The sequence below is a fragment of the Salmonella sp. 2020_1395 genome, assembly GCF_043848115.1.
Lineage (GTDB): Bacteria > Pseudomonadota > Gammaproteobacteria > Enterobacterales > Enterobacteriaceae > Salmonella > Salmonella enterica.
Window position 1 is genome coordinate 230,686 of the sequence record NZ_JBCMFH010000005.1, and the last position, 57,671, is coordinate 288,356.

General features: G+C 54.2%; 50 protein-coding genes, 2 pseudogenes and 1 riboswitch (2 of these 53 only partly in view). Of the genes and pseudogenes, 30 read left to right on the top strand and 22 right to left on the bottom strand.

Going from position 1 to position 57,671, the window contains the following annotated elements; all coding sequences use genetic code 11:
* The 4 genes and pseudogenes from rapA to tnpA form a co-directional block, all read right to left on the bottom strand.
* Positions 1 to 1,365, bottom strand: the 5' portion of a protein-coding gene (rapA, locus tag ACH0WD_RS10410) for an RNA polymerase-associated protein RapA (protein ID WP_001116966.1). 1,542 nt of this gene lie to the left of the window's left edge; the window shows 1,365 of its 2,907 coding nt (coding positions 1–1,365); it begins with the start codon at positions 1,363 to 1,365; its stop codon lies off the left edge, out of view.
* A gap of 173 nt (positions 1,366 to 1,538) precedes the next feature.
* Complete coding sequence (gene polB / locus ACH0WD_RS10415) at positions 1,539 to 3,890, bottom strand: DNA polymerase II (protein ID WP_000035714.1); 2,352 nt, start codon at positions 3,888 to 3,890, stop codon at positions 1,539 to 1,541.
* A 43-nt stretch (positions 3,891 to 3,933) separates the two neighbouring features.
* Positions 3,934 to 4,155 (bottom strand): annotated as a pseudogene (locus ACH0WD_RS10420) (YdcF family protein); the annotation flags it as partial.
* 74 nt (positions 4,156 to 4,229) lie between these two features.
* Complete coding sequence (gene tnpA / locus ACH0WD_RS10425; RefSeq protein ID WP_001169101.1) at positions 4,230 to 4,634, bottom strand: IS200/IS605 family transposase; 405 nt, start codon at positions 4,632 to 4,634, stop codon at positions 4,230 to 4,232.
* 58 nt (positions 4,635 to 4,692) lie between these two features.
* On the opposite strand from tnpA, the gene ACH0WD_RS10430 reads away from it, so the two are divergent.
* Positions 4,693 to 5,898: an RNA-guided endonuclease TnpB family protein gene (locus ACH0WD_RS10430; protein WP_001747683.1), complete on the top strand. Its 1,206-nt coding sequence runs from the start codon at positions 4,693 to 4,695 to the stop codon at positions 5,896 to 5,898.
* 75 nt (positions 5,899 to 5,973) lie between these two features.
* Here ACH0WD_RS10430 and ACH0WD_RS10435 read toward each other — a convergent pair.
* Positions 5,974 to 6,372: pseudogene (locus tag ACH0WD_RS10435) on the bottom strand (YdcF family protein); the annotation flags it as partial.
* A gap of 517 nt (positions 6,373 to 6,889) precedes the next feature.
* On the opposite strand from ACH0WD_RS10435, the gene ACH0WD_RS10440 reads away from it, so the two are divergent.
* A complete protein-coding gene (locus ACH0WD_RS10440; protein ID WP_001103156.1) occupies positions 6,890 to 7,309 on the top strand; it encodes a DUF4751 family protein in 420 nt (139 codons plus the stop codon).
* A 5-nt stretch (positions 7,310 to 7,314) separates the two neighbouring features.
* On the opposite strand, the gene araD is transcribed toward ACH0WD_RS10440, so the two are convergent.
* From araD to araB, 3 genes are all read right to left on the bottom strand, one after another.
* A complete protein-coding gene (araD, locus tag ACH0WD_RS10445; protein ID WP_000888680.1) occupies positions 7,315 to 8,010 on the bottom strand; it encodes an L-ribulose-5-phosphate 4-epimerase in 696 nt (231 codons plus the stop codon).
* A gap of 140 nt (positions 8,011 to 8,150) precedes the next feature.
* Complete coding sequence (araA, locus tag ACH0WD_RS10450) at positions 8,151 to 9,653, bottom strand: L-arabinose isomerase (RefSeq protein WP_000151705.1); 1,503 nt, start codon at positions 9,651 to 9,653, stop codon at positions 8,151 to 8,153.
* Between the two features lie 10 nt (positions 9,654 to 9,663).
* A complete protein-coding gene (gene araB / locus ACH0WD_RS10455; RefSeq protein WP_000951827.1) occupies positions 9,664 to 11,373 on the bottom strand; it encodes a ribulokinase in 1,710 nt (569 codons plus the stop codon).
* Between the two features lie 340 nt (positions 11,374 to 11,713).
* Between araB and araC the strand changes: the two genes are divergently transcribed.
* Complete coding sequence (araC, locus tag ACH0WD_RS10460; protein ID WP_000852385.1) at positions 11,714 to 12,559, top strand: arabinose operon transcriptional regulator AraC; 846 nt, start codon at positions 11,714 to 11,716, stop codon at positions 12,557 to 12,559.
* Between the two features lie 118 nt (positions 12,560 to 12,677).
* The gene (locus tag ACH0WD_RS10465) at positions 12,678 to 13,445 is read left to right on the top strand and encodes a DedA family protein (protein ID WP_001148369.1); all 768 of its coding nucleotides are present in this window, start codon (positions 12,678 to 12,680) and stop codon (positions 13,443 to 13,445) included.
* 38 nt (positions 13,446 to 13,483) lie between these two features.
* Here the strand turns inward: ACH0WD_RS10465 and thiQ are convergent, their stop codons facing one another.
* The 4 genes from thiQ to sgrR form a co-directional block, all read right to left on the bottom strand.
* Positions 13,484 to 14,191 (bottom strand): thiamine ABC transporter ATP-binding protein ThiQ, encoded by a 708-nt coding sequence (gene thiQ, locus ACH0WD_RS10470; RefSeq protein ID WP_000915970.1) that lies wholly within the window; start codon positions 14,189 to 14,191, stop codon positions 13,484 to 13,486.
* The gene (gene thiP / locus ACH0WD_RS10475; RefSeq protein WP_000235638.1) at positions 14,175 to 15,785 is read right to left on the bottom strand and encodes a thiamine/thiamine pyrophosphate ABC transporter permease ThiP; all 1,611 of its coding nucleotides are present in this window, start codon (positions 15,783 to 15,785) and stop codon (positions 14,175 to 14,177) included. Before thiP ends, thiQ begins: the two co-directional genes overlap by 17 nt.
* Positions 15,761 to 16,744 (bottom strand): thiamine ABC transporter substrate binding subunit, encoded by a 984-nt coding sequence (gene thiB / locus ACH0WD_RS10480; protein ID WP_000915322.1) that lies wholly within the window; start codon positions 16,742 to 16,744, stop codon positions 15,761 to 15,763. The genes thiP and thiB overlap by 25 nt, the downstream gene beginning before the upstream one ends.
* A 31-nt stretch (positions 16,745 to 16,775) precedes the next feature.
* Positions 16,776 to 16,875, bottom strand: a riboswitch (TPP riboswitch).
* Between the two features lie 46 nt (positions 16,876 to 16,921).
* A complete protein-coding gene (sgrR, locus tag ACH0WD_RS10485) occupies positions 16,922 to 18,580 on the bottom strand; it encodes an HTH-type transcriptional regulator SgrR (RefSeq protein ID WP_001139027.1) in 1,659 nt (552 codons plus the stop codon).
* A 92-nt stretch (positions 18,581 to 18,672) separates the two neighbouring features.
* Between sgrR and sgrT the strand changes: the two genes are divergently transcribed.
* Positions 18,673 to 18,795: a glucose uptake inhibitor SgrT gene (gene sgrT, locus ACH0WD_RS10490; protein ID WP_001248755.1), complete on the top strand. Its 123-nt coding sequence runs from the start codon at positions 18,673 to 18,675 to the stop codon at positions 18,793 to 18,795.
* Positions 18,796 to 19,130: 335 nt separating this feature from the next.
* On the opposite strand, the gene leuD is transcribed toward sgrT, so the two are convergent.
* The 5 genes from leuD to leuL all read right to left on the bottom strand — a co-directional run bounded on the left by leuD (position 19,131) and on the right by leuL (position 23,986).
* Complete coding sequence (leuD, locus tag ACH0WD_RS10495) at positions 19,131 to 19,736, bottom strand: 3-isopropylmalate dehydratase small subunit (protein ID WP_000818267.1); 606 nt, start codon at positions 19,734 to 19,736, stop codon at positions 19,131 to 19,133.
* A gap of 10 nt (positions 19,737 to 19,746) precedes the next feature.
* The gene (leuC, locus tag ACH0WD_RS10500; RefSeq protein ID WP_001140632.1) at positions 19,747 to 21,147 is read right to left on the bottom strand and encodes a 3-isopropylmalate dehydratase large subunit; all 1,401 of its coding nucleotides are present in this window, start codon (positions 21,145 to 21,147) and stop codon (positions 19,747 to 19,749) included.
* A gap of 2 nt (positions 21,148 to 21,149) precedes the next feature.
* Positions 21,150 to 22,241, bottom strand: coding sequence for a 3-isopropylmalate dehydrogenase (gene leuB / locus ACH0WD_RS10505; RefSeq protein ID WP_000042336.1), 1,092 nt, complete (start codon positions 22,239 to 22,241; stop codon positions 21,150 to 21,152).
* Entirely contained in the window at positions 22,241 to 23,812 is a 1,572-nt protein-coding gene (gene leuA, locus ACH0WD_RS10510; protein ID WP_000082820.1) for a 2-isopropylmalate synthase, read from the bottom strand. The genes leuB and leuA overlap by 1 nt, the downstream gene beginning before the upstream one ends.
* 87 nt (positions 23,813 to 23,899) lie before the next feature.
* A complete protein-coding gene (gene leuL / locus ACH0WD_RS10515; RefSeq protein ID WP_001575587.1) occupies positions 23,900 to 23,986 on the bottom strand; it encodes a leu operon leader peptide in 87 nt (28 codons plus the stop codon).
* 656 nt (positions 23,987 to 24,642) lie between these two features.
* Here leuL and leuO point away from each other — a divergent pair.
* From leuO to mutT, 23 genes are all read left to right on the top strand, one after another.
* Positions 24,643 to 25,587 carry a transcriptional regulator LeuO gene (leuO, locus tag ACH0WD_RS10520; protein ID WP_001115420.1) on the top strand — a complete coding sequence of 315 codons (945 nt, stop codon included), beginning with the start codon at positions 24,643 to 24,645 and terminating at the stop codon, positions 25,585 to 25,587.
* A 321-nt stretch (positions 25,588 to 25,908) separates the two neighbouring features.
* Complete coding sequence (gene ilvI, locus ACH0WD_RS10525; RefSeq protein WP_000425620.1) at positions 25,909 to 27,633, top strand: acetolactate synthase 3 large subunit; 1,725 nt, start codon at positions 25,909 to 25,911, stop codon at positions 27,631 to 27,633.
* A 2-nt stretch (positions 27,634 to 27,635) separates the two neighbouring features.
* Positions 27,636 to 28,127, top strand: a complete 492-nt coding sequence (gene ilvN, locus ACH0WD_RS10530) for an acetolactate synthase small subunit (protein WP_001563086.1) — start codon at positions 27,636 to 27,638, stop codon at positions 28,125 to 28,127.
* Between the two features lie 283 nt (positions 28,128 to 28,410).
* Positions 28,411 to 29,415, top strand: coding sequence for a catabolite repressor/activator (gene cra, locus ACH0WD_RS10535; RefSeq protein ID WP_000762406.1), 1,005 nt, complete (start codon positions 28,411 to 28,413; stop codon positions 29,413 to 29,415).
* Positions 29,416 to 30,020: 605 nt separating this feature from the next.
* Positions 30,021 to 30,479, top strand: coding sequence for a division/cell wall cluster transcriptional repressor MraZ (gene mraZ / locus ACH0WD_RS10540; RefSeq protein ID WP_000488294.1), 459 nt, complete (start codon positions 30,021 to 30,023; stop codon positions 30,477 to 30,479).
* Between the two features lies 1 nt (position 30,480).
* Positions 30,481 to 31,422: a 16S rRNA (cytosine(1402)-N(4))-methyltransferase RsmH gene (rsmH, locus tag ACH0WD_RS10545; RefSeq protein ID WP_000970444.1), complete on the top strand. Its 942-nt coding sequence runs from the start codon at positions 30,481 to 30,483 to the stop codon at positions 31,420 to 31,422.
* Positions 31,419 to 31,784 (top strand): cell division protein FtsL, encoded by a 366-nt coding sequence (gene ftsL / locus ACH0WD_RS10550; RefSeq protein ID WP_000625651.1) that lies wholly within the window; start codon positions 31,419 to 31,421, stop codon positions 31,782 to 31,784. Before rsmH ends, ftsL begins: the two co-directional genes overlap by 4 nt.
* Positions 31,785 to 31,799: 15 nt before the next feature.
* Entirely contained in the window at positions 31,800 to 33,566 is a 1,767-nt protein-coding gene (gene ftsI, locus ACH0WD_RS10555) for a peptidoglycan glycosyltransferase FtsI (RefSeq protein ID WP_000642235.1), read from the top strand.
* On the top strand, positions 33,553 to 35,040 hold the full coding sequence (murE, locus tag ACH0WD_RS10560; RefSeq protein ID WP_000775066.1) for a UDP-N-acetylmuramoyl-L-alanyl-D-glutamate--2,6-diaminopimelate ligase: 1,488 nt from the start codon (positions 33,553 to 33,555) through the stop codon (positions 35,038 to 35,040). The genes ftsI and murE overlap by 14 nt, the downstream gene beginning before the upstream one ends.
* Positions 35,037 to 36,395 (top strand): UDP-N-acetylmuramoyl-tripeptide--D-alanyl-D-alanine ligase, encoded by a 1,359-nt coding sequence (murF, locus tag ACH0WD_RS10565; protein WP_000626635.1) that lies wholly within the window; start codon positions 35,037 to 35,039, stop codon positions 36,393 to 36,395. The genes murE and murF overlap by 4 nt, the downstream gene beginning before the upstream one ends.
* Entirely contained in the window at positions 36,389 to 37,471 is a 1,083-nt protein-coding gene (mraY, locus tag ACH0WD_RS10570; RefSeq protein WP_000964138.1) for a phospho-N-acetylmuramoyl-pentapeptide-transferase, read from the top strand. The genes murF and mraY overlap by 7 nt, the downstream gene beginning before the upstream one ends.
* 2 nt (positions 37,472 to 37,473) lie before the next feature.
* Positions 37,474 to 38,790: a UDP-N-acetylmuramoyl-L-alanine--D-glutamate ligase gene (gene murD, locus ACH0WD_RS10575; protein WP_000796440.1), complete on the top strand. Its 1,317-nt coding sequence runs from the start codon at positions 37,474 to 37,476 to the stop codon at positions 38,788 to 38,790.
* Entirely contained in the window at positions 38,790 to 40,034 is a 1,245-nt protein-coding gene (gene ftsW / locus ACH0WD_RS10580; protein WP_001239803.1) for a cell division protein FtsW, read from the top strand. The genes murD and ftsW overlap by 1 nt, the downstream gene beginning before the upstream one ends.
* Positions 40,031 to 41,098, top strand: a complete 1,068-nt coding sequence (gene murG, locus ACH0WD_RS10585) for an undecaprenyldiphospho-muramoylpentapeptide beta-N-acetylglucosaminyltransferase (protein ID WP_000016613.1) — start codon at positions 40,031 to 40,033, stop codon at positions 41,096 to 41,098. The genes ftsW and murG overlap by 4 nt, the downstream gene beginning before the upstream one ends.
* A gap of 118 nt (positions 41,099 to 41,216) precedes the next feature.
* Positions 41,217 to 42,692: a UDP-N-acetylmuramate--L-alanine ligase gene (gene murC, locus ACH0WD_RS10590; RefSeq protein ID WP_001096072.1), complete on the top strand. Its 1,476-nt coding sequence runs from the start codon at positions 41,217 to 41,219 to the stop codon at positions 42,690 to 42,692.
* Positions 42,685 to 43,605: a D-alanine--D-alanine ligase gene (locus ACH0WD_RS10595; protein ID WP_000763903.1), complete on the top strand. Its 921-nt coding sequence runs from the start codon at positions 42,685 to 42,687 to the stop codon at positions 43,603 to 43,605. Before murC ends, ACH0WD_RS10595 begins: the two co-directional genes overlap by 8 nt.
* Position 43,606: 1 nt before the next feature.
* Positions 43,607 to 44,437: a cell division protein FtsQ gene (gene ftsQ, locus ACH0WD_RS10600; RefSeq protein WP_000075728.1), complete on the top strand. Its 831-nt coding sequence runs from the start codon at positions 43,607 to 43,609 to the stop codon at positions 44,435 to 44,437.
* Positions 44,434 to 45,696, top strand: coding sequence for a cell division protein FtsA (ftsA, locus tag ACH0WD_RS10605; RefSeq protein WP_000588463.1), 1,263 nt, complete (start codon positions 44,434 to 44,436; stop codon positions 45,694 to 45,696). The genes ftsQ and ftsA overlap by 4 nt, the downstream gene beginning before the upstream one ends.
* A gap of 60 nt (positions 45,697 to 45,756) precedes the next feature.
* Positions 45,757 to 46,908 carry a cell division protein FtsZ gene (gene ftsZ / locus ACH0WD_RS10610; protein WP_000462785.1) on the top strand — a complete coding sequence of 384 codons (1,152 nt, stop codon included), beginning with the start codon at positions 45,757 to 45,759 and terminating at the stop codon, positions 46,906 to 46,908.
* Positions 46,909 to 47,008: 100 nt separating this feature from the next.
* A complete protein-coding gene (gene lpxC, locus ACH0WD_RS10615) occupies positions 47,009 to 47,926 on the top strand; it encodes a UDP-3-O-acyl-N-acetylglucosamine deacetylase (protein ID WP_000595487.1) in 918 nt (305 codons plus the stop codon).
* Between the two features lie 278 nt (positions 47,927 to 48,204).
* Complete coding sequence (gene secM / locus ACH0WD_RS10620; protein ID WP_000014336.1) at positions 48,205 to 48,702, top strand: secA translation cis-regulator SecM; 498 nt, start codon at positions 48,205 to 48,207, stop codon at positions 48,700 to 48,702.
* A gap of 61 nt (positions 48,703 to 48,763) precedes the next feature.
* Positions 48,764 to 51,469: a preprotein translocase subunit SecA gene (secA, locus tag ACH0WD_RS10625; protein WP_000905756.1), complete on the top strand. Its 2,706-nt coding sequence runs from the start codon at positions 48,764 to 48,766 to the stop codon at positions 51,467 to 51,469.
* A 151-nt stretch (positions 51,470 to 51,620) separates the two neighbouring features.
* The gene (gene mutT / locus ACH0WD_RS10630) at positions 51,621 to 52,016 is read left to right on the top strand and encodes an 8-oxo-dGTP diphosphatase MutT (RefSeq protein ID WP_000736059.1); all 396 of its coding nucleotides are present in this window, start codon (positions 51,621 to 51,623) and stop codon (positions 52,014 to 52,016) included.
* Between the two features lie 33 nt (positions 52,017 to 52,049).
* Here the strand turns inward: mutT and ACH0WD_RS10635 are convergent, their stop codons facing one another.
* Complete coding sequence (locus ACH0WD_RS10635; protein ID WP_001200033.1) at positions 52,050 to 53,039, bottom strand: aldo/keto reductase; 990 nt, start codon at positions 53,037 to 53,039, stop codon at positions 52,050 to 52,052.
* Positions 53,040 to 53,124: 85 nt separating this feature from the next.
* Between ACH0WD_RS10635 and ACH0WD_RS10640 the strand changes: the two genes are divergently transcribed.
* Entirely contained in the window at positions 53,125 to 54,066 is a 942-nt protein-coding gene (locus ACH0WD_RS10640; RefSeq protein WP_001622534.1) for a LysR family transcriptional regulator, read from the top strand.
* Here ACH0WD_RS10640 and yacG read toward each other — a convergent pair.
* Genes yacG through coaE form a run of 3 tightly spaced genes read right to left on the bottom strand, consistent with a single transcriptional unit; the run spans position 54,063 to position 55,627 of the window.
* Positions 54,063 to 54,254: a DNA gyrase inhibitor YacG gene (yacG, locus tag ACH0WD_RS10645; RefSeq protein WP_001286419.1), complete on the bottom strand. Its 192-nt coding sequence runs from the start codon at positions 54,252 to 54,254 to the stop codon at positions 54,063 to 54,065. The two genes, ACH0WD_RS10640 and yacG, sit on opposite strands and share 4 nt — an antisense overlap.
* 9 nt (positions 54,255 to 54,263) lie before the next feature.
* The gene (zapD, locus tag ACH0WD_RS10650; RefSeq protein ID WP_000557440.1) at positions 54,264 to 55,007 is read right to left on the bottom strand and encodes a cell division protein ZapD; all 744 of its coding nucleotides are present in this window, start codon (positions 55,005 to 55,007) and stop codon (positions 54,264 to 54,266) included.
* Positions 55,007 to 55,627, bottom strand: a complete 621-nt coding sequence (gene coaE / locus ACH0WD_RS10655) for a dephospho-CoA kinase (RefSeq protein ID WP_001270913.1) — start codon at positions 55,625 to 55,627, stop codon at positions 55,007 to 55,009. The genes zapD and coaE overlap by 1 nt, the downstream gene beginning before the upstream one ends.
* Before the next feature lie 225 nt (positions 55,628 to 55,852).
* On the opposite strand from coaE, the gene ACH0WD_RS10660 reads away from it, so the two are divergent.
* A complete protein-coding gene (locus ACH0WD_RS10660; RefSeq protein WP_001217365.1) occupies positions 55,853 to 56,896 on the top strand; it encodes a GMP reductase in 1,044 nt (347 codons plus the stop codon).
* A gap of 30 nt (positions 56,897 to 56,926) precedes the next feature.
* On the opposite strand, the gene hofC is transcribed toward ACH0WD_RS10660, so the two are convergent.
* Positions 56,927 to 57,671, bottom strand: the 3' portion of a protein-coding gene (hofC, locus tag ACH0WD_RS10665) for a protein transport protein HofC (protein ID WP_000114089.1). It continues 458 nt past the right edge of the window; only the last 745 of its 1,203 coding nucleotides appear in the window; the start codon falls outside the window, past its right edge; it ends in the stop codon at positions 56,927 to 56,929.

Sequence of the window (57,671 nt, forward strand, 5' to 3'; positions counted from 1 at the left end):
GCCCATAATGCCGGAGACCTTAATGGCGGTCTGATACTGGGTCGGCAGCGGCAGTTTTACCGTATGCAGTTCACGTTTCGGGAACCCCTTGACGCCGTTACGGGTGTTGCGGAACAGAACGCGGCTGGTGCCGTGGCGATCCATCAGCATCGACACCAGCTCATCACGGGCGGCCTGCGCGTCGTCGCGATCGCTATTAGCGGCCTGCAACAGCGGTTCAATATCCTGTTCGCCGATCAGATCGCCCAGCCTGTTCAGTTCGTCGTTGCTGAGTTTATTGCCCGCCAGCAGCATGGCCACCGCATCAGCGACAGGGCGGTAGTTTTTCTGTTCTTCGACAAACTGTTCGAAATCGTGGAAACGGTTCGGATCGAGCAGGCGCAGACGGGCGAAATGGCTTTCCATCCCCAGCTGTTCTGGCGTGGCGGTCAGCAGCAGCACGCCCGGTACGCGTTCAGCTAACTGTTCGATGGCCATATATTCACGGCTCGGCGCATCGGTGCTCCACACCAGATGATGCGCTTCGTCGACCACCAGCAAATCCCACTCGGCGTCGCACAAATGTTCCAGACGCTGCTTATTACGGCGGGCGAAATCCAGCGAGCAGATCACCAGTTGTTCGGTTTCAAACGGGTTATACGCGTCGTGCTGCGCTTCGGTATAGCGTTCGTCATCGAACAGCGCGAAGCGCAGGTTGAAACGGCGCAGCATTTCTACCAGCCACTGGTGTTGCAGGGTTTCCGGAACGATGATCAATACGCGTTCCGCCGCGCCGGATAATAACTGTTGATGCAGAATCATCCCGGCTTCAATGGTTTTACCTAAGCCCACTTCATCCGCCAGCAGTACGCGCGGCGCGTGGCGACGCCCCACATCATGAGCGATATTAAGCTGATGCGGGATCAGATTGGTCCGCTGACCGCGCAGGCCGCTGTATGGCATCCGGTACTGCTCGCTCTGAAATTTACGGGCGCGATAGCGCAGCGCGAACCGATCCATTCGATCGATTTGACCGGCGAACAGACGATCCTGGGGCTTACTGAAAACCAACTTGCTGTCGAGCAGAACCTCGCGCAACGTCACATTGGTCTCTTCGGTATCCAGGCGGGTGCCGACATAAACAAGCAGGCCATTTTCTTCTTTTACTTCATCGATATGTAGCTGCCAGCCTTCATGGCTTGTAATCGTATCGCCAGGGTTGAACATGACGCGGGTCACGGGAGAATCACTGCGCGCATACAGGCGGTTTTCTCCCGTGGACGGGAAAAGTAAGGTGACGGTTCGCGCATCCATCGCAACAACGGTTCCAAGTCCCAGCTCGCTTTCTGTATCGCTGATCCAGCGTTGACCAAGTGTAAAAGGCATATGTGTTCGGCTCTATATCTTTAATTGCAGGCATTACTCGCCATTCCCAGGCGACAGCACTGGATAATTGCGAGTATACGACCCCGCTACCAGGCTAATGTGGTAGTGGCGTTAATTAGGTCCAGGAATGGAAAGGGCGCTATGGTACTGGAAGGCGGCGCTTTCGTCACGCGTCAAAATAGCCCCAGTTGCCCGGTCAGTAGTGTAGCAAAATTATCTTCAACGAAGGGAAGAATTCCTTCCGCCACGGGTTGTAGCTGGCGGGTAAGATAGTGTTCGTAATCCAGCGGCGACTGCTGGTAATCCACGGGCTCGGGGCCGTTAACAGTCCAGACATATTTTATGGCGCCGCGATTCTGATACTGCGCCGGACGACCCTGCTTCAGGTTTTGTTCATCCGCCAGCCGGGCGGCGCGAACGTGCGGCGGGATGTTACGTTGGTACTCATGTAAAGGGCGACGCAGACGCTTACGATAAACCAGCTGTGCGTCCAGTTCGCCCGCCATCAGTTTATCGATAGTCTCACGCACATAGTCTTGATAAGGTTCATTGCGAAAAACACGCAGATACAGCTCCTGTTGAAAGCGCTGCGCCAGCGGCGTCCAGTCGGTCCGCACCGTTTCCAGACCTTTAAATACCATGCGCTGGCTGTCGCCTTCCTGAATCAGGCCCGCGTAGCGTTTTTTACTGCCAGTATCCGCGCCGCGGATGGTCGGCATCAGAAAACGGCAAAAGTGGGTTTCAAACTCCAGCTCCAGCGCGCTGGTCAAATTTTGCTGTTGTAACGTCTGCGCCCACCATTCGTTCACGTGACGCACCAGCCTGTGCCCGATTTCCGCCGCATCGGCTTCTGAATGCGCGCGCCGGAGCCAGACGAAAGTGGAATCGGTATCGCCATAGATCACGTCATAACCCTGCGCCTCAATCAGCGCTTTGGTCTGGCGCATAATCGCATGACCGCGCATGGTGATTGACGACGCCAGACGGGGATCGAAAAAGCGACAGGCCGTGGTGCCGAGTACGCCATAAAAGGCGTTCATAATGATTTTAAGCGCCTGCGAGAGCGGTTTATTGCCCTGACGTTTGGCTTCATCGCGCCCGTGCCAGATTTGGCTAACAATTTCCGGCAGGCAGTGTTTTTCTCGTGAAAACCAGGCGTCAAGGAAACCTTCGGTACTGTGTTCCGGATCCGGCTGCGCCATGCCTTCGACCAGCCCGACGGGATCAATCAAAAACGTGCGGATAATCGACGGGTACAGGCTTTTATAATCCAGCACCAGTACTGAATCGTATAATCCGGGTTGTGAATCCATTACGTAGCCGCCGGGACTTGCCAGCGGCGGCACTTCGCCGAGATTGGGCGCGACATAGCCGGCGCGGTGCATTCGCGGAAAGTAAAGATGCCCGAATGCGGCGACCGAACCGCCGTGGCGATCGACCGGCAGGCCGTTGATCGTCGCGCGTTCCAGCAAAAACGGCATGATCTCGGTTTTATGGAAAATGCGCGTGACCAGCTCGCAGTCTTTCAGGTTGTAGGTGGCGAGGGCGGGTTTATCCTGGGCAAAGCGGCGATCGATCTCATCCATACGATCCCAGGGGTTATCAATGGATTTTCCTTCGCCGAGCAGTTCCTGCGAGACGGCTTCCAGCGAAAAAGACGAAAAATTCCAGAACGCGGATTTAAGCGCGTCGATACCATCGATAATGACTCGCCCTCTGGCCTGGGCGAAAAAAACGCCGTTTTTGAAGCCATGTTCGCGCCACTCCAGTTCGCTATTGTCTCGCCCCAGCCGTAAAGGGATACGGTAGCGTTCGGCATGTTTTTGCAGCATACGCAGGTCGAACTGCACTACGTTCCAGCCGATGATGACGTCAGGATCATGTTCGGCAAACCAGGCGTTGAGTTTTTCCAGCAGCTGCGGGCGGCTGGCGACATACACAAGCTCGAAGTCCAGTTGGCGGTCATCGCCATTCGCCGGGCCCAGCATATAAACGGTACGCTGGCCGCAGCCTTCCAGACCAATGCAATACAGTTCGCCGTGTCGCGTGGTTTCGATATCCAGCGAGACCCATTTTAGCGGCGGTCGATAGTCGGGGTGGGGTTTAAGACGCGCATTGCGGATAACGCCGTTGCGCATCTCGCCGTCTACCCAAACGGGCGACGTAATAAAACGCTCCATCAGGTAACGTTCCGGCGGGCGTACATCCGCTTCATAAACGGTGACGCCGTTTTCGCGCAGCAGTTTCTCCATCCGCATAAGCTGGCGGTGAGTGCGGCAATACAGACCGGATACCGGCTGACGATGAAAGTCTCGCAGCTGGAGCGGCGTCAGGCGATAGTCTTTTTCCGCCTGTAGCAGCGAGGCGGCGCGGGAGGTCTGGCTGGTCGGAATAAACGCCACGGACTCTTGCGGCGCCAGCGTCGCCTGCACAGGGCCGTTGTCTGTCGCCAGCCAGAAAGAGACCTCCGTCCCTTGCGGCGTATCCCGCCAGTGCCGGGTTAAAATGAAACCTGCCTGCGCCACGATGATTACCTGTCTAAAAAATTCACGCTAATTATAACCTGTTTTAGGGGGTAATACTGTTATTTTGTACAGGCATATAACGTAAAAGCCGATATCCGCTGTAATAAAAAGTTTCTCGCAGTAAGAAGCGGGTTTGCGCCCACCAGGATTTATAGCGGGTGGATCGCGTGGGTGATGAGCGGCTATCGATACCATTATCCTGAGCGATAGTTTTCAGACGCAGCATATGCAGCGGATCGCTGACCAGTAACGCTGTGCGCCATCTTAACTCCAAAGGGTACTCCCGCCGACATAAGGCGGGAGGGGAATTTGGACGGGCTTGAGAAGCCCGAAGGATCATCAGCCACGCTGATGTTGAATGTATTGCTTTACAACTTCCAGCGGCGCACCTCCGCACGAGCCAGCAAAGTATGACCTCGACCAGAGCGCGGCTTTTCCGTATGCTCCCCGCAAATCAATAAATTCGTTTCGCAGACGGCGGGATGTCACAGCTTTCAGTGAGTTAACCAGTACCGAAAGCTGCACTGTTGGTGGGTATTCGATCAGCATGTGGACATGATCGACGTCTCCGTTACTTTCTTTAAGTTCTGCACCAAAATCATGGCAGACTTCTGCTGCATACTGATGGAATGCAGCATAGTGTGACTCACCCAGTATCTTTCGACGGTATTTTGTTACAAAGACAAGATGAACATGCAAAAGGAAGGCGGCATGTCTTGAACGATTAATATTATGTTTTTGCATTGAAGTTGACCGTAAAAACAGTAACATAGCAAACAAATCTCCTACACACTGAGTGATGATGCTAATCCTGAAAGCCTACAAATTCAGACTGGAACCAACGCCTGAACAGTCGCAGCGTTTGCGGCAGTTATGTGGTTGCGCCCGTTTTGTCTGGAATTTAGGTCTTGCGGAGACAAAGCGCATCCTTGGCTCAGGCGAAAAGTTACCTTCGGCTTTCGAGTTGAACAGGATGCTTACAGTGTGGAAAAAAATGCCGGGACACATCTTTTTACAGGATGCTTATACCGACAATCTGCAGCAAAAGTTGAAAGACCTGCATGCTGCATGGAAACGTTGCTTTGATAAAAAGCTCGCAGCTAAGGCCCCGGTATGGAAACGAAAAAATGAGGGCAGAGACTCAATCCGTTTTGTGAACTTTGAGAAATATTGCCGCCTTGAAAATCGCAGAGTGAAGCTACCGTCAGGTCTTGGGTGGGTAAAATTCCGGCAATCTCAACGTGTGAACGGTAAAATCAAAAATGCGACAATCAGTCAGTTAGCGGGACAGTGGTATATCTCGTTTCAGGTTGAAGTTGAAACGGCAGAACCCAATCACACAAGCACAACGATAGTCGGTCTGGACGCAGGAGTAACAAAACTCGCCACGCTTTCAGACGGTACGGTATACCAACCAGTCAACAGTTTTAAAGCAAGTCAGCGCAAGCTGGCAACACTCCAGCGGCAGTTAAGCCGTAAAGTCAAATTCAGCAGTAACTGGCAGAAACAAAAGCGAAAAGTCCAGCGTCTGCACTCGCACATAGCCAATATCCGGCGCGACTACCTTCATAAAGTTACCAGTGAAATCAGCAAAAACCACGCGATGATAGTCATTGAGGATTTGAAGGTTAGTAACATGTCGAAATCGGCAAAAGGTACAGCAGAACAGCACGGACGAAACGTCAAGGCCAAATCAGGTCTAAACCGTTCGATACTGGATCAGGGCTGGTATGAAATGCGCCGCCAGCTTGAGTACAAACAGCTCTGGCGTGGCGGTCAGGTGCTTGCGGTTCCGCCAGCATACACAAGCCAGCGTTGCGCGTGCTGTGGTCATACCGCGAAAGAAAATCGCCTGTCACAAAGTAAATTTGTGTGTCAGGCATGCGGATATACAGCGAACGCTGATGTAAATGGCGCTCGTAACATTTTAGCGGCGGGGCACGTCGTTCTTGCCTGTGGAGGGATGGTGCAGTCAGGCCGCCCGTCTGAAACAGGAACCAGACGCTGAGCAATCAGTCGTCACCCACTAATGGGAATCCCCCACCTGAGTCACGAAGTGCGAAGGTGGGGGAGGATGTCAATGTTGTTGTCGCAGTATCTGTTTTGCGTAACGAATATTTTCGCGCGTCACGGTAGAGCGCTCTTCAATAAAAATCGCCTTAACCGGAATCCCTTTTTCCAGAACGTATTGACGGGCTATCGCCGCGTCGGAAACCGTTGCGCCAGCGCCGTAGCCGCCGGTTAATACCAACGCGCGGACAATGTGTTGTTGGTAAAGCCAGATGGCATGATCCAGTCTGGCCTGAAAAACGGGAGAAGGCGTTTTTCCGCTAACGCCTGCTCCTGCGACAATCGCGCAGTCAGCTATGCGCGTCTGGTTTTGCTGACTGAACTGATAAATAGCGATGGCATTATGGATAAACACCGTAGCCATAATGAGAATTATGCCTGCCGCGATTCTGATGATGTAGCGATATTTCATGAATGAGTTCGTTCCCCATGACGGGTGTAATGGATATTTTAACGATAAAATGGCTTTTAGCGTCAGATATTTTTGCTGACGTATATTTATCAATATAATGATGCCGGTATATACAGCAGATATAATTACCCTATAACTGCTAATTTTGAATCATGTTTATTTACAGTTTTTACCCATGTATTAGCCGTTTTGTGTCAAGTCTGTTTTCATACATTAAGTATTTTTCAGAACGGCGCTTGTTCGAATCTGTTACTTATTTCTCGGATTAACAAAAAAGCGATATTTTTTGTTTGTTTTATTTAATGAAAAGTGTAACAATTTCATTTGGAACATCCGCACCGTCAGGTAGAAATATAATATTCCAATTGGCCGCTATGGTTAAATAAAAATGGATTACAGTGCGAATTCGTCGGGAACTCTCTGCATAATTTAATTTTTATTTTAGAATATAATTTTATTTTGACTTTCGGGTGCGGGTGTTTTTATCAAAATTTGTGGTATTCGGGAATGATCTTTTATGAATGTGAGTATGCAGGCGCGTCTGGTAGGGAGCGACCGTTATCTTTTCGTCAATACTCAACGCGCTAACCCTTCCATAAAAACCGTGAGTCGATTTTTTGAGTATAAAACATGGACCGAACAAATTTGGCGTACCGAGATTATTGAAAACGGCAATGCTTTTTTTCACTGGCAAGGACACGACAGAAAAAACGGACATCGGGATACCATTATTAATTATCTGTTAAATGGGCAACGCTGGCAGTCAACAATCGAAGATTATATTTTCTTCCATGCGCTGGAAGGAAAAGCGTGGCAGGGACATTATGATAATATTATTGAATATGTGAGTTCTGATCATTACGTCTATCAAAGCGCATTTGCTGAATATATCACCGACCAGACTCATCAACGCGCCCCCCATGGGACGCGTTTTTAGAGGCATTACTGCCCGTAATAGGCTTTTGCGCCGTGTTTGCGTAAATAGTGTTTATCCAGCAGGGATTGCTGCATGTCGGGCAACTGCGGCGCAAGCTGGCGGCAGAAGATCCCCATATAGGCCACTTCTTCCAGCACGATGGCGTTATGCACGGCATCCTCGGCATTTTTACCCCAGGCAAACGGGCCGTGCGAATGGACAAGCACGCCGGGCATTTGAGCGGCGTCAATACCTTGTTTTTCAAAGGTTTCAACAATGACATTGCCCGTTTCCCATTCATACTCGCCATTAATTTCCGCCTCGGTCATTTTGCGAGTGCAGGGAATCGTACCGTAGAAATAGTCGGCATGGGTGGTTCCCGTCGCCGGAATCGGCTGACCCGCCTGCGCCCAGATAGTCGCGTGGCGCGAATGGGTGTGTACGATGCCGCCGATAGTCGGAAATGCCTGGTACAACAGACGGTGGGTTGGCGTATCGGACGACGGTTTCTTATGACCTTCAACGACTTCACCAGTCTCCAGGCTGACCACCACCATATCGTCAGCGATCATGACGCTATAATCGACTCCGGACGGCTTAATCACCAGTACGCCGCGTTCGCGATCGACGGCGCTGACGTTACCCCAGGTAAGGGTGACCAGGTTGTGTTTTGGCAGCGCCAGATTGGCTTCCAGTACCTGGCGTTTGAGATCTTCTAACATTGTTTTCTCCCTGCCGGATGGCGCTTCGCTTATCCGGCCTACGAGCGACGGTGTGCCGGATGGCGACACAAATGCCTTATTCGGCCTACAGGACCGTAGGCCCGGTAAACGCAGTGCCACCGGGCATTCAGACTTCACTTTTAGCGTTTTAAACCGTAATACACCTCGTTCCAGCGCAGCGCGTCCTTAAAGGCCGGCAGACGGGTATCGTTATCAATTACCGCGATTTCGATATCGTGTATTTCTGCAAACTGGCGCATATCGTTCAGATCCAGCGCGTGGCTGAAGACGGTATGGTGCGCGCCGCCAGCCAGAATCCACGCTTCGGAGGCGGTCGGCAGATCCGGCTGCGCCTTCCACAGCGCGTTAGCCACCGGCAGTTTCGGCAGGGAGTGCGGTGTTTTTACGGTGTCAATGCAGTTGACCAGCAGACGATAACGATCGCCGAGGTCGATCAGGCTGGCGACGATCGCCGGGCCGGTTTGGGTATTGAAAATCAAACGCGCCGGATCTTCCTTGCCGCCAATGCCGAGGTGCTGGACGTCGAGGATCGGTTTCTCTTCCACCGCGATGGACGGACACACTTCCAGCATGTGCGAGCCAAGCACCAGATCGTTGCCTTTCTCGAAGTGGTAGGTGTAATCCTCCATAAATGAGGTGCCGCCCTGCAGACCGGTTGACATCACTTTCATAATGCGAAGCAGAGCGGCGGTTTTCCAGTCGCCTTCGCCCGCAAAGCCGTAGCCCTGTTGCATCAGACGCTGTACGGCCAGACCCGGAAGCTGTTTCAGACCGTGTAAATCTTCAAAAGTAGTAGTGAATGCGTGGAAGCCACCCTGTTCCAGGAAACGCTTCATACCGAGTTCAATGCGCGCCGCTTCCCGCACGTTCTGGCGTTTATCGCCGTGGATTTGGGTGGCGGGCGTCAGGGTATAGCTGCTTTCATACTCGTCAATCAGAGCGTTGATATCGCCGTCGCCGATAGAATTCACCACCTGCACCAGATCGCCGACCGCCCAGGTATTGACCGAAAAGCCAAATTTGATTTGCGCGGCCACTTTATCACCGTCAGTCACTGCGACTTCACGCATATTGTCGCCGAAGCGGCAGACTTTTAGCTGGCGGGTATCCTGTTTAGAGACCGCCTGGCGCATCCAGGCGCCGATACGCGTATGGGCCTCTTTATCCTGCCAGTGACCGGTGACGACCGCGTGCTGCTGGCGCATCCGCGCACCGATGAAGCCGAACTCGCGACCGCCGTGCGCAGTCTGGTTCAGGTTCATAAAGTCCATATCAATGCTGTCCCACGGCAGGGCGGCGTTAAATTGGGTATGGAATTGCAGTAGTGGTTTGTTAAGGATACTCAGCCCGTTGATCCACATTTTGGCCGGGGAGAAGGTGTGCAGCCAGACCACCAGCCCTGCGCAGCGATCGTCATAATTGGCGTCACGACAAATAGCGGTAATCTCATCCGGCGAGGTGCCCAGCGGTTTTAATACCAGTTTACATGGCAGTTTGGCTTTGGTATTCAGCGCGTTGACCACATGCTCGGCATGTTGAGTGACCTGACGCAGGGTTTCTGCGCCATACAAATGCTGGCTGCCAATCACAAACCATACTTCATAATTATCAAAAATCGTCATTGTCGTGTCCTTAATGAGTCAGGATTGCCTGATTGGCCGGGGTCGTTGGCGCCGGCGCGGCAGTCGGAAGATAATGTTGTTCTGCGCTTAGCGCCCACTGCTGGTAGCGGCGGTAAAGCTGTTCGAGGCGTTGCGCCTGTTCAGGGCGGGGACGCAGAGTGCGTTCTACCGCGCTTGCCATGCTTTGCTGGGCGGCAGGAATATCGGCATGGATTTTCGCAGCGACGGCGGCAAAGATAGCGGCGCCTAATGCGCAACACTGGTCGGAAGCGACGATCTGCAACGGACGATTCAGTACGTCGCAGCAGACCTGCATAATGACCTGATTTTTACGGGCGATGCCGCCAAGCGCCATCACGTTATTGACCGCGATACCCTGATCGGTAAAACACTCCTGAATGGCGCGCGCGCCGAAGGCGGTCGAGGCGACCAGACCGCCAAACAGCGCTGGCGCGTCGGTGGCGAGATTGAGATCGGTAATGACGCCTTTCAGACGCTGATTAGCATTGGGCGTGCGGCGACCGTTAAACCAGTCGAGCACCACCGGCAGGTGATCCAGGGACGGATTTTTCGCCCAGGCGTCGGTGAGCGCTGGCAGTAGCTGCTTCTGGCTGGCGTTAATCTGGGTTTTCAGTTCCGGGTGCTGCGCGGCAAGTTGCTCCAGCGGCCAGCTCAACACGCGGCTAAACCAGGCGTAGATGTCGCCGAAAGCGGACTGGCCCGCTTCCAGACCGATAAAGTTCGGCACCACGCTGCCATCAACCTGACCGCAAATGCCTTTCACGGCGCGATCCCCGACGCTCTGTTTATCCGCAATCAGAATGTCGCAGGTAGACGTGCCGATGACTTTTACCAGCGTATTGGGCTGCGCGCCCGCGCCGACCGCGCCCATGTGACAGTCGAACGCGCCGCCGGAAATCACTACGCTTTCCGGCAAGCCGAGGCGCTGCGCCCATTCGGCGCACAGGGTGCCCACGGGCAGATCGGCGGTGAAGGTTTCGCTAAATAACGGGTAGCGCAGATGACGGTTAATGCACGGATCGAGTTCATCAAAGAAGCTCGAGGGTGGCAGGCCGCCCCAGCTTTCATGCCACAGCGTTTTGTGCCCGGCGCTGCAGCGGCCACGGCGGATATCCTGCGGGCGAGTGGTGCCGGAAAGCAGCGCCGGCACCCAGTCACACAGCTCAATCCACGAGACGGCGGCCTGCGCGACGGCGCTATCCTGACGGGTGACGTGCAGAATCTTCGCCCAGAACCATTCGCTGGAGTAAATGCCGCCAATATAGCGGGAGTAGTCGACCTTACCAGGCTTATGGCACAGACGGGTGATTTCGTCGGCCTCTTCCACGGCGGTGTGATCTTTCCACAGCACAAACATCGCATTCGGGTTCTCGGCGAACTCCGGACGCAGCGCCAGGACGTTACCGTCGGCGTCAATCGGCGCTGGCGTAGAACCGGTGCTGTCAACGCCAATGCCAACGACATTTGCGCGTTGCGCGGAGCTTAATTGTGCCAGAACGGCTTTCAGCGCGGCCTCCATTGACTCCATGTAGTCGCGCGGATGATGACGGAACTGGTTGTTCGGGCCGTCGCAATAACGGCCTTCTTGCCAGCGCGGATACCACTCTACGCTGGTGGCGATCTCGTCGCCGGTGGCGCAGTCCACTGCCAGAGCGCGCACTGAATCACTGCCAAAATCGAGGCCAATTGCAATTGCCATCGTCTTACTCCATCCAGAAAAACAGGTATGGAGAAACAGTAGAGAGTCGCGGCAAAAACCGTCAGGCAGGATCCGCTAATCTTATGGACAAAAATGCTAATGCTTTGCAAAGTGTGACGCTGTGCAAATATTCAATGTGGACATTCCAGCCATAGTTATAGACACTTCTGTTACTTAATTTTATCGCCTGAACTGTACGCTTTTGTTACAAAGCGCTTTTCACAAGCGGGGTTGATACGTGCTTTCATCAAGCGCAAGGTCTTGCGGAGACGTAAGCACTGTCATCCTGGTCAATATGGACAATTTGTTTCTTCTCTGAACATCGGGGGGTAGAGAAATCATGGCTGAAACGCAAAATGATCCGCTATTGCCGGGATATTCATTTAATGCCCATCTGGTCGCCGGACTGACGCCAATTGAAGCGAATGGATATCTGGATTTTTTTATCGATCGTCCGTTGGGCATGAAGGGATATATTCTTAACCTGACCATCCGCGGAGAGGGCGTCATTAATAATAATGGCGAGCAGTTTGTCTGTCGGCCTGGCGATATATTATTGTTTCCGCCGGGCGAGATTCATCACTATGGACGGCATCCGGATGCCAGCGAGTGGTATCACCAGTGGGTTTATTTCCGGCCTCGCGCCTACTGGCAGGAGTGGCTGACCTGGCCGACAATCTTTGCCCAGACAGGATTTTTCCGCCCGGACGAGGCGCGCCAGCCGCATTTCAGCGAACTGTTCGGGCAGATCATCAGCGCCGGGCAAGGGGAAGGCCGCTATTCTGAGCTACTGGCGATCAATCTGCTGGAGCAGCTGTTGCTCAGACGTATGGCGGTAATTAATGAGTCGTTGCATCCGCCGATGGATAGCCGTGTGCGCGATGCCTGCCAGTATATCAGCGACCATCTCGCGGACAGTCATTTTGATATCGCCAGCGTCGCCCAGCATGTCTGCCTGTCGCCCTCCCGGTTATCGCATCTGTTCCGCCAGCAGTTAGGCATTAGCGTATTGAGCTGGCGCGAAGATCAGCGTATCAGCCAGGCGAAACTTCTGCTTAGCACTACGCGAATGCCGATAGCGTCCGTTGGGCGCAATGTTGGATTTGACGATCAGCTCTATTTTTCGCGGGTATTTAAAAAATGCACCGGGGCAAGTCCTAGCGAGTTCAGGGCCGGATGTGAATAAAAAGTGAATGATGTGTTCACAAAGATGTCATAAGCCGTGACTATTCGGATAATTGACGGCTTGACGAAGGGGGACGGGATAAGCAGAATCCCTGCTTCATCACGCTGACGGACACACTATGCAAGCACTGCTGGAACACTTTATCACCCAATCCACTCTGTATTCGCTTATCGCTGTGTTGCTGGTCGCCTTCCTGGAATCGCTGGCGCTGGTGGGGTTGATTTTACCCGGCACGGTACTGATGGCGGGGCTGGGCGCGCTTATCGGCAGCGGCGAGCTCAATTTTTGGCATGCCTGGCTGGTGGGTATTATCGGCTGTCTGATGGGCGACTGGATTTCGTTCTGGCTGGGGTGGCGCTTTAAAAAGCCGCTACACCGCTGGTCTTTTATGAAAAAGAACAAGTCGCTGCTGGATAAAACCGAACACGCGCTGCATCAGCACAGTATGTTCACGATCCTGGTCGGACGTTTTGTCGGTCCGACGAGGCCGCTGGTGCCGATGGTGGCAGGGATGCTGGATCTTCCCGTAGCGAAATTTATTGGGCCAAACTTGATTGGCTGTTTGCTGTGGCCACCGTTTTATTTCCTGCCGGGCATTCTGGCGGGAGCGGCAATCGATATTCCTTCCGATATGCAGAGCGGAGATTTCAAATGGCTGCTGCTGGCGACGGCGTTGCTGCTGTGGGTTGGAGGCTGGCTATGCTGGCGGCTGTGGCGCAGCGGCAAAGCGGCAGTCGATCGTTTAACCGCGTATTTCCCCCGCAGCCGTTTGCTGTATCTGGCGCCGTTGACGCTCGGGATCGGCGTGGTCGCGCTGGTGGTGCTGGTTCGCCACCCGCTGATGCCGGTATATATCGATATTCTGCGCAAAGTTGTGGGTTACTAACGATTCCTTTGCCGGATGGCAGCTTCGCCTTATCCGGCCTACAAAATATGGGATTTGATGCCCAATAGCGCTGAGGCGCTGGCTTGACCGCTTAGTAGCTCGTCTGTTTTGCCTTGCCACGCAATGCGTCCGTCGGCGACGACGATTGACCGGGGCGCAATTCGCGCCGCATCTTCCACGCTGTGCGAGACCATCAACAGCGTGAGCTGTCGCTCGCGGCAGATATCGCTGACCAACGTCAGCATCTCCTGGCGCAGCGCGGGATCGAGCGCGGAGAACGGTTCATCCAGCAGCAGTACCGGCTGTTCACGTACCAGGCAGCGCGCCAGCGCTACCCGCTGACGCTGGCCGCCGGACAGTTCGCCCGGTAAACGCGTCATCAGACTCTCAATGCCCATCTGATGTGCGATAGCGTCCCGTTTTTCCCGCTGGCTGGCGTTGAGCGTTAACCCAGGGTTTAGCCCCAGACCGATATTTTGCTGCACATTCAGATGGCTGAATAAATTATTCTCCTGAAACAGCATTGAGACCGGACGGCGTGAGGGCGGCGTAAGCGTATGATCTTCGCCGGCAATCAGTAGCGTACCGCTGGCAGGCGCAAGAAAACCGGCAATTAAATTCAACAACGTGCTTTTCCCCGCGCCGCTGGGGCCAAGAATCGCCACCTGCTCGCCGCGTTCTACCGCCAGCGTAAAACGCATCGGCAAATGATGGTAAAGCCAGGTGATATCAATCAGTTTTAGCATGTCGGCCCGGTAGTTTCTCTATGAGGGTAAATAACGTAAAGCAGAGCAGCAATAGTATCAGCGCGGTCACCGCGCCGTCCTGGCTGCGGTAGGAGCCGATCTGCTGATACAGATAAAACGGCAGCGTGCGGAAATTGTCATTGCCGAAAAGCGCGACGACGCCAAAATCACCGATAGAAAGTACGCAGGCAAACGCCAGCGCCTGCGCCAGCGGACGTTTCAGCGCCCGCAGTTCCACGATCTTTAACCGCAACCAGCCTTCAATTCCTAATGACTGGCACAGCATTCCATAACGGGCGGTAATATCGCGCATTGGGTTTTCCAGGACTTTTAGCGCGTAGGGGATTGCCATCAGCGCATTGGTGAAAATCACGATGCCGTCGGCGGATTCCGGTAAGCCAACGCTGTTATTGAGCAGTAAAAAGAAGCCTGTCGCCAGCACGATCCCCGGCATCGCGAGGATCAACATCCCGCTGAGTTCCAGCGTTTGTCCGGCGAAGACTTGCTGGCGTTGGCGTAGCTCGCGGCTACTCCACAGCAGCATCATGGTCAGCACCACACACAGAACGCCCGCCGCCAGCGCAATGCGTAGCGATGTCCAGACAGCCTGCCACAGAATGGGTTGCGCCAGCACCTCCGGCAGGCTGCGGTTGACGCCATCGACCACCACGGCGACCAGTGGCGGAAGCAGCAGCAGCAGCGCCAGCACGATTAATAAGGCGTCCGTCAGACGGCTGTGGAGACGATCGTCAGGATCGCGCCAGCCCTGCGTCAGCGTCATCCCCGGCGCAATCGCTTTGCTCAACCGTTGGCTTAGCAGTACCAGCGCCAGGCAGCAGACCATCTGGATTAATGCCAGCATCGCCGCGCGGGCGGGATCGTAGTCATAACTGAGCGCCTGAAAGATAGCCAGCTCGATAGTGGTGGCCTGCGGGCCGCCGCCGAGCGACAGGACCGTTGCGAAACTGGCGAAGCAGAGCATAAAAATCAGCGCCGCGACGGGCGGAATTTGGCGGCGCAGCCACGGCCATTCGACAAAACGGAAAAAATGCCAGCCGCGCATACCGAGCTGGGCGGCGAGCTGGCGCTGCTCGCCGGGAATGCTTTCCAAAGATTGCAGCAACAAACGGCTCGCCATTGGCAGGTTAAAAAAGACGTGCGCCAGTAAAATGCCCTGCAAGCCGTAGGGGGAGAATGTCCACTGAAGCCCCAGCATCTGCCACAGCGAGGCCAGCCAGCCCTGACGGCCATACACGCTAAGAATACCGAACACGGCAACCAGTACCGGCAGAATCAGCGTCATGGCGCACAGACGCAGCAGCGCCAGACGTCCAGGAAAACGGCGTCGATAAAGCGCGCGGGCGAGAAAAACCGCCGGGACCACAGACAGCACTGCGGACAGAAACGCCTGCCAGAATGAGAAGCGCACCACATGCCACAGGTAGCTATCCCGCCAGATTGTCGACCACGCGCCCGACGGCGCGTTCAGCCAAAGCGCCAGAAAGGCCGCCAGCGAGACGGTTATCATCAGCGCGGCGGCGCACAGCCCCGGAATCAGCCAGCCGGGAATTAACGGCTGACGGCGCGTTGCCATTCGCTAATCCATGCCTGGCGTTGTGCTGCCACTTGTTGCGGCGTGAATTCCAGCGTTGTGGCGGGTTTGGCCAATGATTCAAACCCTGCTGGTAGGGCGACGTCCGCTACCGGGTACATCCAGTTGCCGGTGGGTATGGCGTTCTGAAACGCCGGAGAAACCATAAATTTGAGGAATTTCTCCGCCAGTTCCGGCTGCTTGCTGGCGACGGTACGCGCCGCGACCTCTACCTGTAAGTAATGGCCTTCGCTGAAGTTCGCGGCGGCGTAATTGTCCTTCTTCTCTTCAATAATGTGATACGCCGGAGAGGTGGTGTAACTGAGCACCAAATCGCTTTCACCTTTCAGAAATAAACCGTAGGCCTCGCTCCAGCCTTTCGTCACCGTCACCGTTTTGGCCGCCAGTTTTTGCCAGGCCTGCGGCGCGTTATCGCCATAGACTTTGCGCATCCACAGTAACAGCCCCAGCCCTGGCGTACTGGTACGCGGGTCCTGATAAATCACCCGCCATTTTTGATCGCTCTCGACCAGTTCTTTCAGGCTTTTCGGCGGATTTTTCAGCTTGCTTTTATCGTAGACAAAAGCGAAATAGCCGTAATCGAACGGCACAAATGTGTCGTTTTCCCAGCCGCCGGGCACCTTGACCGCCTCATTCGCCACGCCGCTTTTGGCAAAGAGTTTAGTTTGCGTGGCCGCTTCCAGCAGATTATTGTCCAGCCCCAACACCACATCGGCTTTGCTGTTCTTTCCCTCCATCCGCAGGCGGTTGAGCAGTGAAACGCCATCCTCCAGCGCCACCAGTTTCAGCTCGCAGTTGCAATCGGCTTCAAACGCTTTTTTCACCGCCGGGCCTGGCCCCCAGTCGGCGGCGAACGAGTCGTAGGTATAGACGGTGAGAACGGGTTTGGCGAAAGCAGGCGCCGCGCACAGGAGTAAAAGCGGAAGATATTTTTTTAACACTTTGCACCTCAGTTAAAGAGTGGCAAAGGACTTGAGAGGTAGCCTCAAATCCCTTCGCCGGCATTATCCGGATCAGGTTCGACGGGTATTTTCTCAGCGCGCGCATGAGCGCGGCACCCCGTTGAGTTCGGCGTTAGTGTAGTGATTTTGTTGCCGGGCAGCAATCAAGAGCTGGCGTTAAGGATCCGGCGGCGCAAACCACGCCGATTTAAAATCAAACCAGCCGAGGGTATTCATGCGCAGCCCGCGCATACTGCGCTGTCCCTGGATAATCAGCCAGTGGTGGATCAACGGCACAATCGCTTTGTTGGTCAGCAGCTGCTGGCACCAGTTCGCCAGGTTCATCTCGCCAGCGCGCCACTGCGCGGCGTCGCCCTGCCAGTCGCGCGGAATGCAGTTCTGCAAGAGCGGTACTTCGCACAGGTGCGCGAACAGCGAGAAATCCAGCGGCAGCGTAAAGTTAGCGCTATTGAGCCAGATATCGCTTTCGATGTCGCCGGCGTGCCATTGATCGTAGTCGATCTCCTGAATATGCAGATGCACCTGATGTTCAGCCAGAAGCGCGCTCATGATACGGGCGATAACCCGGTGCTCAATGTGTTCGCGATAGAAGGTCAGCGTGAGGGTTTCCAGACCGGCGGGTTTTTCGCCCGGGCCTGGACGGGCGTGATGCCAGCGCGGTAAAAGCCCATAGGCCGGGAACCAGAGCTGCTGTAGCGGTTCATCGGCATGATAGAGTAAATTGGTGGGGGAGAGGACGTGGCTTACCCATTCTCTGACCTGCGGATGCGCGCCGCGCGGCGTTCTGGCGTCGAATAGCAGGTAATAGCATCCCTCTTCCAGTCGGCTTTCTATCGCTTTTTCACCGCCTTGTATTGGCCCTTCCAGCATCAAGCCGCAGGCCGGTTCTTCACTGATATCCGGCAGTACCCAGACGTTCACTTCGTCTATCAACGCCCGATAGCCGAAGTAATCATCAAAGGCGAGTATCTTGAGCTGGTTTGGCGTATTACGCCGCACGGCATAAGGCCCGGTGCCGATAGGGTGGCTGGCGAAATTAGCCAGCGTTTCCCACTCCCGCGGCAAAATCATCGCCGGGACCTGGCCCAGCAGCCACGGCAACCAGCGATCCGGCTGGGAAAGATGAATATCCAGCGTCCACGCGGTAGGGGAGTCTATCTTTGTGATGTGCGAGTAAAGCGGAAGCGTATTGATACGCGTCAGCGAGGCGATGACATCTTCCATCTCCAGCTCGCGGCCATGATGAAAATGAATGCCAGGGCGCAGGTAGAAGCGCCACAGTAAAGGGGAAATTTGCTGCCAGTGGTGGGCAATGTCCGCTTCCAGTTCCCCGTTTTCCTCATTTACCCGCGTGAGCGAACTGAAAATTTGCCGGGCAATATGGGTTTCCGAGCGACGTAATGCGGTTCCCGGCAGGAGATTGTGCATCGGACGATAGTAAAGAACCCGCAGAATATGCCGCCCCTGGCGGAAGCTGCGTCCCAGATGGGAAATCAGCATTTGCCTGACAGCGCTTTTATCGCCGACCAGTTGTACCAGTTGATCGATTCGATCTTGTTCCAGCAGGTCTTCCGCCCGCTGCTGTTGCAGCGCCAGTCCGGTATACAGGAACGTCAGACGCGAACGCTTTCCGCGTCCAACCTCGGCCTCCCATGTTAGCCAACCGCGCGCCTGCATCGTATTTAGCAGCGTACGCATATGGCGACGCGAACAGTTCAGCAGATCCGCCAGCTCATTAAGCGTGGTGTCTTGCGTTTTACCGTCACAACATTGCCAGAGACGGATAAATTGTTGTTGCAGGCGACCTGAGGGCATAAAAGGGGAACTCCGATGAAAAACTCAGCAATTTTATTATCCCTATATTAGGCCAATAATATCTTTCGATGAAGCAAGAGGAAGAGGTCACTATGCGCCAGTTCTGGTTGAGATATTTTGCCGCGACGGAAAAAACGTCCTGGCTGGCTTGCCTGAGCGCGCCGCAGCGCTTAAAAATGCTCGCGGAACTGATGCAGTGGGAGGCGACCGATTGAAGCCAATTGCAGACATCATGTGTGACTGAGTATTGGTGTAGGCGATAGCCTAAAATCACCCGCCAGCAGATAATATCTGCTGGCTTTTTTTATTTCGGCTGTTTCTGGATGACGACGATGGGACGGCGTCTCAACGGGATTTATACGGCGGTTTCTGTGGTCACGCAGGTGATGACCGGGCGAGTAAAAGACGTATAAAAAATGCCGGAATATCCCCGGCATGAGCGACTGATGAGTAACCCGGCGCTTGATGGCGCTACGCTTATCAGGCCTACAGGATATAGTGGCAACCTGGTGATATTGCATAACCTGTAGGCCCGGTAAGGCGTGAAAGGTTACCGCATAAATGCCGGTTGTTTATTTTCGTAGGCGGCAATCGCGTCTTCGTGCTGCAGCGTCAGCCCAATGCTGTCCAGACCGTTCAACATGCAGTGGCGGCGGAAGTCGTCGATTTTAAAGCTGTAGGTCTTATCGCCTGCTTTCACCACCTGTGCTTCCAGATCCACTTCAAATTTAATGCCCGGATTGGCTTTCACCAGAGCAAACAGCTCATCGACCTGTGCGTCGCTCAGGGTTACCGGCAGCAGTTGGTTGTTAAAGCTGTTGCCGTAGAAAATGTCGGCGAAGCTTGGCGCGATCACCACTTTAAAGCCGTAATCGGTCAACGCCCACGGCGCGTGTTCGCGTGAAGAGCCGCAGCCAAAGTTTTCTCGCGCCAACAGAATCGACGCGCCTTGATATTCCGGAAAGTTCAACACGAATTCCGGATTTGGCTGTTGGCCCTTTTCGTCCAGGAAGCGCCAGTCGTTAAACAGATGGGCGCCAAAACCGGTGCGCGTAACCTTCTGCAAAAACTGTTTAGGGATAATTGCATCGGTATCGACGTTGGCGGCATCCAGTGGGACAACCAGGCCGGTATGCTGGGTAAATTTCTCTGCCATGGTAGTTTCCTTATTTGATGCTGCGAATGTCGGCGAAGTGGCCGGTAACGGCGGCAGCGGCGGCCATCGCCGGGCTGACTAAATGCGTGCGACCCCCGCGGCCCTGACGGCCTTCAAAGTTACGGTTGCTGGTGGATGCGCAGCGCTCGCCCGGGTTCAGGCGGTCATTATTCATGGCCAGGCACATGGAACAGCCCGGTAAGCGCCATTCAAATCCTGCTTCGATAAAGATCTTGTCCAGACCTTCCGCTTCCGCCTGCGCTTTCACCGGACCTGAACCCGGCACCACCAGCGCCTGTACGCCAGGCGCGACTTTGCGCCCTTTGGCGACTTCCGCTGCCGCGCGCAAATCTTCAATGCGCGAATTGGTACAAGAGCCGATAAAGACTTTATCGATAGCAACGTCCGTTAACGGTACGCCCGGCTGTAAGCCCATATAAGCCAGCGCTTTTTCGGCGCTGGCGCGCTCAACCGGATCGCTAAAAGAGGCGGGATCGGGGATGATGTCGGTGACGGAAATGACCTGGCCCGGATTAGTGCCCCAGGTCACCTGCGGCGCGATCTCTTCTGCCCGCAGGGTGACGACAGTATCAAAGGTCGCGCCGTCATCGGTTTTCAGCGTTTTCCAGTACTCGACGGCTTCGTCAAAATCGCGGCCCTTCGGCGCGTGCAAACGCCCTTTTACGTAGTTAAAAGTGGTTTCATCCGGGGCGACCAGACCGGCTTTGGCGCCCATCTCAATCGCCATATTGCACAGCGTCATGCGGCCTTCCATACTCAGCGCGCGGATAGCGTCGCCGCAAAATTCAACCACGTGCCCGGTGCCGCCGGCGCTGCCGGTTTTACCGATGATCGCCAGCACGATGTCTTTGGCGGTAATGCCCGGCGCGGCGTTGCCCGTGACTTCAATCTTCATGGTTTTAGCGCGCCCCTGTTTCAGAGTTTGCGTCGCCAGTACATGTTCTACCTCAGAAGTGCCGATGCCGAAGGCCAGCGCACCAAACGCGCCGTGGGTGGCGGTGTGGGAGTCGCCGCAGACGATGGTCATGCCCGGCAGGGTGACGCCCTGTTCCGGCCCCATCACATGGACGATGCCCTGATACGGGTGATTCAGGTCATACAGCTCGACGCCGAACTCGTTACAGTTCTTAATCAGCTCCTGCATCTGGATACGCGCCATTTCACCGGAGGCATTAATGTCTTTAGTCTGCGTCGAGACGTTGTGATCCATCGTGGCGAAGGTTTTCCCTGGCTGACGTACCGGACGATGGTGCGCGCGCAGACCGTCAAACGCCTGCGGAGAGGTGACTTCATGCACCAGGTGGCGGTCGATGTACAGCAGCGGCGTTTCGTTTGGCGCCTCAAAGACCACGTGGGCATCAAATAATTTTTCGTATAACGTTTTGGCCATGATTACACCCCTTCTGCGACATAGCGGGCGATAATATCGCCCATCTCATCGGTACTGACTGCGGCAGCGCCCCTGGCTAAATCGCCGGTGCGAACGCCCTCTTCTAATGCGCGATTGATCGCCTGTTCAATGGCCGTTGCCGCATCGTTGGCATCCAGGCTGTAGCGCAGCAGCAGCGCCAGCGACAGGATCTGCGCAATTGGGTTGGCGATATTTTTCCCGGCGATATCCGGCGCGGAGCCGCCAGCCGGTTCATACAGGCCAAACCCTTGCTCGTTCAGGCTGGCGGAGGGCAACATCCCCATTGAGCCGGTGATCATGGCGCATTCGTCGGACAGAATGTCGCCGAACAGGTTAGAGCACAGCAGTACGTCAAACTGTGACGGGTCTTTAATCAACTGCATGGTGGCGTTATCGATATACATGTGCGCGAGTTCCACATCGGGATACGTTTTCGCGACATCATTGACGATTTCACGCCACAGGATAGAGCTTTGCAGTACGTTGGCTTTATCAATAGAGGTGACTTTACGGCGGCGTTTACGCGCCGATTCAAAGGCGATACGGGCAATGCGCTCGATCTCAAAGCGGTGATAAACTTCGGTATCAAAGGCTTTTTCGTACTGACCGCTGCCTTCACGGCCTTTTGGTTGTCCGAAATAGATCCCGCCGGTCAGCTCGCGCACGCACAGGATATCGAAACCGTTAGCGGCGATATCGGCGCGCAACGGGCAAAATGCTTCCAGTCCCTGATACAGTTTCGCCGGACGCAGGTTACTGAATAATTTGAAATGTTTGCGCAGCGGCAGCAGAGCGCCGCGCTCCGGCTGGCTTTCCGGGGGCAAATTTTCCCATTTCGGGCCGCCGACGGAGCCAAACAGAATGGCATCCGCCTGCTCGCACCCTTCAACGGTGGCTTTCGGCAGTGGATGACCATGATTGTCGATAGCAATACCGCCGACGTCATAGCGGCTGGTGGTGATACGCATATCAAAACGGCTGCGTACCGCATCCATAACTTTCAGGGCTTGCGCCATGACTTCCGGGCCGATGCCGTCGCCCGGCAATACGGCAATATGATAGTTCTTCGACATTACACGGTTTCCTTGTTGTTCTCTTTATTTTGAGCTTTGCGTTGCAATTCTTTTTCAACTTCGGCGGCGCGCCAGATATTGTTCAGTACGTGCACCATCGCTTTGGCGGAGGATTCGACGATATCCGTCGCCAGCCCGACGCCGTGGAAGCGGCGACCATGATGGTTCACGACGATATCGACCTGACCCAGCGCGTCTTTGCCCTGGCCTTTGGCGTTCAGGTCGTATTTAACCAACTCAACGTCGTAACCGGTGAGGCGGTTAATCGCCTGATAGATGGCGTCGACCGGGCCGTTGCCGTTCGCCGCCTCGGCCTTGATCTCTTCACCACAGGCCAGCTTCACGGAAGCGGTGGCGATATCGCTGGAGCCGGACTGCACGCTGAAGTAATCCAGACGGAAATGCTCTGGTTCTTCTTGCTGTTTATTAATAAACGCCAGCGCTTCCAGGTCATAGTCGAACACCTGGCCTTTTTTGTCCGCCAGCTTCAGGAACGCGTCGTACAGGTGGTCCATGTTGTAGTCTGTGTCCTTGTAACCCATCTCTTCCATGCGATGTTTCACGGCGGCACGGCCAGAGCGGGAGGTCAGGTTCAGCTGTATCTGGTTCAGACCGATGGACTCTGGCGTCATGATTTCATAGTTTTCGCGGTTCTTGAGGACGCCATCCTGGTGGATGCCGGAAGAGTGGGCGAAAGCGCCGCTGCCGACAATCGCTTTGTTGGCCGGGATCGGCATGTTACAGATCTGGCTGACGGTCTGGCTGGTGCGCCAGATTTCGTGGTGATTGATGTTGGTGTGTACGTTCATGATGTCTTTGCGCACTTTAATCGCCATGATCACTTCTTCCAGTGCGCAGTTACCGGCACGTTCTCCGATACCGTTCATCGCGCCTTCAACCTGACGCGCGCCCGCATGTACTGCCGCCAGCGAGTTGCCTACCGCTATCCCTAAATCGTCGTGGGTATGAACGGAGATGATGGCTTTGTCGATATTGGGGACACGTTCATACAGGCCGGAAATGATTCCCGCGAACTCAAACGGCATGGTATAGCCCACGGTATCGGGAATATTAATGGTTCTCGCGCCGGCGTTTATAGCGGCTTCCACCACGCGCGCCAGATCGTCAACAGGCGTCCGGCCAGCATCTTCGCAGGAGAACTCTACGTCATCAGTGTAATTACGCGCCCGCTTAACCATGTATACCGCGCGTTCGATGACCTCATCCAGCGTGCTGCGCAGCTTGGTGGCGATGTGCATTGGCGAGGTGGCGATAAAAGTATGGATGCGAAACGCGTCGGCGACCTTCAGCGCCTGTGCCGCGACGTCGATGTCTTTTTCTACACAACGCGCCAGGGCGCAAACGCGGCTGTTTTTGATGGTGCGGGCGATGGTTTGGACGGATTCAAAATCACCCGGAGAAGAGACCGGGAAGCCTACTTCCATGACATCAACACCCATGCGCTCAAGGGCCAGGGCAATCTGCAGCTTCTCTTTCGCGCTCAGGCTGGCCTGTAACGCTTGTTCGCCGTCGCGTAAGGTCGTATCAAAAATAATGACTTGCTGGCTCATGATGTGGTCCTTGTCTCCAGGGGCGCCTTGCGTCAGGCATAAAAAAACCCGCGCAACGGCGCGGGTTTTGTTTGACTTCGAGCTGACTTAATGTTGAATGCCGCCCACCGGTCTACCGCGCACAATAAATGCGTTGAGTAGTAGTAGCCCAGTGAAACGAACGATATGTGACATTAATTCAGCTCCAGCGAATGCGTTATGCTTTTAGTGGTACTGGATATGCCGTTTAATGTCAACTCTATTTTCTGTCGCCATTGCATTTTGTTGACGATATCCGGATACGTACTTTAGCTAATTGTGCTGGGCTGCGCGTCCAATAAAGGATAAAAGAACGAGTGGACATTCATACTTTTCATTGTTTGAAATATTTAGGCATTTTTGTTTGCAAATTGGTTAGGGGAATGGCCTGTTAAAGGTATGCTAAAGGTTTGGTTTATCTTTTTGATTTGTTTTATATTTTAACAAATAACCTTGTTTACTTAATGGATAAGGATAAAGTTATTGATAAATTAATGTTAACTTTTTAGCTATTAATAATATAAACATTTAATTGAAACTTAAATGATCATTCACTTGGTGTATGATTGTGTATTCGCCATAGTTATGGTTATATTGCTTGCGTAATTTAAACATTATGAATCGCAATGGTGTGACTCAGGACACATTACGCTTGCGCTGGCATTCTATTTGTCTCTGTCAGCGTCTTTATGTTTTCCGAATTTTAACGCTTTCCCTTTTTCTTATTTTATATGCATGGTAAATCATATTTTCAGGAATTATTTCTGCCTTCAGCCAGAAAAAGGGAGTTAAGCGTGACAGTGGAGTTAAATATGCCAGAGGTCAAAACCGAAAAGCCGCATCTTTTAGATATGGGCAAACCACAGCTTCGCATGGTTGATTTGAACCTATTGACCGTGTTCGATGCGGTAATGCAAGAGCAGAATATTACGCGCGCCGCCCACACGCTGGGAATGTCGCAGCCTGCGGTTAGTAACGCCGTAGCGCGTCTGAAGGTTATGTTTAATGACGAACTTTTTGTTCGATATGGACGAGGAATTCAGCCGACTGCCCGTGCATTTCAGTTATTTGGTTCAGTCCGTCAGGCGTTACAATTGGTGCAAAATGAATTGCCGGGATCGGGGTTTGAGCCGACCAGCAGCGAACGTGTATTCAATCTTTGCGTGTGCAGTCCGCTGGATAATATCCTGACGTCACAGATTTATAATCGTGTAGAAAAAATTGCGCCAAATATTCATGTCGTTTTTAAAGCGTCGTTGAATCAGAATACTGAGCATCAGCTACGCTATCAGGAAACCGAGTTCGTTATTAGTTATGAAGAATTCCGTCGTCCTGAGTTTACCAGCGTACCGCTATTTAAAGATGAAATGGTTTTAGTCGCCAGCCGAAAACACCCGCGTATTAGCGGCCCGCTACTGGAAGGCGATGTTTATAATGAACAACATGCGGTTGTTTCTCTCGATCGTTATGCGTCATTTAGTCAACCGTGGTATGACACGCCGGATAAACAGTCGAGCGTGGCTTATCAGGGCATGGCGCTTATCAGCGTTCTGAACGTGGTTTCGCAGACGCATTTGGTCGCTATTGCCCCGCGCTGGCTGGCGGAAGAGTTTGCGGAGTCGCTGGATCTGCAAATATTGCCGTTGCCTTTAAAACTGAATAGCCGGACATGCTACCTTTCCTGGCATGAAGCGGCTGGGCGTGATAAAGGGCATCAATGGATGGAAGATTTATTAGTTTCTGTTTGTAAGCGATAAAACCGGGCAGAATAAATCAGAAACAAATTCTGGTTTATTCTGCTTTTTAGCGTATATAAAAAATTTTATGCTGAATTAACGGTGAGCGATTCTTTTCGTCGTTGTGAAAAATAGATGAATTGCTGTAAGTCTGCATTTATAAGCGATTATTTATTACCTGGTGTGATTCAGACGGAGTATTTCTCCATTTCTTCTCTTCTTGCCTCCTGATTATTCTAACCTTCCCCATCTTTACGTCATTCCACCCAATTGCCAGGCGTGATAGCGAGCGGTTAAGGTGTCCGTCAAACCGTGATGACAGGTATAAAGTGGAGGCAAGCCGTGGAGATGTTGTCTGGAGCCGAGATGGTCGTCCGATCGCTTATCGATCAAGGCGTAAAGCAGGTGTTCGGCTATCCTGGAGGCGCAGTGCTTGATATTTATGATGCGCTACATACCGTTGGAGGGATCGATCATGTGCTGGTGCGTCATGAGCAGGCCGCGGTGCATATGGCGGATGGCCTGGCGCGAGCCACTGGCGACGTTGGCGTGGTGCTGGTGACTTCCGGACCGGGAGCGACCAATGCGATTACCGGGATTGCTACGGCCTATATGGATTCCATTCCGCTGGTGATTCTTTCCGGCCAGGTCGCCACCTCATTGATTGGCTATGATGCCTTTCAGGAGTGCGACATGGTGGGGATTTCCCGACCGGTGGTCAAACATAGCTTCCTGGTCAAACAGACGGAAGATATTCCCCAGGTGCTTAAAAAGGCCTTCTGGCTGGCGGCAAGCGGACGTCCTGGGCCGGTGGTCGTGGATTTGCCGAAAGATATTTTGAATCCGGCGAAAAAAATGCCGTATGTCTGGCCGGAAACGGTCAGTATGCGCTCTTACAATCCCACAACATCAGGACATAAAGGACAAATTAAGCGTGCCTTGCAAACGCTGGCGTCGGCAAAAAAGCCGGTGGTCTACGTTGGGGGAGGGGCGATAAGCGCGGCCTGCTATGTGCCGCTGCGCCACATCATTGAAACCTTTAACCTGCCGGTGGTCTCTTCATTAATGGGACTGGGCGCGTTTCCTGCTACTCATCGCCAGTCGTTAGGAATGCTGGGAATGCATGGCACTTATGAAGCCAATATGACCATGCATAACGCCGACGTGATTTTCGCTGTTGGCGTACGATTTGACGACCGCACGACGAATAATCTCGCTAAATATTGTCCGAACGCGACGGTATTACACATCGACATTGACCCGACGTCCATATCCAAAACGGTTAACGCTGATATCCCGGTGGTGGGCGATGCCCGCCTGGTACTGGAACAAATGCTGGAGCTACTGGCGCAGGATGCGCCGTCTCAGCCGCAGGATGATATTCGCGACTGGTGGCAGCAGATAGAGAGCTGGCGCGCCCGTCAGTGCCTGAAATATGACGCGGAAAGCGAAAGCATTAAACCCCAGGCGGTGATTGAAACCCTCTGGCGTCTGACGAAGGGCGACGCTTACGTGACGTCCGATGTAGGACAACACCAGATGTTTGCCGCCCTCTATTACCCGTTCGATAAGCCACGTCGCTGGATTAATTCCGGCGGGCTCGGCACGATGGGTTTTGGCCTACCGGCTGCATTGGGCGTTAAAATGGCCCTGCCGAAAGAAATGGTGGTCTGCGTGACCGGCGATGGCAGCATACAGATGAACATTCAGGAGCTGTCGACAGCCTTACAGTATGAACTGCCGGTACTGGTTCTGAACCTGAACAACCGTTATCTGGGGATGGTGAAACAGTGGCAGGATATGATCTATTCCGGTCGCCATTCTCAGTCTTATATGCAGTCGTTACCGGATTTTGTGCGCCTGGCGGAAGCATATGGCCATGTCGGGCTGCAGATTAACCGTCCGGATGAGCTGGAAAGTAAACTCAGCGAAGCCCTTGAGCATGTGCGTAATAACCGACTGGTGTTCGTCGATGTCACCGTTGATGGCAGCGAGCATGTCTATCCGATGCAGATTCGCGGGGGCGGGATGGACGAAATGTGGTTAAGCAAAACGGAGAGGACCTGATGATGCGCCGGATTTTATCGGTATTACTGGAAAACGAATCTGGGGCGTTATCGCGGGTTATCGGCCTCTTTTCGCAACGCGGATATAATATTGAAAGCCTGACCGTCGCGCCGACAGACGATCCGACGTTGTCGCGCATGACTATCCAGACGGTAGGCGATGAAAAAGTGCTTGAGCAAATTGAAAAGCAGCTGCACAAGCTGGTTGATGTGCTGCGCGTCAGCGAGCTGGGACAGGGAGCGCACGTTGAGCGGGAAATCATGCTGGTGAAAATCCAGGCCAGCGGCTACGGACGGGAAGAGGTGAAGCGTAATACGGAAATTTTCCGTGGTCAGATTATTGACGTTACGCCAACGCTGTATACCGTTCAACTGGCGGGCACCAGCGATAAACTGGATGCTTTTCTGGCCTCGCTGCGCGACGTGGCGAAAATTGTTGAAGTGGCGCGTTCAGGCGTCGTCGGGCTTTCGCGCGGCGATAAGATTATGCGCTGAGCAGATTCGCCGGATGACGACGCGCGTGCGTTTTATCCGGCCTGCAGGCTGATATCTGGCCCAGGTCTGATAAGCGTAGCGCCATCAGGCAGGTTTGCCGGATATCAGCCAACAGGAATTATCGCCCAACCCAATATCACCGGTTGGGCTTTTTTTTGCGAAATCCGTGGTAACCCGGAATAAAAGCGGTTGCCGGAGTGATCAAACTGCGCTTAGATGTTAACGATTTTAACCCATGCCGACATAAAGGTTATGGTTTGTACAATTTACACAAGGGGCAATTGTGAAACTGGATGAAATCGCTCGGCTGGCCGGTGTCTCGCGCACAACTGCAAGCTACGTTATAAACGGTAAAGCAAAGCAATACCGCGTGAGCGACAAAACCGTAGAAAAAGTCATGGCGGTAGTGCGTGAGCACAATTACCATCCTAACGCTGTGGCTGCCGGGCTGCGTGCTGGACGCACACGTTCCATTGGTCTGGTGATCCCGGACCTTGAAAACACGAGCTACACCCGTATCGCAAACTATCTTGAGCGCCAGGCACGCCAGCGTGGCTACCAACTGCTGATCGCCTGTTCTGAAGATCAGCCGGATAACGAAATGCGCTGCATTGAGCACCTTTTGCAACGCCAGGTGGATGCAATCATTGTTTCAACTTCGTTACCGCCGGAGCATCCCTTCTATCAACGCTGGGCCAACGATCCGTTCCCCATCGTCGCGCTCGACCGCGCGCTGGATCGCGAACATTTCACCAGCGTGGTCGGCGCCGATCAGGATGATGCCGAGATGTTGGCGGAAGAGCTGCGTAAATTCCCGGCGGAAACGGTGCTTTATTTGGGCGCGCTGCCGGAGTTGTCCGTCAGTTTCCTGCGCGAGCAGGGGTTCCGCACCGCATGGAAAGACGATCCGCGGGAGGTGAATTTCTTATATGCCAACAGCTATGAGCGCGAAGCCGCCGCGCAGCTGTTTGAGAAATGGCTGGAAACGCATCCTATGCCGCAGGCGCTCTTTACGACATCGTTCGCGCTATTACAGGGCGTGATGGACGTTACGCTGCGGCGCGATGGAAAACTGCCTTCGGATTTGGCGATTGCGACCTTCGGCGATCATGAGCTGCTGGATTTTCTGCAATGCCCGGTACTGGCGGTGGCGCAGCGTCATCGTGATGTCGCGGAACGCGTGCTGGAGATTGTGCTGGCAAGTCTTGATGAACCGCGTAAACCGAAACCCGGCTTAACGCGTATTCGGCGAAACCTGTATCGTCGCGGCATTCTGAGCCGTAGCTAAAGGACCGGCGGTAAAAGACTCTCTCTTCTGCCGCCGTCAAACAAATGCGTATCAGTAAAAATATCCCTCAAATAATTAAGATTATTCCTTAAAATTATCCGAAAATTCTTTTTTATTACCTTTCTTTTGTCCGAAATCGTCCATATTCCACTAATTAAGACGTAACGAGTCTTTTCCTTTGTCTTGTTTTGTTACAAGCAGGCAAGAAATCGTCGAATTAACAGCCACTTTTTGTCTTTGGCGCGACAGTCGCTCGTAGGCGCTGGTATAGCAGGCGCCGCACACGTTAAACAGGCACTGTTAACACGGTGCAATATGTCCTAAAATGCCGCTCGCGTCGCAAACTGACACTTTATATTTTTCTCGGATTATATTGAGTCCGTTTTAAACGGCGGTGGGTCTTTGGTTTTTTTCTTACAAATATTCATAACGTTAATTTGACTTGCACGCTGGGTGGAAATTAATCAACGCAGATATTCGCCGTAAACATTGGCTTTTTTACTTAGGTAAGCGTTGTGACTTGCTTGACAAGCTTTTCCTCCGCTCCGTAAACTCCTTCGAGTGGGAATTTGTGGGATAAAGTGGTAAGAAGGGGTGAGACTGGCATGTTCCGGGGGGCAACGTTAGTCAATCTCGACAGTAAAGGGCGCCTGACCGTGCCGACCCGTTATCGGGAGCAACTGATCGAGAGCGCTACCGGTCAAATGGTATGTACCATTGACATCCATCACCCATGCCTGCTGCTTTACCCCCTGCCTGAATGGGAAATTATTGAGCAAAAGTTATCTCGTCTGTCGAGCATGAACCCGGTAGAACGTCGCGTACAGCGTTTACTGTTGGGCCATGCCAGCGAATGTCAGATGGATGGTGCAGGTCGATTACTGATCGCGCCAGTTCTGCGGCAACATGCCGGACTGACGAAAGAAGTGATGCTGGTTGGACAGTTCAACAAATTTGAGCTGTGGGATGAAACGACCTGGTATCAACAGGTCAAGGAAGATATCGACGCTGAACAGTCAGCTACCGAAACGTTATCGGAGCGGCTGCAGGACTTGTCTCTATAAGATGATGGAAAATTTTAAACACACTACGGTACTGTTGGATGAAGCCGTTAATGGGCTGAATATTCGTCCGGATGGTATCTATATTGATGGCACATTTGGTCGCGGCGGCCACTCGCGCCTGATCCTCTCGCAACTGGGCGAAGAGGGGCGCTTGCTGGCGATCGATCGCGATCCGCAGGCGATCGCCGTTGCGCAGACCATTAATGATCCTCGCTTCTCCATCATTCATGGACCTTTTTCCGCGCTGGCTGATTATGTCGCCGAGCGCGAGCTTACCGGCAAGATTGACGGGATCCTTCTCGATCTTGGCGTCTCTTCTCCGCAGCTTGACGATGCGGAGCGCGGTTTTTCATTTATGCGCGACGGTCCGCTGGATATGCGAATGGACCCGACGCGCGGCCAGTCTGCCGCCGAGTGGTTACAAACGGCGGAGGAGGCGGATATCGCCTGGGTGCTGAAAACATTCGGCGAGGAGCGTTTTGCCAAACGTATTGCTCGCGCCATTGTTGAGCGCAATCGCGAACAGCCGATGACCCGCACCAAAGAGCTGGCGGAAGTGGTTGCGGCGGCGACCCCGGTAAAAGACAAATTCAAACATCCCGCGACCCGTACCTTCCAGGCGGTGCGCATCTGGGTAAACAGTGAACTGGAGGAGATAGAGCAGGCGCTAAAAAGCTCGCTCAGCGTACTGGCCCCAGGCGGGCGGCTTTCAATCATCAGTTTCCACTCGCTGGAAGACCGTATTGTGAAACGCTTTATGCGTGAGCAAAGCCGCGGTCCGCAGGTACCGGCGGGATTACCGATGACGGAAGCGCAGCTCAAAAAACTGGGCGGTCGTGAGTTACGAGCGTTAGGCAAGTTGATGCCGGGTGAAAAAGAGGTAGCTGAAAATCCTCGGGCCCGTAGTTCAGTTCTGCGTATCGCAGAGAGGACGAACGCATGATCAGCAGAGTGACAGAAGCCCTAAGCAAAGTGAAGGGATCGATAGGAAGCAACGAGCGCCATGCCTTGCCTGGCGTGATCGGTGACGATCTTTTGCGGTTCGGGAAGCTGCCACTCTGCTTGTTCATTTGCATCATTTTAACGGCGGTGACGGTGGTCACGACGGCGCACCATACTCGTTTACTCACCGCGCAGCGTGAACAACTGGTTCTGGAGCGCGATGCATTGGACATTGAATGGCGCAACCTGATCCTTGAAGAAAATGCGCTCGGCGATCACAGCCGGGTGGAGCGGATCGCAACGGAAAAACTGCAAATGCAGCATGTTGATCCGTCCCAAGAAAATATCGTAGTGCAAAAATAAGGATAAACGCGACGCATGAAAGCAGCGGCAAAAACGCAAAAATCGAAGCGCCAGGAAGAACAGACCAACTTCATCAGTTGGCGTTTTGCGTTGCTGTGCGGCTGTATTTTACTGGCGCTGGTTTTTTTACTTGGACGCGCGGCGTGGCTACAGATTATCGCCCCGGATATGCTGGTGCGTCAGGGCGATATGCGTTCGCTGCGTGTTCAGGAAGTTTCCACCTCACGCGGTATGATTACCGACCGTTCCGGGCGTCCACTGGCGGTCAGCGTACCGGTTAAGGCGATCTGGGCCGACCCGAAAGAAGTTCATGACGCCGGCGGCATCAGCGTTGGCGATCGCTGGAAAGCGCTTTCTACTGCGCTCAATATTCCGCTCGATCAGCTCTCCGCCCGTATCAACGCCAACCCGAAAGGGCGTTTTATTTATCTGGCGCGCCAGGTAAACCCTGACATGGCGGACTACATCAAAAAACTCAAACTGCCGGGGATTCATTTGCGTGAAGAGTCCCGCCGCTACTACCCGTCAGGAGAAGTAACCGCTCACCTCATCGGTTTTACCAACGTCGACAGTCAGGGGATTGAAGGCGTTGAAAAGAGCTTTGATAAGTGGCTTACCGGTCAGCCTGGCGAGCGAATCGTGCGTAAAGACCGCTATGGCCGCGTGATTGAGGATATCTCCTCCACTGACAGTCAGGCAGCGCACAACCTGGCGTTAAGCATTGATGAACGCTTACAGGCGCTGGTTTACCGCGAACTGAACAACGCGGTGGCGTTTAACAAGGCGGAATCCGGTAGCGCGGTGCTGGTCGATGTCAATACCGGTGAAGTACTGGCGATGGCGAATAGCCCTTCCTATAACCCCAACAACCTTGCCGGTACGCCGAAAGACGCGATGCGTAACCGTACCATCACCGACGTGTTTGAACCAGGTTCTACGGTTAAGCCGATGGTGGTGATGACTGCGCTTCAGCGCGGTATCGTCAACGAAAATACGGTGTTGAATACCGTTCCATACCGAATTAACGGCCACGAAATTAAAGACGTGGCGCGCTACAGCGAATTAACCCTGACCGGGGTTCTACAGAAGTCGAGTAACGTCGGTGTATCCAAACTGGCGTTAGCGATGCCGTCCTCAGCGTTAGTAGATACTTACTCACGTTTTGGGCTAGGAAAGGCGACCAATTTGGGGTTGGTCGGAGAACGCAGTGGCTTATATCCTCAAAAACAACGGTGGTCCGACATAGAGAGGGCCACCTTCTCTTTCGGCTACGGGCTAATGGTAACGCCGTTACAGTTAGCGCGAGTCTATGCAACGATCGGCAGCTATGGCATTTATCGCCCGCTGTCGATTACCAAAGTTGATCCGCCTGTACCCGGCGAACGCATCTTCCCTGAATCCACCGTACGCACCGTGGTGCATATGATGGAAAGCGTAGCGCTGCCGGGCGGCGGCGGCGTGAAGGCGGCAATTAAAGGCTACCGTATCGCGATTAAAACCGGTACGGCGAAAAAAGTGGGGCCGGACGGTCGCTACATCAACAAATACATTGCTTACACCGCAGGCGTCGCGCCTGCGAGTCAGCCGCGCTTCGCGCTGGTGGTTGTCATCAACGATCCGCAGGCGGGTAAATACTACGGCGGCGCCGTTTCCGCGCCGGTATTTGGTGCCATCATGGGCGGCGTTCTGCGCACCATGAACATCGAACCGGACGCGCTGGCAACGGGCGAAAAAAATGAATTCGTAATTAATCAAGGCGAGGGAACAGGTGGCAGATCGTAATTTGCGCGACCTTCTTGCTCCGTGGGTGGCTGGACTACCCGCGCGAGAACTGCGAGAGATGACGCTCGACAGCCGTGTGGCTGCGGCGGGCGATCTCTTTGTGGCAGTGGTGGGTCATCAGGCGGACGGGCGTCGATATATCCCGCAGGCGATAGCGCAAGGCGTAGCTGCCATTATTGCAGAGGCGAAAGACGAGGCGAGCGACGGTGAGATTCGCGAAATGCACGGCGTACCAGTCGTCTATCTCAGCCAGCTCAATGAGCGTTTATCTGCGCTGGCGGGCCGCTTTTACCATGAGCCATCTGAAAACATGCGTCTGGTGGCGGTGACCGGCACCAATGGCAAGACCACCACCACCCAACTACTGGCGCAGTGGAGCCAGTTGCTCGGCGAAACCAGCGCAGTGATGGGGACGGTAGGTAACGGACTGTTGGGTAAAGTGATCCCGACGGAGAACACAACCGGTTCCGCAGTGGATGTTCAGCATGTGCTGGCCAATCTGGTTGCGCAGGGCGCGACCTTCGGCGCGATGGAAGTCTCTTCTCACGGCCTGGTGCAGCATCGCGTGGCGGCGCTGAAATTTGCCGCCTCCGTGTTTACTAATTTGAGCCGCGACCATCTCGACTATCATGGCGATATGGCGCATTACGAGGCGGCAAAATGGATGCTTTATTCCACCCACCATCACGGTCAGGCAATCGTCAACGCCGATGATGAAGTTGGACGCCGCTGGCTGGCGTCGCTACCCGATGCGGTCGCGGTTTCAATGGAAGGACATATCAACCCTAACTGTCACGGTCGTTGGCTGAAAGCGGAGGCGGTGGAGTACCACGACCGCGGAGCGACGATTCGTTTTGCTTCAAGCTGGGGTGAAGGCGAAATCGAAAGCCGCCTGATGGGCGCGTTTAACGTCAGCAACTTACTGCTGGCATTGGCGACGCTGCTGGCGCTGGGCTATCCGTTAACGGATTTGCTGAAAACCGCCGCGCGTTTGCAGCCGGTTTGCGGGCGTATGGAAGTGTTCACTGCGCCAGGCAAACCGACGGTGGTGGTGGATTACGCGCACACGCCGGATGCGCTGGAAAAAGCGTTGCAGGCGGCGCGCCTGCACTGCGCCGGAAAATTGTGGTGCGTCTTTGGCTGTGGCGGGGATCGTGACAAAGGTAAGCGCCCACTCATGGGGGCCATTGCCGAAGAATTCGCGGATATCGTCGTGGTGACTGACGATAACCCGCGTACCGAGGAGCCGCGCGCCATTATCAACGATATTCTGGCCGGAATGCTGGACGCCGGGCAGGTCAGGGTAATGGAAGGCCGCGCTGAGGCGGTAACCAATGCCATTATGCAGGCAAAAGACAATGACGTCGTGCTGATTGCAGGTAAAGGGCACGAGGACTACCAGATTGTCGGCACGCAGCGTCTTGATTATTCAGACCGCGTGACCGCAGCGCGTTTGCTGGGGGTGATCGCATGATTAGCGTAACGCTCAGCAAAATTGCCGATGTCCTTGGCGCCGAACACCGCGGGGCGGATCTCACGCTCGATACGGTCATTACCGACACACGGAAAGTGACGCCGGGATGCCTGTTCGTGGCGCTGAAAGGGGAACGCTTTGATGCGCATGATTTTGCTGATAAAGCAAAAGCGAACGGCGCTGGCGCCCTGCTGGTCAGTCGTCCTCTGGATATCGATCTTCCGCAGGTGATTGTAAAAGACACGCGTCAGGCATTTGGCCAACTGGCCGCCTGGGTACGTATGCAGGTACCGGCGCGGGTGGTGGCGTTAACCGGTTCGTCCGGCAAAACCTCGGTCAAAGAGATGACCGCCGCGATTCTTAGCCAGTGCGGAAATACTTTGTATACCGCAGGCAATTTTAACAACGACATCGGCGTGCCGATAACGCTGCTGCGCTTAAACCATGATTATGACTATGCGGTGATCGAGTTAGGCGCTAATCACCAGGGAGAAATCGCCTGGACCGTTAGCCTGACGCGCCCGGAAGCGGCGCTGGTCAATAACCTGGCGGCGGCGCATCTGGAAGGTTTCGGCTCGCTGGCCGGCGTGGCGAAAGCGAAAGGCGAAATCTATACCGGTTTGCCTGAGAACGGTATCGCGATTATGAATGCCGATAATAATGACTGGCTGAACTGGCAAAGCATTATTGGCGATCGTCAGGTGTGGCGCTTTTCGCCGAATGCGGCAAACAGCGACTTTACCGCTGCGAATATCCACGTGACGTCACACGGTACCGAATTTACCCTGCAAACGCCGATGGGCAGCATTGATGTGCTGCTGCCGTTGCCGGGGCGGCACAATATTGCCAACGCGCTGGCGGCCGCTGCTTTATCAATGGCGGTGGGGGCGACGCTGGCGGCGGTTAAAGCAGGGCTGGCGGCGTTAAAAGCCGTACCCGGGCGTCTGTTCCCGATTCAACTAAGTGAAAACCAACTGGTACTGGATGACGCTTATAACGCCAACGTCGGTTCGATGACCGCCGCAGTGCAGGTCCTTTCTGAAATGCCCGGCTACCGCGTGCTGGTGGTAGGCGATATGGCCGAGCTGGGCACAGAAAGCGAAGCGTGCCACCTCCAGGTTGGCGAGGCCGCAAAAGCGGCGGGTATTGATCGCGTGTTAAGCACCGGAAAACTCAGTCAGGCTATCAGCCACGCCAGCGGCGTCGGCGAACATTTTGCCGATAAAGCCGCGCTCATTGCGCGTTTACACGCTCTGCTTCAGGAGCAACCGATGATGACTATTTTAGTGAAAGGATCACGCAGCGCCGCGATGGAAGATGTGGTTCATGCGTTACAGGAGAAAGGTTCATGTTAGTTTGGCTGGCCGAGCATTTGGTCAAATATTATTCCGGCTTTAACGTCTTTTCTTATCTGACGTTTCGCGCCATCGTCAGCCTGTTGACCGCGCTGTTCATCTCTTTATGGATGGGCCCGCGTATGATCGCTCGTCTGCAAAAACTCTCTTTTGGCCAGGTGGTACGTAACGATGGCCCGGAATCGCACTTCAGTAAACGCGGTACGCCGACGATGGGCGGCATCATGATCCTGACGGCGATTGTGATTTCCGTTCTGTTATGGGCTTACCCGTCTAACCCGTACGTCTGGTGCGTGCTGGTGGTATTGATTGGCTACGGCATTATCGGTTTTGTCGATGACTACCGCAAAGTGGTGCGGAAAGATACCAAAGGGCTGATTGCGCGCTGGAAATATTTCTGGATGTCGGTTATCGCGCTCGGCGTGGCCTTTGCGCTTTATCTCGTCGGGAAAGACACACCCGCGACCCAACTGGTGGTGCCGTTCTTTAAAGATGTTATGCCGCAATTGGGGCTGTTTTACATTCTGCTGTCCTACTTTGTCATCGTCGGTACGGGTAACGCCGTAAACCTGACCGACGGGCTTGATGGTCTGGCGATTATGCCGACTGTTTTCGTTGCCGCCGGCTTTGCGCTGGTGGCCTGGGCGACCGGGAACATGAACTTCGCCAATTACCTGCATATTCCGTATTTACGCCATGCGGGCGAGCTGGTGATTGTCTGTACGGCGATTGTCGGCGCGGGATTAGGATTCTTGTGGTTTAACACCTATCCGGCGCAGGTTTTTATGGGCGACGTCGGATCGCTGGCGTTGGGCGGCGCGTTGGGCATTATCGCCGTGCTGCTGCGTCAGGAGTTCCTGCTGGTGATCATGGGCGGCGTCTTTGTGGTGGAAACTCTGTCGGTCATCCTGCAGGTGGGTTCCTTTAAACTACGCGGACAGCGTATTTTCCGTATGGCGCCTATCCATCACCACTATGAACTGAAAGGCTGGCCGGAACCGCGCGTGATTGTGCGCTTCTGGATTATTTCGCTGATGCTGGTGCTGATTGGCCTGGCAACGCTGAAGGTACGTTAATCATGGCTGATTACCAGGACAAAAACGTCGTCATTATTGGTCTGGGCTTAACCGGGCTCTCTTGCGTGGACTTTTTTCTCGCCCGCGGCGTGACGCCGCGGGTGATGGATACTCGCGTGACGCCGCCGGGTCTGGATAAGCTGCCGCAAGAGGTTGAGCGTCACGTTGGCGGCCTGAACGACGAGTGGCTCTTAGCGGCGGATTTAATCGTCGCCAGCCCTGGTATTGCTCTGGCGCATCCCTCTCTTAGCGCTGCCGCGAGCGCTGGAGTGGAAATTGTCGGCGATATCGAACTGTTTTGCCGCGAAGCGCAAGCGCCGATTGTGGCCATCACCGGCTCGAACGGCAAAAGCACCGTGACCACCTTAGTGGGCGAGATGGCGAAAGCGGCGGGCGTCAATGTCGGCGTTGGCGGCAATATCGGTCTTCCGGCGCTGATGCTGCTGGATGCCGATCGCGAATTGTACGTGCTGGAATTATCCAGTTTCCAACTGGAAACCACGTCAAGTTTGCAAGCGGCGGCGGCAACGGTGCTCAACGTCACTGAAGATCATATGGACCGGTATCCGTTTGGTTTGCAACAGTACCGGGCGGCGAAACTGCGCGTCTACGAGAAGGCGAAAGTGTGCGTAGTGAATGCCGATGACGCGTTGACGATGCCGGTACGCGGGGCCGATGAGCGCTGCGTCAGCTTTGGCGTCAATATGGGTGATTATCACCTTAATCGTCAGCAGGGCGAAACCTGGCTGCGAGTCAAAGGCGAGAAGGTGCTGAACGTGAAAGAGATGAAGCTTTCCGGGCAGCATAACTATACCAATGCGTTAGCGGCGCTGGCGCTGGCGGATGCCGTAGGTCTGCCGCGCGCCAGCAGTTTGAAGGCGTTGACGACATTTACCGGTCTGGCGCATCGCTTCCAGCTGGCGTTGGAGCATAACGGCGTACGTTGGATCAACGACTCGAAAGCGACCAACGTCGGCAGTACCGAAGCGGCGCTAAACGGTTTGCATGTGGACGGTACGCTGCATCTGCTGCTGGGCGGCGACGGTAAGTCGGCAGACTTTTCTCCGCTGGCGCGCTATCTGACCGGCGATCGTATCCGCCTGTATTGCTTTGGGCGCGATGGCGCGCAATTTGCCGCATTGCGTCCGGAAATCGCCCAACAGACTGAGACGATGGAAGAGGCGATGCGTTTGCTGGCGCCGCGCGTTCAGCCGGGTGATATGGTGCTGCTGTCGCCCGCCTGCGCCAGCCTCGATCAGTTTAAAAATTTTGAGCAACGGGGCGATGTCTTTACCCGTCTGGCGAAGGAGTTAGGTTGATGCGTTTATCTCTCCCCCGTCTGAGAATGCCGCGCGTACCAGGCTTTGGCCTCCTGGCCTGGCTGTTTGCGGCGCTTAAAGGCTGGGTGATGGCTTCGCGCGATAAAGACGCCGACAGTCTGATCATGTATGACCGCACGCTGCTATGGCTGACCTTCGGGCTGGCGGCGATTGGTTTTGTCATGGTGACGTCGGCCTCCATGCCAGTCGGGCAGCGCCTGGCGAACGATCCGTTTTTGTTTGCCAAACGTGATGCGCTCTATATCTTCCTGGCATTTTGTCTGGCGATGGTCACGCTACGTTTGCCCATGACCTTCTGGCAAAAATACAGCACGACGATGCTGATTGCGTCGATCATTATGCTGCTTATCGTGCTGGTTGTCGGGAGCTCGGTTAACGGGGCGTCGCGCTGGATTGCGCTGGGGCCGCTGCGTATTCAGCCTGCGGAGTTTACCAAGCTGTCGCTGTTCTGCTACCTCGCGAACTATCTGGTGCGTAAGGTTGATGAGGTGCGAAATAACCTGCGCGGCTTTTTAAAACCAATGGGCGTGATTCTGGTGCTGGCGGTGTTACTGCTGGCGCAGCCTGACCTCGGGACGGTGGTCGTACTGTTTGTCACCACGCTGGCGATGCTGTTTCTCGCCGGGGCGAAATTATGGCAGTTCATCGCCATTATCGGGATGGGCATCTCGGCGGTGATTCTGTTAATCCTCGCCGAACCGTATCGTATTCGCCGCGTTACCTCGTTCTGGAACCCCTGGGAAGATCCGTTCGGCAGCGGTTATCAGCTGACGCAGTCGCTGATGGCTTTTGGTCGCGGTGAGATATGGGGGCAAGGGCTGGGGAATTCGGTGCAGAAACTGGAGTATTTGCCGGAGGCGCACACCGATTTCATCTTCGCCATTATTGGGGAAGAACTGGGTTATATCGGTGTGGTATTGGCGCTTTTAATGGTATTCTTCGTCGCTTTTCGCGCGATGTCGATTGGCCGTAAGGCATTGGAGATTGACCACCGTTTTTCCGGATTTTTAGCGTGTTCTATCGGTATCTGGTTTAGTTTCCAGGCGCTGGTAAACGTTGGCGCGGCCGCGGGGATGCTGCCGACCAAAGGTCTTACGCTGCCGCTGATCAGTTATGGCGGGTCGAGTCTGTTGATTATGTCGACGGCCATTATGTTTTTATTACGTATTGATTATGAAACGCGTCTGGAAAAAGCGCAGGCGTTTACACGAGGTTCTCGATGAGTGGTCAACCGAAGCGGTTAATGGTGATGGCGGGCGGTACCGGCGGGCACGTGTTCCCGGGACTGGCCGTTGCGCATCATTTAATGGCCCAGGGCTGGCAGGTTCGCTGGCTGGGTACCGCCGATCGTATGGAAGCGGATTTAGTGCCGAAGCATGGCATCGACATTGACTTTATTCGGATCTCCGGTCTGCGCGGTAAAGGCGTAAAAGCGCTTCTGGCGGCGCCGCTGCGGATTTTTAACGCCTGGCGGCAGGCTCGGGCGATCATGAAGCGGTTTAAGCCGGATGTCGTGCTGGGAATGGGCGGTTATGTTTCCGGCCCCGGCGGTCTTGCCGCCTGGTCATTGGGTATTCCGGTCGTTTTGCATGAGCAAAACGGTATCGCCGGGCTGACCAATCAGTGGCTGGCCAAAATCGCGACCACGGTGATGCAGGCGTTTCCCGGTGCGTTTCCGAACGCGGAAGTGGTGGGTAACCCGGTGCGTACCGACGTACTGGCGTTGCCGTTGCCGCAGGTGCGTCTGGCCGGTCGTGACGGCCCGATTCGCGTGTTGGTGGTCGGCGGTTCTCAGGGGGCGCGAGTCCTGAACCAGACGATGCCGCAGGTTGCCGCCAGACTGGGCGATACGGTTACAATCTGGCATCAAAGCGGAAAAGGCGCGCAGCTCACGGTAGAGCAGGCATATGCCGGGGCGGGACAACCGCAGCATAAGGTGACGGAATTTATCGATGACATGGCCGCCGCCTATGCGTGGGCGGATGTGGTGGTATGTCGTTCCGGCGCTTTAACGGTGAGCGAGATCGCCGCCGCCGGATTACCGGCGATATTCGTGCCGTTTCAGCATAAAGACAGGCAGCAGTACTGGAATGCGCTGCCGTTAGAAAACGCCGGCGCAGCTAAGATTTTTGAGCAGCCGCAGTTTACTGTAGAGGCTGTCGCCGACACCCTGGCGGGGTGGTCGCGCGAGGCGTTGTTAACCATGGCGGAGCGTGCCCGCGCGGTATCCATTCCGGATGCTACCGAACGCGTCGCCAGTGAAGTCAGCCGGGTTGCCCGGACATAATTTGTGGCGGTGCCTTTTGCATCGCAGGGTTTTTCTACCCTCAATAATTTGGGTTGCAGGCAAGCCAACGCATCTGCAATTTGAAGTATGGCGGGTATTGGAGTTAATGGCGTAAAGAATGAATACACAACAACTGGCAAAACTGCGTTCCATCGTGCCCGAAATGCGTCGCGTTCGGCACATTCACTTTGTCGGCATCGGTGGTGCTGGTATGGGCGGTATTGCCGAAGTTCTGGCCAATGAAGGGTATCAGATCAGTGGTTCCGATTTAGCGCCGAATCCGGTGACCCAGCAGTTGACGAGCCTGGGGGCGACGATTTTCTTTAACCATCGTCCGGAAAATGTGCGTGATGCCAGCGTGGTCGTCGTTTCCAGCGCAATTTCCGCGGATAACCCGGAAATTGTCGCGGCGCATGAAGCGCGTATTCCGGTTATTCGCCGTGCGGAAATGCTGGCGGAACTGATGCGTTTTCGCCACGGCATCGCCATTGCCGGGACGCACGGAAAAACCACAACGACCGCGATGGTGTCCAGTATTTATGCCGAAGCGGGGCTGGACCCGACTTTCGTGAATGGCGGACTGGTGAAAGCCGCAGGCGTTCATGCGCGTCTGGGCCATAGTCGTTACCTGATTGCCGAGGCAGATGAGAGCGACGCATCCTTCCTGCATTTGCAGCCGATGGTCGCGATCGTCACCAACATCGAAGCCGACCATATGGATACCTATCATGGCGACTTTGAAAATTTAAAGCAGACGTTTATTAACTTCCTGCATAACCTGCCGTTCTACGGTCGCGCGGTAATGTGCGTCGACGATCCGGTCATCCGCGAGTTGCTGCCGCGGGTGGGGCGTCAGACCACGACGTATGGCTTTAGCGAGGATGCTGACGTCCGCGTAGAAGATTATCAGCAGATAGGGCCGCAGGGGCACTTTACGCTGTTGCGCCAGGGAATGCCGGATCTGCATGTCACGTTGAATGCGCCGGGTCGCCACAATGCCCTGAATGCCGCCGCGGCAGTGGCGGTAGCGACCGAAGAAGGCATCGACGATGACGCTATCCTGCGCGCGCTGGAAAGCTTCCAGGGGACCGGGCGTCGTTTTGACTTCCTCGGCGAGTTCCCGCTTGAGCCGGTGAATGGTAAAGCCGGGACGGCGATGCTGGTGGATGATTATGGCCATCATCCGACTGAAGTAGACGCCACCATTAAAGCTGCGCGAGCAGGGTGGCCGGATAAAAACCTGGTGATGCTGTTTCAGCCGCACCGTTACACGCGCACGCGCGATCTGTATGACGATTTCGCCAATGTGCTGACCCAGGTCGATGCGCTGCTGATGCTGGACGTTTACCCGGCGGGCGAAGCGCCGATTCCGGGCGCGGATAGCCGTTCTTTATGTCGCACGATTCGTAATCGGGGAAAAATTGACCCGATTCTGGTTTCCGATCCGGCTCAGGTTGCGACAATGTTAGCGCCGGTGCTGACGGGTAACGACTTGATATTAGTGCAAGGCGCAGGAAATGTTGGCAAAATTGCGCGTTACTTATCTGAAATCAAGCTGAAGCCGCAAATCCAGGAGGAAGAGCAACATGGCTGATAAAATCGCGGTCCTGTTGGGCGGAACCTCTGCGGAGCGGGACGTTTCGTTAAATTCCGGCGCGGCAGTGTTGGCCGGGCTACGTGAAGGCGGCATTGATGCGTATCCCGTCGATCCGCAAGAGGTCGATGTCGCGCAGCTTAAAGCAATGGGCTTTCAGAAGGTCTTTATTGCGTTGCATGGCCGTGGCGGTGAAGATGGCACCTTACAGGGAATGCTTGAACTGCTCGGCCTGCCTTATACCGGTAGCGGCGTGATGGCCTCGGCGCTTTCCATGGATAAACTGCGCAGTAAATTGCTGTGGCAGGGCGCAGGCTTACCGGTTGCGCCGTGGGTCGCGCTGACGCGCGCTGAGTTTGAAAAAGGCCTTAGCGAAGAACAAAAAGCGCGAATTTCGGCGCTGGGTTTACCGCTGATCGTCAAACCCAGCCGTGAAGGCTCCAGCGTCGGTATGACGAAAGTAGTAGAAGAAAATGCTTTACAGGGTGCGTTATCATTGGCTTTTCAGCATGATGACGAAATACTGATTGAGAAATGGCTGTGCGGTCCGGAATTTACGGTGGCGATAGTTGGCGAAGAAATTTTACCGTCAATTCGTATCCAACCGGCAGGAACCTTCTATGATTATGAGGCGAAGTATCTCTCTGATGAGACTCAGTATTTCTGCCCTGCCGGTTTAGAAGCGTCCCAGGAAGCCGCGCTACAGTCTCTCGTCCTGCAGGCATGGAAAGCTTTAGGCTGCACGGGATGGGGGCGTATTGACGTCATGCTGGACAGCGATGGTCAGTTTTATCTGCTGGAAGCCAATACTTCTCCGGGGATGACCAGCCATAGTCTGGTGCCGATGGCGGCGCGTCAGGCGGGAATGAGCTTCTCGCAGTTAGTGGTACGAATTCTGGAGTTGGCGGACTGATATGTCGCAGGCTGCGCTGAACACGCGAAACAGTGATGAAGAGACGCCTTCTTCACGCCGCAATAATGGAACGCGTCTTGCAGGAATTTTATTCCTGCTGACGGTACTGTGCACCGTGTTTGTTAGCGGGTGGGTCGTGTTAGGGTGGATGGAAGATGCGCAGCGTTTACCGTTATCAAAGTTGGTATTAACCGGCGAGCGTCACTACACGCGTAATGATGATATCCGTCAGGCGATACTGGCTCTGGGCGCGCCGGGAACCTTCATGACGCAGGATGTGAACATTATCCAGAGCCAGATTGAGCGTTTGCCGTGGATTAAACAGGCCAGCGTCAGAAAACAGTGGCCTGATGAATTGAAGATTCATCTGGTTGAATATGTGCCGATTGCGCGTTGGAATGATCAACATATGGTCGATGCTGAAGGGAACACCTTCAGCGTGCCGTCAGACCGCATCGGCAAACAGGTTTTACCCATGTTGTATGGCCCGGAAGGCAGCGCGAGTGAAGTGTTGCAGGGATACCGCGAGATGGGGCAGGTGCTGGCTAAGGATAAATTCACTCTAAAGGAAGCGGCGATGACCGCACGTCGCTCCTGGCAATTGACGCTTAATAACGGCATTAAGCTCAATCTCGGCAGGGGCGATACGATGAAAAGGTTGGCTCGCTTTGTAGAACTCTATCCGGTTTTACAGCAGCAGGCGCAAACCGATGGCAAACGGATTAGCTACGTTGATTTGCGTTATGACTCAGGTGCGGCAGTTGGCTGGGCGCCGCTCCCCCCTGAGGAATCTAATCAGCAACAGAATCAGGCACAGGCAGAACAACAATGATCAAGGCGACGGACAGAAAACTGGTAGTAGGACTGGAGATTGGCACCGCGAAGGTTGCCGCTTTAGTAGGGGAAGTTCTGCCCGACGGTATGGTCAATATCATTGGCGTGGGCAGTTGCCCATCGCGGGGTATGGATAAAGGCGGGGTGAATGACCTTGAGTCAGTGGTGAAATGCGTTCAGCGCGCCATTGACCAGGCGGAATTGATGGCCGATTGCCAGATCTCCTCGGTATATCTGGCGCTTTCCGGCAAACATATTAGCTGTCAGAATGAAATTGGTATGGTGCCCATTTCCGAAGAGGAAGTGACGCAAGAAGATGTGGAAAACGTCGTGCATACTGCGAAGTCAGTGCGCGTGCGCGATGAACATCGCGTGCTGCATGTGATTCCTCAGGAGTACGCCATTGACTACCAGGAAGGCATTAAAAATCCGGTCGGTCTTTCCGGCGTGCGTATGCAGGCGAAAGTACATTTGATTACCTGCCACAACGATATGGCAAAAAACATTGTCAAAGCTGTTGAACGTTGTGGTCTGAAAGTTGACCAACTGATATTTGCCGGACTGGCGGCCAGTTATTCTGTGTTAACGGAAGATGAACGTGAACTGGGCGTCTGTGTCGTGGATATCGGCGGTGGTACAATGGATATCGCCGTTTATACTGGCGGCGCGCTGCGTCATACCAAAGTGATCCCTTACGCGGGGAACGTGGTGACCAGCGATATCGCTTATGCCTTTGGTACGCCGCCGAGCGATGCTGAAGCCATTAAAGTTCGCCACGGTTGCGCGCTGGGTTCCATTGTCGGTAAAGACGAAAGCGTTGAAGTACCGAGCGTAGGCGGGCGTCCGCCGCGCAGCCTGCAACGTCAGACGCTGGCGGAAGTGATTGAGCCGCGTTACACCGAGCTGCTCAATCTGGTCAACGAAGAGATATTGCAATTACAGGAACAGCTTCGCCAACAAGGGGTAAAACATCACCTGGCGGCGGGGATTGTGTTAACCGGCGGCGCGGCGCAAATCGAAGGGCTTGCTGCTTGCGCTCAGCGCGTGTTTCATACGCAGGTGCGTATCGGCGCGCCGCTGAATATCACCGGTCTGACGGATTATGCCCAGGAGCCGTATTACTCAACGGCGGTGGGCTTGCTTCACTACGGGAAAGAGTCCCACTTAAACGGTGAAGCAGAAGTGGAAAAACGTGTTACGGCATCAGTTGGCTCGTGGATCAAGCGACTTAATAGCTGGCTGCGAAAAGAGTTTTAATTTTTATGAGGCCGCCAGATATTACGGCCTCAGGCGACAGGCACATGACGGAGAGAGATTATGTTTGAACCTATGGAACTAACCAACGACGCGGTGATTAAAGTCATCGGCGTCGGTGGTGGCGGCGGTAACGCTGTTGAACACATGGTGCGCGAGCGCATCGAAGGTGTTGAATTCTTCGCGGTGAATACCGACGCTCAGGCGTTGCGTAAAACGGCGGTTGGCCAGACCATTCAAATTGGTAGCGGCATTACCAAAGGTCTGGGCGCCGGCGCTAACCCGGAAGTCGGTCGTAACGCGGCGGACGAAGACCGTGAAGCGCTGCGTGCGGCGCTTGAAGGCGCAGACATGGTATTTATCGCGGCAGGCATGGGCGGCGGTACCGGAACCGGCGCGGCGCCAGTGGTTGCTGAAGTGGCAAAAGATTTAGGTATTCTGACCGTTGCCGTGGTGACTAAGCCTTTCAATTTTGAAGGCAAAAAGCGCATGGCATTTGCGGAGCAGGGTATCACCGAGCTGTCCAAGCATGTGGACTCGTTGATCACCATCCCGAACGACAAGCTGCTGAAAGTGCTGGGCCGTGGCATCTCCCTGCTCGACGCGTTCGGCGCGGCTAACGACGTGCTGAAAGGCGCGGTTCAGGGTATCGCAGAGCTGATCACCCGCCCGGGCCTGATGAACGTCGACTTTGCTGACGTGCGTACCGTGATGTCTGAAATGGGCTACGCAATGATGGGCTCCGGCGTGGCGAGCGGTGAAGATCGTGCGGAAGAAGCGGCTGAAATGGCTATTTCTTCTCCGCTGCTGGAAGATATCGATCTGTCCGGCGCGCGCGGCGTGTTGGTCAACATTACGGCGGGCTTCGACCTGCGTCTGGACGAGTTTGAAACCGTCGGCAACACCATTCGCGCGTTTGCGTCGGATAACGCCACCGTGGTTATCGGTACTTCTCTGGACCCGGATATGAATGATGAACTGCGCGTGACGGTAGTGGCGACCGGTATTGGTATGGACAAACGTCCGGAAATCACTCTGGTCACCAATAAACAGGTGCAGCAGCCGGTGTTGGATCGTTATCAGCAGCACGGTATGGCGCCGCTGACGCAGGAGCAAAAAACGGTCGCGAAAGTGGTTAACGACAATACACCACAGGCGGCGAAAGAGCCGGATTATCTGGATATCCCCGCATTCCTGCGTAAGCAAGCTGATTAAGAATTAGCTGGAATTTGGGATTCTGGGCTCTTTGTGCTAAACTGGCCCGCCGAATGTATAGTACACTTCGGTTGGATAGGTAATTTGGCGAGATTATACGATGATCAAACAAAGGACACTTAAACGTATCGTTCAGGCGACTGGCGTCGGTTTACACACCGGCAAAAAAGTCACCCTGACATTACGCCCTGCGCCGGCCAATACCGGGGTCATCTATCGTCGCACCGACTTGAATCCACCGGTAGATTTCCCGGCCGATGCCAAATCTGTGCGTGATACCATGCTCTGTACGTGTCTGGTGAATGAGCATGATGTACGGATTTCAACCGTTGAGCACCTGAACGCTGCTCTGGCGGGCTTAGGTATCGATAACATCGTTATTGAGGTTAATGCCCCGGAAATCCCGATCATGGATGGCAGTGCCGCTCCGTTTGTCTACCTGCTGCTTGATGCCGGTATTGATGAACTGAACTGCGCCAAAAAATTCGTACGCATCAAAGAGACTGTTCGGGTTGAAGATGGCGATAAATGGGCTGAATTCAGACCGTACAATGGTTTTACGTTGGATTTCACCATCGACTTTAACCATCCGGCGATCGATTCCAGCAGCCAGCGCTACGCGATGAACTTCTCTGCGGATGCGTTCATGCGCCAGATCAGCCGTGCGCGTACCTTCGGTTTTATGCGTGATATCGAATATCTGCAGTCCCGCGGCCTGTGCCTGGGCGGCAGCTTCGATTGTGCCATCGTTGTTGACGATTATCGCGTATTGAACGAAGACGGCCTGCGTTTTGAAGATGAATTCGTTCGTCACAAAATGCTCGACGCGATCGGTGACTTGTTCATGTGTGGTCACAATATTATTGGTGCGTTTACCGCGTATAAATCCGGTCACGCATTGAATAACAAATTGTTACAGGCAGTCCTGGCAAAACAGGAAGCCTGGGAATTTGTGACCTTCCAGGACGACGCAGAACTGCCGTTGGCTTTCAAAGCGCCTTCGACGGTACTGGCATAACGACATACGCTGTCGTATAAAATTCGACTGGTTAACCTGGCACTCTCTCCGGCCAGGCGAGCCAGTCGTTTTTTTTACTATCCTTTATCTGCGCTTTCCTTAATACAGCCATTTTGACAGGGTTAAATGGAAACACGGCGCGTTCGCTGTTTTCTTAGCCGATTTTCACCTTAGCTTCTCGTCATTACTGCTGTAGCGCGTACGCTTTAATGATAAGATTTGTGCGCAAATTGTTTTGATTCCGTAAGCCCATGAGGGGCATATCAGGTGGCAATGACGTGAGTGGAATACTGACGCGCTGGCGACAGTTAGGCAGACGATACTTCTGGCCGCATCTCTTATTAGGGATGGTCGCGGCGAGTTTTGGTTTGCCCGCGCTCAGTAACGCCGCTGAAACCAATACGCCTGCAAGGACGACCGCCAGCACCGCGTCTAAAGTTAACTTTAGCCATCTTGCGCTGTTAGAAGCCTCTAACCGTCGTCCCAATTTCACCGTAGATTACTGGCATCAGCACGCTATTCGCACGGTGATTCGCCACCTTTCTTTTGCAATGGCGCCGCAAACGCTGCCCGTTGCCGACGCGCCGTCGCCATTACAGGCGCATCATATCGCCTTACTGAATACGCTCAGCGCGATGCTCACGCAGGAGGGCACGCCGCCGGCGATTGTTCGCCGCCTCTCCCTGGCGTATTTTGCGCCACAAACCGCATTTAGCATCCCGGCCTGGATAAGTCAGGCGCAGGGTATCCGCGCCGGTCCGCAACGTCTCAGCTAACGAAAAAAGACCCTTTTACTTTATTTGTAGCTCCGCGGCGCGGGGCATTTGAGACTTTATTATGCTAATCAAATTATTAACCAAAGTATTCGGTAGCCGTAACGATCGTACGCTGCGTCGTATGCGTAAGGCCGTCAGCCTTATTAATGCGATGGAACCGGAGATGGAAAAACTCTCCGATGACGAACTGAAAGCGAAAACCAACGAATTTCGCGCCCGTATTGAAAAAGGCGAAAGCGTAGAGAGCCTGATTCCGGAAGCGTTCGCGGTGGTGCGTGAAGCCAGTAAACGCGTCTTTGGGATGCGTCACTTCGACGTTCAGCTATTGGGTGGTATGGTGCTCAACGATCGTTGTATCGCCGAAATGCGTACTGGTGAAGGTAAGACGCTGACCGCAACCCTGCCAGCCTACCTGAACGCGCTGTCCGGCAAAGGCGTTCATGTGGTGACCGTGAACGACTATCTGGCGCAGCGTGACGCCGAAAACAACCGTCCGCTATTCGAATTCCTCGGTATGTCCGTTGGTATCAACCTGCCAGGTATGCCTGCGCCAGCCAAACGTGAAGCTTACGCTGCCGACATCACTTACGGCACTAACAACGAATACGGTTTTGACTACCTGCGCGACAACATGGCATTCAGCCCGGAAGAGCGCGTGCAGCGTAAACTGCATTATGCGCTGGTGGATGAAGTCGACTCCATCCTGATCGATGAAGCGCGTACGCCGCTGATTATTTCCGGCCCGGCGGAAGATAGCTCGGAAATGTACAAAAAAGTGAACAAAATCATTCCGCACCTGATTCGTCAGGAGAAAGAAGATTCTGACACTTTCCAGGGCGAAGGCCACTTCTCCGTTGATGAGAAAGCGCGCCAGGTTAACCTGACCGAACGCGGTCTGGTGCTGATTGAAGAGCTACTGGTGCAAGAAGGCATTATGGATGAAGGCGAGTCGCTCTACTCGCCTGGCAATATTATGCTGATGCATCACGTCACCGCCGCGCTGCGCGCGCACGCGCTGTTTACCCGTGACGTGGATTACATTGTGAAAGACGGCGAAGTCATCATTGTTGATGAACATACCGGTCGTACCATGCAGGGGCGTCGCTGGTCTGACGGTCTGCACCAGGCGGTAGAAGCGAAAGAAGGCGTTGAAATTCAGAATGAAAACCAGACGCTGGCGTCTATCACCTTCCAGAACTACTTCCGTCTGTATGAAAAGCTGGCCGGTATGACCGGTACGGCGGATACTGAAGCCTTCGAATTTAGCTCTATCTATAAGCTGGACACCGTCGTTGTTCCGACCAACCGTCCGATGATCCGTAAAGATTTGCCGGATCTGGTCTACATGACCGAAGCGGAAAAAATCCAGGCCATTATCGAAGATATTAAAGAGCGTACCGCGAACGGTCAGCCAGTGCTGGTCGGGACGATTTCTATCGAGAAATCTGAAGTGGTCTCCAGAGAGCTGACCAAAGCGGGCATCAAACATAACGTCCTGAACGCAAAATTCCACGCCAACGAAGCAGGCATCGTTGCGCAGGCTGGTTATCCAGCGGCGGTCACTATCGCTACTAACATGGCGGGTCGTGGTACCGATATTATGCTGGGCGGTAGCTGGCAGGCGGAAGTCGCCGCGCTGGAAGCGCCGACGGAAGAACAGATTGCGCAGATTAAAGCGGACTGGCAGGTACGCCATGACGCGGTTCTGGCTGCCGGCGGTCTGCATATCATTGGCACCGAGCGCCATGAATCCCGCCGTATCGACAACCAGCTGCGAGGCCGTTCCGGTCGCCAGGGCGATCCGGGTTCTTCCCGTTTCTACCTGTCGATGGAAGATGCGCTGATGCGTATTTTCGCCTCCGATCGTGTCTCCGGTATGATGCGTAAACTGGGGATGAAGCCGGGCGAAGCGATTGAGCACCCGTGGGTGACGAAAGCTATCGCTAACGCGCAGCGTAAAGTAGAAAGCCGTAACTTCGATATTCGTAAGCAACTGCTGGAATATGATGATGTGGCGAACGATCAGCGCCGTGCAATTTATACCCAGCGTAACGAACTGCTGGATGTGTCTGACGTGAGCGACACCATTAACAGCATTCGCGAAGATGTCTTTAAGGCGACTATCGACGCCTACATTCCGCCGCAGTCGCTGGAAGAGATGTGGGATATCCCGGGTTTGCAGGAACGCCTGAAAAACGACTTCGACCTGGAGATGCCGATTGCCGAATGGCTGGATAAAGAGCCGGAGCTGCATGAGGAGACGCTGCGTGAGCGCATCCTGGCGCAGTCCATCGAGGTGTATCAGCGTAAAGAAGAGGTGGTTGGCGCTGAAATGATGCGTCATTTCGAAAAAGGCGTGATGCTGCAAACGCTCGATTCCCTGTGGAAAGAGCATCTGGCGGCGATGGATTACCTGCGTCAGGGTATTCATCTGCGCGGCTATGCGCAAAAAGATCCGAAGCAGGAATACAAGCGCGAATCCTTCGCTATGTTCGCCGCGATGCTGGAATCGCTGAAATATGAAGTGATCAGTACCCTGAGCAAAGTCCAGGTACGTATGCCTGAAGAGGTCGAAGCGATGGAAATGCAGCGTCGCGAAGAGGCGGAGCGCCTGGCGCAGATGCAGCAGTTAAGCCATCAGGATGACGATGCCGCCGTGGCTGCCGATCTGGCCGCCCAAACCGGCGAACGTAAGATTGGACGTAACGATCCTTGCCCTTGCGGTTCCGGTAAGAAATACAAACAGTGTCACGGTCGCCTGAGCTAATGCGATAAACTTACCGGCCTGATAAGACATAATGTGTTGCCATCAGGTCGGTGCTGGCATTATTGCCGAAGGGCGCTACGCTTATTCGGCCTGGCATTGAACACAGATAAAAAGGCGCAGGCGACTGCGCCTTTTTTATGGATGCACCAAGATGAAAAAACTGCAAATCGCGGTTGGGATTATCCGCAACCCGAACGACGAAATTTTTATTACCCGACGCGCCGCTGATGCGCATATGGCGAACAAGCTGGAATTTCCCGGCGGAAAAATTGAAGCCGACGAAACACCAGAGCAGGCGTTGATCCGGGAGCTACAGGAAGAGGTGGGGATTACGCCAACACAGGTGACATTATTCGACACTCTGGAATATCAATTCCCGGATAGACACATTACGCTGTGGTTTTGGCTGGTTGAACGCTGGGAGGGCGAACCGTGGGGGAAAGAAGGACAGCCGGGACGGTGGATCGCGCAGAACGCGTTGAATACGGAAGATTTTCCGCCGGCCAATGAACCGATTATTCGTAAATTACGCCAATTTGCGTCTTAGTGGGGGATCGCAACACGATCCCCATCGATCTTATTAGCGATTTAATGTCGACATAATTTCCGGCCAGTAGCGGGGGCCGGCGGCGGCGTCGTGAGGAAAAACCGCCTCAATTGCCGCCAGCTCCTGCGGGCTGAGGATCAGTGATAACGCGCCGAGGTTTTCATCCACTCTGGCGCAGTGGCGGGTGCCGGGAATGGGAACGATGTGCCTGTTGCGGGCCAGCAGCCAGGCCAGCGCTAATTGTGCGGGGGTACACTCTTTTTCGCGTGCCATTTGTTTTATTGCTTCAGCCAGACGTAAATTGCGCGAGAAGTTCTCACCCATGAACCTGGGATTTGTGCGACGGAAGTCATTCGCAGCAAAATCTTCTGGCGTTTTAATCGTACCGGTCAGAAATCCGCGTCCCAGCGGGCTGTAAGCGACGAATCCTATACCCAACCGTTCACAGGTGGAAAGTGCTGAAATTTCCGCTTCGCGGGACCAAAGCGAATACTCACTTTGCAGCGCGGTAATAGGGTGAACGTTATGGGCGCGTTCCAGCGTTTGCGTTGATGCTTCGGATAGCCCGAGATAACGCACTTTTCCCTCGCGCACCAGGTCCGCCATTGCACCGACAGTCTCTTCTATGGGGACTGATGGATCAACGCGATGTTGGTAGTACAGATCGATATGATCGACCCCCAGGCGTTGCAGGCTTTGCTCACAACTACGGCGAACGTACTCCGGTCTGCCATTGACGCCACGCGCCATAGGGTTAGCAGGGTCGAGAACGATACCAAATTTCGTCGCTAAAAATACCCGATCGCGACGATCGGCGATGGCTCTTCCAACTAACCTTTCATTGGTATAAGGGCCATACATATCTGCGGTATCGAGCAGTGTTACCCCCTGATCTAACGCATAATGTAGCGTCTTAATTGAGGTGCTGTCGTCATGAGCGCCGTAAAATGCGCTCATGCCCATACATCCCAGTCCGATGGCTGACACTCGCGGTCCGTTTGCGCCTAATGTACGATATTGCATACTACCTCCAGGAGGATATTTTGTGCATGGCAGGCAGTCTATACCTGGCGTATAAGATGAAAAATAGGGGGAATAAGCATGGTTTATGAAGGCTGGCTTAATAATGCGTCATGATGTGATGTCCATATTGCATGCTTTTTGCATGATTGCTGAAAACCATAGCTTCACGCGGGCAGCGGCGCAGTTACATATTTCCACGTCGGCGTTAAGTCAGAATATGCGCCAACTGGAGGATGAACTTGGCGTGAAATTGTTGAACCGAACCACCCGGCGTGTCGGTTTGACAGAAGCAGGACATGCCTTTCTTGCCAGTATCAGGCCCGCATTAAACCATATTGATGAGGCGATGGAACATGCCCGCCAGAGCCGCGATATACCCGGAGGGACATTACGCCTGACCGTACCGCGCACGGCGGCTACGCTTTTGTTACAACCTAATCTCGCCGGTTTCATGCGCGATTATCCCGATATTCGGCTGGATATCGATGTGAATGACGGTTTTGTGGATTTAATTAACGAACGCTTTGATGCCGGTATTCGCTTTGGCGATGCGGTACAACTTGATATGAATGTCGTTCCGCTCGGTGATGTTTTACGCCCGGCGATCGTAGCATCCCCTGCATACCTTGCGCGTTTTGGCACGCCGCTGCACCCTCAGGAACTCATCAATCACCGCTGCCTTTGCCATCGTTTTACGCGTGAGAGCGGGCTATATCGGTGGGAGTTTGTTCACGGAGCGCAACGGCTGGAAATTACGCCGGAAGCCGCGTTAATGGTGAATGATAAAGCGTTGCGTCTCTCCGCCGCGCGTGATGGGGCAGGGCTAACCTATGTTTTTGAACAGGATGTCCACGAAGACTTACAGGATGGGCGGTTGTGTTCCGTACTTGAGGAGTGGCTGCCTGCGGCGGACCGGTTTTATTTGTATTATCCCGGCCGCGCGCATATGGCGCCAAAACTACGCGTATTTATTGATTATTTTTGTCATAAAGCGATATTGCCATCTCAACAGAGCCATCACTGTTAGCGCTCTTCGCTCCAGTCGTCGCTATCAGACTGGTCGCCGCTGCTGGCGATTCGTTTCTCTTCGGCGGCCCATTCGCCCAAATCAATTAACTGACAGCGTTTAGAACAAAATGGGCGGAAGGGGCTAATTTCCCCCCAGACGACCGGTTTACCGCAGGTCGGACAGTTTACGACGGTCACGTCAGACATTTTTACTCCTTAGCAACAGGCCAGTTCAAAATCAAGACGCTCCGGCACCAGACCATTTTCACTATCCAGCGGCATAAAGCGAATGGCAAAACGGCTCTTATGGCCGGAAATTTGCGGATAAAGTTGTGAATCGAGCATCAGCATAAGACGCAGCAAATCGGCGTCGTCCCCGTTATCCTGATAAAAACCGTTCAGGCTGGTTTGCTTACGGAAAGGTGCTGAATTACGGATCAGATCAAGCACCAAAGTCAGCGCCTGGGTGAGGGGATTCAGGCTGGCAAGCCAGCTTTCAATCTGGGCGTCGCGCTGCGCCTGTTGTAGGTGTAACCAGATATGCAGAGTGGGTAAATCGAAACTGCAACAGCCGCCAGGAATACTTAAGCGTTGACGCACAAGGGCAATCAAGCGATCTTCGCGTAGCTGCTGGCCAATCCTCGGGGCGGAGATCAGCACGCTGCCCGCGGATTTTAACTGCTGGCGCAGGGCTTCAATACGGTCTTGATCGACGCCGGGAACCTCAACCCAGGCCTGTAATTTACGCTGCTGGCGCTCCAGTTCTTTCAGCAGTTCGGTACGGACTTCGCCCCGTTCGAACACATCCAGTAGATCGCTGATGTTACGGAAAAAATGCAGTGCGCCAGCATGGTCTGCAATTGGCAGGTTGATGGAGAGCTGTTGGATCAAAAACTCTATGCGCAGCCACGTACGCATCTTCTCATTGAGAGGGTGTTCAAATAGGACCTGGGTGTGCATTACGGTTTTTCCTGTGAGACAAACTGCGACGCGAGCTTAAGATAACTGGCGTGCAGGCGGGCCACATCTGATGCGATAGCATCCGGTGCGCCGTTATTATCAATAACATCGTCCGCCACGGCAAGGCGCGCTTCACGCGTCGCCTGCGCAGCGAGAATGTGTTCAACATGCTCGCGCGTAACATCATCACGCTGCATTGTGCGTATGAGCTGCGTTTCGGGCGTCACGTCAACCACCAGTACGCGGTTGGCTTTTTGATACAGCCTGTTTTCAACCAGCAGAGGCACAACCCATAACACATAGGGCGACGTAGCCTGTTGAAACTGTCGTTGGGTTTCCTGCTGAATTAAGGGGTGAAGCAGAGCGTTAAGCCAGGCTTTTTCTTCCGGATGCGAAAAAATACGCTCACGCAGCGCCCGGCGGCGTAACGTGCCGTCGGCGGCGATAAGTTCAGAACCAAAATGTTCCGCTATTGCGTTCAGGGCGGGCTGCCCTGGCTCAACCATCTGGCGCGCGATAATATCCGCGTCGATGACGGTTATTCCGAGGTCAGCGAAGGCATCAGCGACGGTACTTTTACCGCTGCCAATACCGCCGGTTAAGGCTACGGTATACCTCATATCTCCAGCTTCCGGAATTTTAGTTTGACAATCAAAAGGTTAAATTTTAAGCATGCAAAGACGATACGCTCTGAGCATTAACCTACTATTCGCCAGGTAAATTTATGGGATTGTAACGTAAAAAAAGAGAATTTCGCAGTCTTGTACGGCCATGATTAGTGCGTATGATAGCGTCACTGGAGTTGTGAGTTTCGATTTTTCGCCATTAACCCCAGGAATCCGCACATGCGTATTGAAGAAGATCTGAAGTTAGGTTTCAAAGACGTTCTTATCCGTCCTAAGCGTTCTACCCTCAAAAGCCGTTCCGATGTCGAACTGGAACGTCAATTCACCTTTAAACACTCAGGTCAGACCTGGTCTGGCGTACCGATTATCGCGGCCAATATGGATACCGTCGGGACGTTTGAAATGGCGCAAGCATTGGCCGGGTTTGATATTCTGACTGCTGTACATAAACATTATACCGTTGAAGAATGGGCAGCTTTTATCAACACGGCTTCGGCTGATGTTCTCAAGCATGTGATGGTTTCCACCGGGACCTCTGATGCTGATTTCGAAAAAACCGTGCAGATTCTGGCGCTGAATCCTGCGCTGAACTTTGTCTGTATTGATGTGGCCAATGGCTATTCAGAACATTTTGTGCAGTTCGTCGCGAAAGCACGTGAAGCATGGCCGACAAAAACAATCTGCGCAGGCAATGTGGTAACGGGCGAGATGTGCGAAGAGCTTATCCTCTCCGGCGCCGATATCGTGAAAGTGGGAATTGGTCCCGGCTCCGTATGCACGACGCGTGTAAAAACCGGCGTTGGTTATCCGCAACTGTCGGCGGTTATCGAATGTGCTGACGCGGCGCATGGCCTGGGCGGCATGATCGTCAGCGATGGCGGCTGCACCATGCCAGGCGACGTAGCAAAAGCCTTTGGCGGCGGCGCGGATTTCGTTATGTTGGGCGGCATGCTGGCGGGGCACGAAGAGAGCGGCGGCAGCGTGGTAGAAGAGAACGGCGAGAAATTTATGCTGTTCTACGGCATGAGTTCGGAATCTGCGATGAACCGTCATGTCGGCGGCGTTGCGAAATACCGCGCGGCAGAAGGTAAAACGGTTAAATTGCCGCTGCGTGGGCCGGTGGGCAATACCGCCCGCGATATCCTGGGCGGTCTACGCTCAGCCTGCACTTATGTCGGCGCGTCTCGCCTGAAAGAGTTGACCAAACGCACCACCTTTATTCGGGTGCAGGAACAAGAAAACCGCATTTTCAATAGCCTCTAATATTCTGGCTGGCGTAAATGTGCGCCAGCCTTATCCCATCCCGCTCATCGCGTCTCCCAGATGAAAAATCGGCAAATACATCGCCACCACCAGCGTACCGATAATTAAGCCGGTGATGATCAATAACGCCGGTTCCAACAGCGACGCCAGATTATCGGCCAGCGCCAGCGTAGTTTCACTGTGGTGACGGGCAAGGTTATGCAGCATGATATCGAGTGAACCGGACGCTTCGCCCGTTCTGACCAGTTGCAGGCATAGCGGACTAAATTCCTGGGTATTTTTTAGCGCCAACCAGACCGGATTGCCCGCGGCGATCTCCTGATGTACCTGCGTTAAACGCTGTGACCAGTAAGGGCAGCCGAGACTCTCTATAGCGCTTTCCAGTCCCTGAAGAAAAGGAATGCCTGCGCTTTGGGTTAATGCCAGTACGGTGAATATTTGCGCTAGTTTCTGGCCTCTTATCAGGCGACCCATAATGGGAAGCCGTAGCAGAAGACGCTGCCGCTGCGCTTGCCAGGACGGCTTTTGTTTTACCCTGCGGTGAGCGATAGCAATGAGCATCGTCAGGAACAAGATGAGCCAACCCCATGTCGACCCCCATTGCGCTATCGCGATAATACCGCGCGTCAGAAGAGGGAGCGGGGTATTGAAGCTACGGTAAATGGCGGCAAATTCCGGCAGGACAAAGTGCAGCATGGCGAAAACGACCAGGGCGGCCATTGTCAGAATAATGACGGGATAGCGTAGCGCCTTTTTCACGCTAACCGTAATCTGC

Excerpts from the sequence above, each read along its gene's own strand:
- tnpA (WP_001169101.1), bottom strand. The coding sequence starts at position 4,634 with ATGCAAAAACATAATATTAATCGTTCAAGACATGCCGCCTTCCTTTTG.
- ACH0WD_RS10430 (WP_001747683.1), top strand. The coding sequence starts at position 4,693 with ATGCTAATCCTGAAAGCCTACAAATTCAGACTGGAACCAACGCCTGAA.
- ACH0WD_RS10440 (WP_001103156.1), top strand. The coding sequence starts at position 6,890 with ATGAATGTGAGTATGCAGGCGCGTCTGGTAGGGAGCGACCGTTATCTT.
- araD (WP_000888680.1), bottom strand. The coding sequence starts at position 8,010 with ATGTTAGAAGATCTCAAACGCCAGGTACTGGAAGCCAATCTGGCGCTG.
- araA (WP_000151705.1), bottom strand. The coding sequence starts at position 9,653 with ATGACGATTTTTGATAATTATGAAGTATGGTTTGTGATTGGCAGCCAG.
- araB (WP_000951827.1), bottom strand. The coding sequence starts at position 11,373 with ATGGCAATTGCAATTGGCCTCGATTTTGGCAGTGATTCAGTGCGCGCT.
- araC (WP_000852385.1), top strand. The coding sequence starts at position 11,714 with ATGGCTGAAACGCAAAATGATCCGCTATTGCCGGGATATTCATTTAAT.
- ACH0WD_RS10465 (WP_001148369.1), top strand. The coding sequence starts at position 12,678 with ATGCAAGCACTGCTGGAACACTTTATCACCCAATCCACTCTGTATTCG.
- thiQ (WP_000915970.1), bottom strand. The coding sequence starts at position 14,191 with ATGCTAAAACTGATTGATATCACCTGGCTTTACCATCATTTGCCGATG.
- thiP (WP_000235638.1), bottom strand. The coding sequence starts at position 15,785 with ATGGCAACGCGCCGTCAGCCGTTAATTCCCGGCTGGCTGATTCCGGGG.
- sgrR (WP_001139027.1), bottom strand. The coding sequence starts at position 18,580 with ATGCCCTCAGGTCGCCTGCAACAACAATTTATCCGTCTCTGGCAATGT.
- sgrT (WP_001248755.1), top strand. The coding sequence starts at position 18,673 with ATGCGCCAGTTCTGGTTGAGATATTTTGCCGCGACGGAAAAAACGTCC.
- leuD (WP_000818267.1), bottom strand. The coding sequence starts at position 19,736 with ATGGCAGAGAAATTTACCCAGCATACCGGCCTGGTTGTCCCACTGGAT.
- leuC (WP_001140632.1), bottom strand. The coding sequence starts at position 21,147 with ATGGCCAAAACGTTATACGAAAAATTATTTGATGCCCACGTGGTCTTT.
- leuB (WP_000042336.1), bottom strand. The coding sequence starts at position 22,241 with ATGTCGAAGAACTATCATATTGCCGTATTGCCGGGCGACGGCATCGGC.
- leuA (WP_000082820.1), bottom strand. The coding sequence starts at position 23,812 with ATGAGCCAGCAAGTCATTATTTTTGATACGACCTTACGCGACGGCGAA.
- leuL (WP_001575587.1), bottom strand. The coding sequence starts at position 23,986 with ATGTCACATATCGTTCGTTTCACTGGGCTACTACTACTCAACGCATTT.
- leuO (WP_001115420.1), top strand. The coding sequence starts at position 24,643 with ATGCCAGAGGTCAAAACCGAAAAGCCGCATCTTTTAGATATGGGCAAA.
- ilvN (WP_001563086.1), top strand. The coding sequence starts at position 27,636 with ATGCGCCGGATTTTATCGGTATTACTGGAAAACGAATCTGGGGCGTTA.
- mraZ (WP_000488294.1), top strand. The coding sequence starts at position 30,021 with ATGTTCCGGGGGGCAACGTTAGTCAATCTCGACAGTAAAGGGCGCCTG.
- rsmH (WP_000970444.1), top strand. The coding sequence starts at position 30,481 with ATGATGGAAAATTTTAAACACACTACGGTACTGTTGGATGAAGCCGTT.
- ftsL (WP_000625651.1), top strand. The coding sequence starts at position 31,419 with ATGATCAGCAGAGTGACAGAAGCCCTAAGCAAAGTGAAGGGATCGATA.
- ftsI (WP_000642235.1), top strand. The coding sequence starts at position 31,800 with ATGAAAGCAGCGGCAAAAACGCAAAAATCGAAGCGCCAGGAAGAACAG.
- murF (WP_000626635.1), top strand. The coding sequence starts at position 35,037 with ATGATTAGCGTAACGCTCAGCAAAATTGCCGATGTCCTTGGCGCCGAA.
- mraY (WP_000964138.1), top strand. The coding sequence starts at position 36,389 with ATGTTAGTTTGGCTGGCCGAGCATTTGGTCAAATATTATTCCGGCTTT.
- murD (WP_000796440.1), top strand. The coding sequence starts at position 37,474 with ATGGCTGATTACCAGGACAAAAACGTCGTCATTATTGGTCTGGGCTTA.
- ftsW (WP_001239803.1), top strand. The coding sequence starts at position 38,790 with ATGCGTTTATCTCTCCCCCGTCTGAGAATGCCGCGCGTACCAGGCTTT.
- murG (WP_000016613.1), top strand. The coding sequence starts at position 40,031 with ATGAGTGGTCAACCGAAGCGGTTAATGGTGATGGCGGGCGGTACCGGC.
- murC (WP_001096072.1), top strand. The coding sequence starts at position 41,217 with ATGAATACACAACAACTGGCAAAACTGCGTTCCATCGTGCCCGAAATG.
- ACH0WD_RS10595 (WP_000763903.1), top strand. The coding sequence starts at position 42,685 with ATGGCTGATAAAATCGCGGTCCTGTTGGGCGGAACCTCTGCGGAGCGG.
- ftsQ (WP_000075728.1), top strand. The coding sequence starts at position 43,607 with ATGTCGCAGGCTGCGCTGAACACGCGAAACAGTGATGAAGAGACGCCT.
- ftsA (WP_000588463.1), top strand. The coding sequence starts at position 44,434 with ATGATCAAGGCGACGGACAGAAAACTGGTAGTAGGACTGGAGATTGGC.
- ftsZ (WP_000462785.1), top strand. The coding sequence starts at position 45,757 with ATGTTTGAACCTATGGAACTAACCAACGACGCGGTGATTAAAGTCATC.
- lpxC (WP_000595487.1), top strand. The coding sequence starts at position 47,009 with ATGATCAAACAAAGGACACTTAAACGTATCGTTCAGGCGACTGGCGTC.
- secA (WP_000905756.1), top strand. The coding sequence starts at position 48,764 with ATGCTAATCAAATTATTAACCAAAGTATTCGGTAGCCGTAACGATCGT.
- mutT (WP_000736059.1), top strand. The coding sequence starts at position 51,621 with ATGAAAAAACTGCAAATCGCGGTTGGGATTATCCGCAACCCGAACGAC.
- ACH0WD_RS10635 (WP_001200033.1), bottom strand. The coding sequence starts at position 53,039 with ATGCAATATCGTACATTAGGCGCAAACGGACCGCGAGTGTCAGCCATC.
- ACH0WD_RS10640 (WP_001622534.1), top strand. The coding sequence starts at position 53,125 with ATGAAGGCTGGCTTAATAATGCGTCATGATGTGATGTCCATATTGCAT.
- yacG (WP_001286419.1), bottom strand. The coding sequence starts at position 54,254 with ATGTCTGACGTGACCGTCGTAAACTGTCCGACCTGCGGTAAACCGGTC.
- zapD (WP_000557440.1), bottom strand. The coding sequence starts at position 55,007 with ATGCACACCCAGGTCCTATTTGAACACCCTCTCAATGAGAAGATGCGT.
- coaE (WP_001270913.1), bottom strand. The coding sequence starts at position 55,627 with ATGAGGTATACCGTAGCCTTAACCGGCGGTATTGGCAGCGGTAAAAGT.
- ACH0WD_RS10660 (WP_001217365.1), top strand. The coding sequence starts at position 55,853 with ATGCGTATTGAAGAAGATCTGAAGTTAGGTTTCAAAGACGTTCTTATC.